This window comes from Streptomyces sp. NPDC046859, from assembly GCF_040645135.1.
Taxonomy (GTDB): Bacteria; Actinomycetota; Actinomycetes; order Streptomycetales; family Streptomycetaceae; genus Streptomyces.
Genome location: NZ_JBEYXR010000015.1, coordinates 56527 through 112753 on the forward strand (window position 1 = coordinate 56527; position 56227 = coordinate 112753).

Here is a 56227-nt window from a genome sequence, read left to right on the forward strand (position 1 = left end):
CTGGTTCCCCGCCCACTTCGGCCCCGACGCGCTCGCCTCGCTGCACGCCGAGGTGGACTGCTGGCGCAACCTGTACCGGCGCACCGACCCCATCGGCGGGCCGGTCCGGCTGCCCGGAGACGCCGGCCCCGCCGTGGACCGCGAGGCCCTCAGGGACCCGCTCGCCTACGGGCGCACCGCCGAACACCCGCTCCCCGCGCCGATCCACGGCCACAGCGACTACCAGGCCGACCCCGCCTTCGCGGAGGAACGGGAGCGGCTGCTCGGCCGGCTGCACCCGGAGGTGCCGGGGCAGCGCCCCGAGAGCTGACCGGCGCCCGGGGCCCCGCCCGGGTCAGGGCAGCTCGGGCAGGTCCTCGGAGTACAGCAGCGTCAGATCGTCCGTGCTGGGCTCCGCGAGCTGGGCGACCCGGCCCGCGTGCCGCTCCACCATCGCCTCGAAGGTCTGCCGGGCCGTACGGCCGTTGCCGAACGCGGGGCCCTTCGGGAGCGCCGTGAAGTACTTCTGCAACGCCTCGGCGACCCCCGGACCCAGCCGGTACTCGTGCTCCTCGGCCTGCTGCTCCACGATCCGCAGCAGCTCCTCGGGGCCGTAGTCGCTGAAGGTGATGGTCCGTGAGAAGCGGGACGCCACACCGGGGTTGACCTGGAGGAAGCGCTCCATCTCCGCGGTGTACCCCGCCACGATCACGACGACCGCGTCGCGGTGGTCCTCCATCAGCTTCACCAGGGTGTCGATGGCCTCCTTGCCGAAGTCCCGGCCCGAGTCCTCCGGGGACAGCGCGTACGCCTCGTCGATGAACAGGACACCGCCGCGCGCCTTCTCGAACGCCTCCTGGGTGCGGATCGCCGTGGAGCCGATGTGCTCACCGACCAGGTCGACCCGGGACACCTCCACCAGGTGCCCCTTCTCCAGCACGCCCAGGGAGGCGAGGATCTCGCCGTAGAGACGGGCGACCGTCGTCTTGCCGGTGCCGGGGGAGCCGGTGAAGACCAGATGCCGCTTGACCGAGGCCGCCTTCAGCCCGGCCTCACGGCGCCGCCGCCCCACCTCGATCATGTCGGTGAGCGCCCGCACCTCGCGCTTGACGCTCTCCAGGCCGACCAGCGCGTCCAGTTCACCGAGGACGTCCTGGGACGTCCGGGACGACTGCTCGGGCCGCGGGTCCGAGAGGGCCGCCTCCCCCTCGGTGCCGCGCGGCACCGGGACGGAGCCGAGGAGACCGCCGGGCGACTGGTGCGCCGTCTGCGCCACGGGCTCCGGTCCCGAGGGCTGCTGCCGCAGGCCCGCGCTCTCGTCGCTCGTGCAGTCCTCCACGTCCGGTCCGGCCCCCGGTCCGTCGGCGCCGCCTTCCGCGAACTCGTAGCCCCCGCGCGCGCAGCGCTCCGTACGGCACTTGCGCAGCGTCGTACGGCAGCCGTCGATCACATGGAAGCCGTAGCCGGCGCTGCCCTGGACCCGGCAGTTCAGGAACGTGCCGCGGCCGCCCGCCGAGACGTAGAAGCCGGCCTCCGCCGGGGAGTCGACGGTGCAGCGCTCGATCGTCGGATCGGCGCCCTTGGTGACGATCACGCCGGTCTGGGTGCCGTCCACCGTGCAGTTGTTCAGAGTGCCGCCGCTGCCGTGGTCACGGAACCAGGCGCCCGTCGCCGCGTCCCGGATACGGCAGTCGTCGAGCTGAGCGGTGGCGCCGTCGCTCACCGACACCGCGGTGTTGCGCACCTGGGACAGGTCGCTGTCGACGACGTCCGCGCGGGAGCCCCGGTCGAGGACGAACAGGGCGTCGGGCACGTCGTGCACCCGGCAGGAGTCGAGCACCGCGGTGGCGCCGTCGCTGACCCACACCGCCGGGTAGTCGCCGGTGCTGTCGAAGATCTCGCACTGGTTGGCGTCCACCCGGGTGCCCGGGTCCCACACCGACAGGCCGTTGCGCCCGAACTGACGCACCGTCGTGCGGGTCAGGGTGAGCACCGAGCGTGAACGCAGGTCGATCGCGTTCTCCGGGACGTCGTGGATCCGGCAGTCCGCCAGGGTCAGCACGGCGTCCGTGTCGAGGGTGACACCGTCGGACGTGGTGCGGTGCACATCGCAGTCGGTGAGGTGGGCGGTGGCCCGGCCGGTGATCTGCACCCCGGAGCCGCGCACCTCGTAGATCTCGCAACCGACCGCCTCCAGCGCGGAGTTGTCGCCGGTCGCCGTCAGACCCGAGCCCGAGGCGTGGTGCACCCGGCAGCGGTCCAGACGGGGATGCCCGCCGCCGCGCACCGCGATACCGGCCTGGCCGGCCGCGACGACCTCGCACTCCTCGAACACGCCGCCGCCACCGTCGAGCACGGCGATGCCGACGCCCGCCGGATTGTCCACGGTGCAGCGCCGCACCGTGGGCCGGGCGCCGCCGCGCACCTCGATGCCGGCCGCGGAGCGCGTGACGATCCGCAGGCCGGACAGCTCGGGAGTGCCCTCCTCGACCAGCAGCGCGGGCGCCGCCGCGTCCTGGCCCTCCACATGCAGGTCCAGCACCACCGCCGAGGCGCGCACCGTCAACGGCACGCCGTCCGGGGGCGCGATGCGCACCGAGCCGGGGGAGCCCTCGGGGCCGCGCAGGGTCACCGCCCGCTGCACCACGAGGTTCTCCCGGTAGGTGCCGGGGGCCACGGTGAGGACGTCACCGTCGGCCGCGGCCTCCAGGGCGGCGGCGAGCGACGCGTACTCACCCGTGCGGCGCCGCCACCGCGAAGTGCCGGTGTGCGTCACCTGGACCGTGCCCTGTGCCATGGTGTTGACGTGCCCCCACCTCGTAGTACGCGGGTCTGTCTGCCGAGGACTTCGGCCGGTCCACCGTAGCGTGCGCGCGGACGGTGGGTTGACCAGAGCCGGAAGGCGGTCAGCTGCCGGTGCCGGTCCGGCCCCAGTCGGGGCCGACCCTGTCCCAGGCCCGGTCCCAACTCAGGTATCTGCCACGGACCATGCGCCAGACGATCAGGCGTCTGGCGGCCTCTATCAGGGCGATCGCGAGCAGCGCGGCGCCGAACCCGGCGATCACGGCGTGCGCCGACGCCGTCGCGGACTCCAGCGGCGGGGCCACGACCCGGCCCTGGCGGTCGATCCACAGCGGGAAGCGGGTGCCCGGGTCCGGGCTGTTCAGGTCCACGGTGACCGGGCCCCGGCGCGCGGTGCCGTCCGCGGCGGTCCAGTCGGCCAGGACGCGGGCCCGCACACCGCGTCCGGTGGTGGTCTCGGGGTCGACGTCGAGCCGGGTCCCGTCGAGTTTGCGGACCACGGTCGCCCAGACCTGGTGCCGGGACGCGCGCTGCTGTCGCACGGACTCCTGGAGGGAGTCCTGGGCGAGGCCGCCGACCACGGAGCCGGCCGTGGGCGCGGCGACGACGATGAGCAGCATCGCCAGCAGGGCCACCCAGCCCTCGGCCACGTCGGTCCGGCGGCGCAGGAGATTGTGCCGCCAGCGCCACAGACCCGTGATCGCCCGCATCGTCGGTCACCCCCCTTCCGGCACGGTCGCGCCCCCGCGCCGGTCCGCTTCCCCGCGGGCCCGGTCCGGGAGCGGGCGGTGTCGCGCCCCGCGTCCTTCACGCACATCCCACAGCATGCCCAACGCGCGGCCCCCCGGCCCCGGTTCCCGCGATCCGCCGGACTCGCACAGATCTTCTCAGCCGAGGATCCTGACCGGGTCACCGGCCCGGATCGTGCCCGGGCCCAGGGGGACCAGGTTCTGGCCGAAGACCAGCTTGCCGCCCCTGCGGCGGTGTCCGCCGAGGGTGTGCAGGGGCTCTTTGCCGCGCTCGCCGGTGCGCTGGTCGGTGGTGGTGACCGCGCAGCGCCCGCACGCCACGGCGACCCGGAAGGTGACCTCGCCGATGGCGAGGCGGGTCCAGTCGTCCTCGGCCCAGGCGTCGGTGCCCGAGACGACGACGTTCGGCCGGAAGCGGTTCATGGGCAGCGGCCCCTCGGCGGCGTGGTCGCCGCGGGCGACGAGGGAGTTGAGGGCGTCGAGGGACGCCGTGGTGGTGAGCAGCAGCGGGTAGCCGTCGGCCAGGCTCACCGTCTCGCCGGGCAGGGCGTGGTCCCGGTCGACGGGCCGGCGCGTCGCGGGGGAGTCCAGGTGCACGAGGCGCGCCTCGGTGCCGAGGAAGGCGCCGCACCAGCCGTGCGCGGCGTCGTCCTCGGCGGGGACCGTCTCCACCTTGTCGCCGAAGATGTCCATCGGCACGGTGCCCGCCGCGCGCGGCACGGCCACGGTCAGGGGCTCCATGCCGGGTGCGGACAGGCGGACGCCGCCGCCGGGCATCGGCTCGGCGGCGGCGCGTGCCAGTTGCGGGTGCCGGCGCTGTGTCACGACCTTTCCCCCAGCGTCGATCAGCGCCCAGCGCCGGTCGCCGGCCAGCCCCCAGGGCTCCACGACGGCTTCCCGGAGCTCGATGCTCCGGAACGCCTTGACCGGGTGGACGTGGATCGACTGCAGCCGCGGATGTCCCATGGGGTCATCGTGCCAGGTGGCGCCGATGACCCGGGGGACGGATCAGTAGCCGCGGTACTGCTGCTGGTTGTACGGGTCCTGGTACTGCGGCGCGGCGGGCCGGGGAGCCGCGGGGCGCATGGCCTCGTAGCCCATGCCGCCGGGAGCCACCGGGCGAGGCTGCTGCGGAGCCTGCGGTCCGGGGTAGCCCCGCGGGGCGGCCTGCTGCGGGATGTACGCCGCCGGCGCCTGCTGCAGCGGAGCGGGCTGCGGCGCCTGCGGGTAACCGTAGGAGGGATGGGACGGGGCCGCCGGGAGGGCGGGGAGCGCGGACGGCAGCGCGGGCAGATGACTGGCCGGGCTGTCGTACGCGGCGGGGACCCGGATCGGGGCGATCTGCGGGGTGCCCCGCTCGGCCACGAGCGAGTCGTAGATCGGGGTGTCCGGGAAGGAGGCGGAGTAGTAGCCGCCGCCATACGTGGAGCGGGGGGAGGTCATGGCACATAAGGTAAGCCCACGATGTGCTGGTTGGGGAGACCGATAAGAGGGTTGTTTTACGGTTCCGCAGTGACGCCGGATCCCCAATGCGAGCGAACTTGGCAAAAAGGGACGGCAATCGGCGTTCGGATCAGGTAAAGGCCGAGTTCCGAGGGCGTTACCGGCGGTTGACCTCCGGTCTTCTCCTCCCCTTCTCCAGGGTTCCCGGATGCGCGGAATAGGTTGACCCTGTAGAACTCGACGGGCCGCCGGGACACCCCCGGTGCGCGAAGATCACGCGATGGGGGCGGACATGACAATGTCGAAAGGGTCCAATGTTCCGGTGCCGGCCACGGCTTTGACGGTCGAATTGGGCTGGCACTCGGCGCCGGGCACCCCCGACGTGGACGCCTCGGCCCTGCTGCTCGTCGGCGGAAAGGTCCGCTCCGACGCCGACTTCGTCTTCTACAACCAGCCCGCGCACGCCTCCGGCGCCGTCCGGCACGAGGGCAAGACGAACGACGGCGGCCGGATCGCCGACCGCCTCGTCGTCGACCTCCCGCGCGTGGAGCCCGCGATCGAGACCGTCGTCCTCGCCGCGTCCGCGGACGGCGGATCCTTCGGCCAGGTGCCGGGCCTCTCCATCGAGGTCAAGGACGCCGCACAGGGCACCGTCGTCGCCCGCTTCGACAGCACCGGCGCCACCGTGGAAACGGCCTTCGTGCTGGGCGAGTTCTACCGGCGCCAGGGCGCCTGGAAGTTCCGCGCCGTCGGCCAGGGCTACGACACCGGCCTCGCCGGCCTGGCCACCGACTACGGCATCACCGTCGACGAACCCCAGCAGGCGGCACCCGCACCGGCGGCCCCCATGACCCCGCCCCCGCCGCCGGCCCCGCCCGTGACGATGCCCCCGCCCGCCCTGCCGACGGTCCCGCCGCCCGCACCCCAGGCACCCCCGGTCAGCCTGAGCAAGGTGACGCTCACCAAGTCGTCCCCCTCCGTCTCCCTGACCAAGCAGGGCGGCACCTCGGGCGCCATGCGCGTCAACCTCAACTGGCAGGTGCGCAAGCAGTTCTCCGGCTGGGCGAGCAAACTGGGCCGCCCGGTCGCCATGCACGACGACCTCGACCTCGACCTGTGCGCCCTGTACGAGCTGTCCGACGGGAGCAAGGGGGTCATCCAGGCACTCGGCAACGCCTACGGGGCCCTGCACCAGCCGCCGTACATCCACCTCGACGGCGACGACCGCACCGGCGCCGTGGCCGGCGGCGAGAACCTCACCGTCAACCTCGACCACCAGCGGGCCTTCCGCCGCATCCTGGTCTTCGTCACCATCTACCGGGGCGCGCGCTCCTTCGCCGACCTCAACGCCACGGTCACCCTCACCCCGCAGCACGGCGCCCCGGTCGACTTCTCCCTCGACGAGTGCACCGTCCCCTCCACGGTGTGCGCCCTCGCCCTGATCACCCGGACCGGCGACGACCTCGTCGTCCAGCGCGAGGCCCGCTACCTCGTCCCCGAACGCGGCGTGAGCCCCCAGCGCACCGTCGACCACGCCTACGGCTGGGGCATGAACTGGACGCCGGGCCGCAAGTAGCCGGCACGGGCGTCAGCTCTCCTCGGGCACCGTTCCGGGACGCGTGTAGGTGCGGCCCTTCCAGGCCGCACCGCGCCCCCGGTAGTGCTGGACGGCGGAGTCGGCCGTCATCAGCAGATAGAGGAACGCCGTCACCGGCAGCAGCGGAGCGAGCCACGGCGGCTGCCGGTAGTAGCGGAGCATCGGCAGATACGTGCCGGTCATCACCAGCCAGGCCAGGCCGCCCAGGAGCGCCGCCGGTCCGTCCCCGGCGGCGGCGCCCAGGACCAGGGCCGCCGGCGGCACCAGATAGACCAGCGCGAGCCCGGCGATCGTGCCGAGCAGCAGCAGGGGCTGGTGCCGCAGCTGCGCGTAGGCGCTGCGTGAGACCATCCGCCACAGGTCGGCCAGCCGGGGATACGGACGCACACTGTCCACCCGGTCCGCCAGGCCCAGCCAGATCCGGCCGCCGCCGCGCTTGACCGCGCGCGCGAGCGCCACGTCGTCGATCACGGCGCCGCGGATGGCGTCCGGGATCCGCGCCCGGACGGCGGTGTCGGTCCGCAGCAGCACACAGCCGCCCGCCGCGGCGGCCGTCCGTGTCCCCTCGTACCCGATCCGGCGGAACGGGTACAGCTGGGCGAAGAAGTACACGAAGGCCGGCACCACCAGCCGCTCCCACAGGCTGTCCACGCGCAGCCGGGCCATCTGCGAGACGGCGTCGAAGCCGCCCGCGCGGGCCGCCGCCACCAGCTCCCGCAGGCTGTCCGGGGCATGCGCGATGTCCGCGTCCGTCAGCAGCAGGTACTCGGGCTCCCGCGCGCGGGCCAGCCCGATGCCGTGGCGCACCGCCCAGAGCTTGCCGGTCCAGCCGGCCGGCGGTTCACCGGGGGAGTCCACGGTCAGCGGGAGACCGCCGTGCTCGCGGGCGAGCCGCCGGGCCAGCTCGCCGGTGCCGTCGGTGCTCCCGTCGTCGACGAGGAAGACCTCCGCTCGCCCCGGATAGTCCTGGGCGAGTAGCGACGGCAGGCTCGAGGGCAGCACCGCCGCCTCGTCACGCGCGGGCACGACGACACAGACGGACGGCCACTCCCCGGGGTCCGTACGCCGCGGGAGCCTGACGTCCGTGCGCCAGAAGAAGCCCTGGCAGAGCAGCAGCCACAGCCAGGCGGCCAGGGATCCGGCGACGATCCACGCGAAGGCGCTCACGCGCGCAGTCTGCCCCACGACGGCCGCCCGCAAGGGCCCATCGTCTATCGTGGCCGGGTGAAGATCGCGCTGATGGACTCCGGAATCGGTCTGCTGGCGGCGACGGCCGCCGTACGGCGGCTGCGACCCGACGCGGATCTCGTGCTCTCCCTCGACCCGGACGGCATGCCCTGGGGACCGAGGACCCCAGAGGACCTCACCGGGCGTGCCCTGGCCGTCGCGGAGGCCGCCGCCGAGCACCGCCCCGACGCCCTGATCATCGGCTGCAACACCGCCACCGTGCACGCTCTGCCCGCCCTGCGCGCCCGCCTCGAACCCGGCATACCGGTCGTCGGCACGGTCCCGGCGATCAAGCCGGCCGCCGCCGGCGGGGGCCCCGTCGCCATCTGGGCCACTCCGGCCACGACCGGCAGCCCCTACCAGCGCGGGCTGATCCAGGACTTCGCGGGCGGTGTGCGGGTCACCGAGGTCCCGTGCTTCGGGCTGGCCGAGGCGGTCGAGCACGCGGACGAGGCGGCCATCGACGCCGCCGTCGCCGCGGCCGCCGCGCTCACCCCCGGGGACGTCACCACCGTCGTCCTGGGCTGCACCCACTACGAGCTGGTCGCCGAGCGCATCCGCACCGCCGTGCAGCGCCCCGGCTTCCCGCCGCTCGTCCTGCACGGCTCCGCCGGGGCGGTCGCCGCGCAGGCGCTGCGCCGGCTCGGCGAGCAGCCCGCCCCGCGGGCCGCGGCCACCGGCGTCCTGACCGTGCTGCTCAGCGGCCGCGAGGGCCCCCTGCCGGCGGCGGCCCTCTCCTACGCGGAAGGCCGTCTGCTCAAGGCGACCAGTCCGGCCGGCTGACCGCCCGCCGCCGGCGGACCGGTTCGGTCCGCTCTCGGCCGGTCGGAGCAGTCACGCTGTGCAGCGCGGTACCACCCCAGCGGAATCTGAGTAACCTCATAGCCATGAGGGACCACCCCCACGGCAGGAAGCCGCATCCCGATGTCTGGACCGGGCGGGCGACCAACAGGGTCCAGTGGCTGCTCGCGCTCGCCGGCGCCGCCTGTATGGCGCTGGGCATCGAGCTGGCGGTCGACTCCGCGTGGACGGGTGGCCTCGCCCCCCTCGTCATGGCCGTCGTCGGCTGCATCGCCGCCGGACTGCTCGTCCTCTTCGGCACCCTCGCCTTCGTGCACGTCGCGCTGAAGGTCGACCAGGAGTGTCTGGAGGTGCGCTGCGGGCACGTCGGCGTGCCCCGCCGGCGCATCTCCCTCGCTGAGGTCGAGGGCGCCGACTTCCTGCCCCTGGTCACCCCGCGGCACTGGGGCGGCTGGGGCTACCGGTGGCGACCGGAGAAGGGCACCGCCGTCGTCGTACGCCGGGGTGAGGGACTGGTCCTGCGGCTGCGGGACGGACACAGCTTCACCGTGACCGTGGACGACGCCGAGGCGGCCGTCCGGGTCATCGAGGACCGCCTGCGCGCCCGGACGGCGGGCACCGCGCTGTGACCGAGGCGGCTCACGGCACGGGGTGACCGTCCCGCGCGCGGGCCGGGGACCCGCTGCTCCGGGACGATTCGGCCGTCAGGGGCCGGGCCGTCGCCAGCCCCGCCAGCAGCCCGGCGCCCACCGACACCGCCGTGAAGCTGAGCGCATTGCCGACGGCGGCGATCGCGGCCACGGCCGTCAGTGTCGCGGCCGCGGTGAGGGCGACAGGCGTCGGCCGCCCGGTGCGCCACAGGGCGAACAGCATCCAGCAGAAGGCCGCCGCGAGCAGCAGCAGACCGACGACCCCCTGCTCCGCGGCCTGCTGCAACGGCGCCGAGTGCGGTTTGGCGTCCGCGAGCACCACACCGCCGGTCGTCCCGCTGAGCTCCCCGAAGCGCCCCGGACCGACGCCCAGAGCGGGATCGTGGCCGGCCAGGCGCAGGGCGTCGTGCCACAGCTCGACGCGCTGCCGGGTCAGCTGCCCCTCCAGCAGGCCGCCGAGCCCGCCCGGCACCGCCTTCCCCGCGACGGCCCAGGTCAGCCCGGTCACCGCGAGCGCCGCCACGGCCAGCACCGCGATGCCCACGCCCCGGCGCAGGTGAGCGGCGGCGAGCGAGCACAGCAGGACGGCGGTACAGGTGACGCATCCGCTGGTCGAGCCGAGCACGGCCGCGGTCACCGCGATCCCGGCGGCGAGCACGCGCAGGCTGAGGCGGAGCACCGCGGACCTCGCCGACCAGGCCGCGCAGCAGGCGGCGCCGGCCGACAGGGTCAGCACGGCGGCGGTGGCCCCGGCGTGGCCCAGCGGGGCGACCAGCTGGGGGCCCGGCGCCAGTCGCGGGACGGTCAGGGTGAGGGCCACCCCGGCCAGCGCGCCGGCGCACGGTGCGGCGACCGGTAGCAGCGCGCCGCCGATCCGCCCCACCGCGTAGCCCGCGGCGACCGCGAGCACCGCCAGCAGGACGCCTTCGGGGCGCCCTCCGTGGACGGCCGCCGAGATCAGCGACCAGGCGGCGCAGGCGCCCAGCACCACGACGCCCGTCGCGTCAGAAACGTTTCGTCTGTCGCTCTCGTCGTCCGGCCCCGCCCCGGACGTCCTTCCCGTGGAACCCACCCCGCCCCCCGAACCCGGTCCCCCGACCTGTGACGGACCCCGTCCCACCGGACCTGAACCGGATGCGACCGGGGCTGCGGCATACCGTAACGGCATGGGGGCGGTTTGTGGACGCCTCGTGCACAGGCCGTCCGGCGACGGGCCACGGAGAGGGCCCGGCGGCGGTGGGGCGCGCCGGGCCGGGAGGCCGCCCGCCGTCCCGGCCGAGCTGTCGGCCGCGCGCCGGGCCGCCGTACACTCCCCGAGTGACCGTCACCGCAACCTCCGTGGACGAGTCGGACCAGCTCAAGCCGCCGATCGCGCCCCCGCCGCGCGCGGCACGGCTCATGCGTGTGGTTCCGGCCCTCACCGCGGCGCTCTCCGGAGTGCTGCTCTACGTCAGTTTCCCGCCCCGCACCCTCTGGTGGCTGGCCCTGCCCGCCTTCGCCGGCCTCGGCTGGGTGCTGCGCGGCCGTGGCTGGAAGGCGGGACTCGGCCTGGGCTACCTGTTCGGCCTCGGCTTCCTGCTGCCGTTGCTGGTGTGGACCGGTGTGGAGGTGGGCCCCGGGCCCTGGCTGGCGCTCGTGGCCATCGAGGCGGTCTTCGTGGCGCTGGTGGGCGCCGGGATCGCCGCGGTGTCGAAGCTCCCGGGTTCGCCGCTCTGGGCGGCGGCCCTGTGGGTCGCCGGAGAGGCGGCCCGCGCGCGGGCGCCGTTCAACGGCTTCCCCTGGGGCAAGATCGCGTTCGGCCAGGCCGACGGCGTCTTCCTGCCGCTGGCCGCCGTGGGCGGCACCCCGGTGCTCGGTTTCGCCGTCGTCCTGTGCGGCTTCGGCCTGTACGAGGTCGTGCGGCTCGCCGTCGACCACCGCCGCACCCGGACGGTGCGGCGGTCCGCCGCGGCCGTCGCCCTGCTGAGCGTGGCCGTGCCCGTGGCGGGCGCCCTGGCCGCACGGCCCCTGGTCAGCGACACGGCGCAGGACGGGACCGCGACCGTCGCGGTCATCCAGGGCAACGTGCCCCGCGCCGGCCTCGACTTCAACGCCCAGCGCCGGGCCGTCCTCGACCACCACGCACGGGAGACCGAGCGCCTGGCGGCCGAGGTGACGGCCGGCAAGGTCCCCCGCCCCGACTTCGTGCTGTGGCCGGAGAACTCCTCCGACATCGACCCGTTCGCCAACGCCGACGCCCGCGCCGTCATCGACACGGCCGCCAAGGCGATCGGCGTGCCCGTCTCGGTCGGCGGCGTCGTCGAGCGGGACGGCAAGCTGCTCAACGAGCAGATCCTGTGGGACCCGGAGAAGGGGCCCGTGGACACCTACGACAAGCGGCAGATCCAGCCCTTCGGCGAGTACCTGCCGCTGCGCTCGCTCGTCGGGGCCATCAACGAGGACTGGACCTCGATGGTCCGCAAGGACTTCAGCCGGGGCAGCGAACCGGGCGTGTTCACCATGGCCGGCACCCGGGTCGGCCTCGTCACCTGCTACGAGGCCGCGTTCGACTGGGCGGTGCGCTCCGAGGTCGAGGACGGCGCGCGGATCATCTCCGTGCCGAGCAACAACGCCACCTTCGACCGCAGCGAGATGACCTACCAGCAGCTCGCCATGTCCCGGGTGCGCGCCGTCGAGCACAGCCGGACCGTCACCGTCCCGGTGACCAGCGGCGTCAGCGCGATCATCATGCCGGACGGGACGATCACCCAGCGGACCGGCATGTTCGTCGCCGACTCCCTCGTCCAGAAGGTGCCGCTGCGCTCCACCGAGACCCCCGCCACCCGGCTCGGCGTCCTGCCGGAGATCGCCCTGGTGCTGGTCGCCGCGGGCGGACTGGGGTGGGCGATCGGCTCGGGCATCCGCACCCGCCGCGCCCGCACCGCCTGACCGGGCTCTCCTCGCGTCCCGCCCCCGCTCCCGGCGCCCCGGGGCCGGGGGCGGCGCCGTTAGGGTCGGGGCATGGCTACTCCTGACTTCATCCGGACGATCCGCGCCGCCGCCAGCCATCAGCTGCTGTGGCTCCCCGGCGTCAGCGCCGTCGTCTTCGACGACGAGGGACGGGTCCTGCTCGGGCAGCGGGCCGACAACCAGCAGTGGACGGTGATCAACGGCATCCCTGAACCGGGCGAGCAGCCCGCGGCCGCCGCCGTGCGCGAGGTCCACGAGGAGACGGGCGTCCGGTGCGTCGCCGAACGGGTCGTCCTGGTCAGGTCCGGCCAGGAGGTCACCTACCCCAACGGGGACATGTGCCAGTTCATGGACATCACCTTCCGCTGCCGCGCGCTCGGTGGGGAGGCACGGGTGAACGACGACGAGTCCCTGGAGGTGGGCTGGTTCGAGGTGGACGCCCTGCCCCGGATGAAGGAGAGCCAGCTGTTCCGGATCAAGCAAGCCCTGGCCGACGAACCCACGTGGTTCGAACCTATGGATTCGGACTGAAGTATGGGCCGCGGCCATATGTGGCCGGGGGAGGGGGCTGCCTAGGGTCGAGCCCATGACCCCGCCCAGCATCCCTCCCGCCCACGGCTCGACCCCGTCCTCCCCGCTCGACCTCGGCGGGCGCACCGCCCTGGTCACCGGTGCCGCCGGCGGCATCGGGCGCGCCTGCGCGCTCCGGCTCGCGGCCGCGGGGGCCAAGGTCAGAGCGGTCGACCGGGACGCGGCCGGTCTGGAGTCGCTCGCCGAACGCGCCCAGGACCTCGGGGGCGCCGTCGAGCCCCACGTCCTCGACCTCACCGACCTCGACGCCGCCGAGCAGGCCGCCGCCGGCACCGACGTCCTGGTGAACAACGCGGGGCTCCAACTGGTGCGCCCGCTCGAGGAGTTCCCGCCTGACACCTTCCACACCGTGCTCACCGTGATGCTGGAGGCGCCGTTCCGGCTCATCCGTGGAGCCCTGCCCCATATGTACGGGCAGGGCTGGGGCCGGATCGTGAATGTGTCCTCCGTCCATGGGCTGCGCGCCTCGGCGTTCAAGTCGGCCTATGTGGCCGCCAAACACGGGCTGGAGGGCCTGTCCAAGGTCGCCGCCCTGGAGGGCGCCGCCCACGGAGTGACCTCGAACTGTGTGAACCCCGCCTATGTGCGCACCCCCCTGGTCGAGAAGCAGCTCGCCGACCAGGCCAGGGCGCACGGCATCCCCGAGGAGCGGGTGCTGGCCGAGGTGATGCTCCAGGACAGCGCGGTCAAGCGGCTCATCGAGCCGGAGGAGGTCGCCGAGGCGGTGGCGTACCTGTGCACCCCGCAGGCGTCCTTCGTCACCGGGACCTCGCTCGTGCTCGACGGCGGCTGGACCGCGCACTGAGCCGTGGCACGGCGACGCCCCGGACCGGCGGCATCCGGAGTTGTCCACAGGGCTGACGAGGTGGCGGTGCGATGAGCAATCCTGTCGGCATGTCCCGCGATCACGTGCAGCCCACCGGGCGTTCCGCCGGAGCGCCCCCGACCGGCGCCGAGACGCCGTATCTCGAACTGCTGGCCAGGGGCGCGTCCGCCGACGCCTACGAGCAGCCGGTGCTGCTCGCCCGAGCCGAGGGCCGGCCCACCGAGCAGATCGTCGCCCTCGAACAGGCCAAGCTGCTCGCGCTGCGCGTGCGCTCCGAGCTGGAGGGCCGGCGCAGACGCGAGGCCGAGCTGTCGGCCCTCTTCGAGACGGCCCACGACCTGGCGGGCCTGCGGGACCTCGACGCCGTCCTCCAGGCCATCGTGCAGCGCGCGCGGTCCCTCCTCGGCACGGACGTCGCCTACCTCAGCCTCAACGACCCGGCCAGGGGCGACACCTACATGCGGGTGACCGAGGGTTCGGTCGCGGCCCGCTTCCAGCAGTTGCGGCTCGGCATGGGGGAGGGCCTCGGCGGACTCGTCGCCCAGACCGCCCGCCCCTACGTCACCGACGACTACTTCAAGGACGCGCGGTTCCAGCACACCCTGGCCATCGACGCCGGGGTCCGCGACGAGGGACTGGTCGCCATCCTCGGCGTGCCGCTGACACTGGGCCACCATGTCATCGGCGTCCTCTTCGCCGCCGACCGGCGCGCCCGGGTCTTCGAACGGGAGCAGATCGCGCTGCTCGGCTCCTTCGCCGCGCTCGCCGCGGCCGCCATCGACACGGCGAACCTGCTCTCCGAGACCCGCTCGGCCCTCGCCGACCTGGAGCGGGCCAACGAGATCATCCGGGACCGCAGCGGAGTCATCGAGCGGGCCTCCGACGTACACGACCGGCTCGCGCAGCTCGTGCTGCACGGCGGCGGGGTGCACGACGTGGCGGCCGCCGTCTCCGAAGTGCTCGACGGCACCGTCCAGTTCACCGAGGCCACCGCGGTCCCGGCCGGCGCCCTGGAGGCGTCCCGCGCCGAGGGCCACGCCGTCCGGTACGGCGACGACTGGATCGCGGCCGTGGTGGCCGGCGGCGAACTGCTCGGCGCCCTCGTCCTGCGCGGCCAGCCCGGTCTCGACCCCGTCGACCAGAGCACCCTGGAGCGGGCGGCGACCGTCACCTCCCTGCTGCTCCTCGCCCGGCGCTCCGCCGCCGAGGCCGAGCAGCGCGTCCGGGGCGAACTGCTCGACGACCTGCTCGACGCCCGCGACCGCGACCCGCGCCTGCTGCGCGAGCGCGCCGCCCGGCTGCACGCCGACCTCGACGCCCGGCACGTCGTCCTCGCAGCCCGCCTCGACGCCGTCGCGGCCGACGCCGAACAGGAGGCGGACGCCCGCCGGCGCCTGTGGTCCGCCGCCTCCCACCTCGCCGCGACCCGGCACGGCCTGGCCGCCGCCCGCGACGGCGGCACGGTGCTGCTGCTCCCCCTCGCCGAGCATGACACCGCCACCGCGCTGGCCCGCCGCACCTCCCGCCACCTGGGCACAGCCGTCCACGAGGCGGTCACGGTCGGCGCCTCGGCCCCGGTCGAGGACCTGGCCGCCCACCCGGACGCCGTGGCCGCCGCCTACGAGGAGGGCCGCCGCTGCCTGGAGGCCCTGCGGCTGCTCGGCCGCCCCGGGGACGGCGCCGCCGCCGAGGACTTCGGGTTCCTCGGACTGCTCCTGGCCGGCGACCGGGACGTCGCGGGCTTCGTCGACCGCACGATCGGCCCGGTCGTCGCCTACGACGAACGCCGCGGCACCGATCTGCTGCGCACCCTCGGCGCCTACTTCGCCTGCGGGATGAGCCCGGCCCGCACCAAGGACGACCTGCACGTCCACGTGAACACCGTCGCCCAGCGCCTCGAGCGCGTCGGCCGCCTCCTCGGCGACGACTGGCAGAGCCCGGCCCGCGCCCTGGAGATCCAGCTGGCGCTGCGGCTGCAGCGCCTCTCCGGACCCGCACAGCGCTGACCCCCGTACCCCCGGAGTGCGGGGTACGGGGGCCGGCCTGTCAGCGCGTCGACCGGGTCAGACGAGGGGCGCTCCGGCCGCCGGGGCCTCGGCGGGCACCTCGCCGTCCGCGGACTCGACGTCGGTGAGGTCCCGGTCGCGGGTCTCCTTCGCCACGGCGACGGCGACCACCGTCAGCAGGGCCGCCGCGATGACGTACAGGGCGATCGGGGTGGAGCTTCCGTAGTCCTTCAGCAGCGCGGTGGCGATCAACGGAGCGGGCGCGCCCGCCGCGACCGAGGCGAACTGGGCGCCGATGGAGGCACCGGAGTAGCGCATCCGGGTCGCGAACATCTCCGAGAAGAACGCGGCCTGCGGCGCGTACATGGCGCCGTGCAGCACCAGGCCCACGGTCACCGCGAGGAGCAGGTTGCCGAAGCCGCCGGTGTCGATGAGGGAGAAGAACGGGAACATCCACAGGCCCACCCCCACCGCGCCGATCAGATAGACGGGACGCCGGCCGACCCGGTCGGACAGCGCGCCCCAGGCCGGGATGACGGCGAAGTGGATCGCGGAGGCGATCAGCACCGCGTTCAGCGCGGTCTGCTTGGACACGCCGGCCGACGTCGTGGCGTACACGAGGATGAACGCGGTGATGACGTAGTAGCTGATGTTCTCCGCCATGCGCGCGCCCATCGCCACCAGCACGTCCCTCCAGTGATGGCGCATCACGGCGACCAGCGGCATCTTCTCCGCGGTGGCGGTCGGGGAGCTCTTGCGGGCCTCGGCCTGCGCCATGGCCTGCTTGAACACCGGGGATTCATCGACAGAGAGACGAATCCACAAACCGACCATCACCAGTACACCGGAGAGCAGGAAGGGCACCCGCCAGCCCCAGCTGCCGAAGGCGCTCTCCGACAGCACCGCCGTCAGCAGCGAGAGCACACCGGTCGCCAGCAACTGCCCGGCCGGCGCCCCGGTCTGCGGCCACGACGCCCAGAAGCCGCGCCGGCGGGCGTCCCCGTGCTCGGACACCAGCAGCACCGCACCGCCCCACTCACCGCCCAGCGCGAAGCCCTGCACCAGGCGCAGCGCCGTCAGCAGCACCGGAGCCACGCTGCCCACGCTGGCGTGTGTCGGCAGCAGGCCGATCGCGAAGGTCGCCCCGCCCATCATCAGCAGGCTCAGCACCAGCAGCTTCTTGCGGCCCAGCCGGTCGCCGTAGTGCCCGAAGACCAGGGCGCCCAGGGGCCGGGCGGCGAAGCCCACGGCGTAGGTGAGGAAGGACAGGAGGGTGCCCACCAGGGGGTCCTGCTCGGGGAAGAACAGCTTGTTGAAGACGAGGGCGGCGGCGGAGCCGTAGAGGAAGAAGTCGTACCACTCGATCGTGGTGCCGATGAGGCTGGCGGCGACGATGCGCTTCAGATTGCCGGGGCTTGTGGGCTGCGGTGGAGCGGATGCTGCGGAGGCCATGTGCGCCACTTCCTCGTGTGCGGTGGGGACGGGTACGTGTCGGCACACCGTAGGAACACGCAGGTCGGGCGCACATGTGGTGGGGCAACACAGTTCCGGGTGCTGTTATCCGTCGGACCACCATGCGCGGGTGGGGCAGTGGGGGCGCGGCGAGCACCCCGGTCCGCGCGGCACAGGCGCGGGCCGCCCCGCCCGTCCGCGTCGGCCCTCGACAACTCGCGCCCGCACGCGGCCCGTTGGCCGGCGGAAAAACCTCGGCGTGCCGCTCTCGTTGTGATCTGCGTGTTCTTCACCTTCTCAGGCCGGCGGCGTCACGCCCCGCCCGCGGCCCACCGCTCGACCAGATCCGTAGCGGCGGTGATCGGTGACGACCCGGCGCTGCGGTCGGCGTACCGGCTGTGCCGCGACCGCACCCGGCGCGAGGACCCGGCGGAGTACGCGCTCATCCAGCTCGTGCCCGCCGTGCTGCGCCCCGCCTGCTGGGCCCTGTGGGCCGCCGCCAACGCCATCGACGACCTCGCCGACGACCGCACGGCGGCGGCGGGCGAGCGGGCGGCGCAGGTGCGGAGGTGGATCGAGGCCCTGGAGCGCGAGCTCACGACCGGGACCAGCCCCGACCCCGTCCGCCGTGCCCTGGTGGACACCGCGGCCCGCTGGCGCCTGGACCTGACCGGACTGCACGACGCCATGACCGAGGTCGCGGTCGACGCGCACGGCCGCCGCTTCACCGACTGGAGCGGCTGGCGCGCCTGGGGGCGGGGCAATCTGCTGCCCTGGTTCGAGCAGGTCCGTGACCTCTTCGACCGGGCCGGCGTACCCGTCGCCCTGCGCCTGGACACCCAGGAGTCCTACGAGCGGTTCCTCGACGGGATGCGCCTCACCGACATCCTCACCGACCTGTCCGCCGACCTCCCCCAGGGCGACCTCCTGCTGCCCGCCGAAGCCCTCGACCGCTGCCCGGGAGCCGAGGAGGACCTGGCGGGCCTGCGCTGGACCCCCGCCGTCGCCGACCTGGTCGCCCACCTCACGGAGCTCGGCCGCCGGTGGGTGGCCCAGCCCGCGCTCACCCGCGGGATGCACCCCGGCCCCGCGACCGTCGTCGCCACCATGGCCGACCTGCTGCTCGCCCAGCTCGACGCCGTCGACGCCGCCGGCCCCGCCCTGCTGCGCGCCCGGCCCCGGCCCGCGCTGCTCACCACCGCCCGCCTGCTGGCCCCCGCCCGGGCACGCGCGGCCCTCGCCTGGTCCCTGACCCCGGTGCAGGCGCCGCCCGCACGCCGTACCGAGCCGCGTCTCCCGTCGGCCCCTCCCCGTTCCCCGCGCCGCCCGGCCTTCCGCAGCCCGCCACCCCACCCCAGCGGGGAGCGGCCCCCGCGGATCCCGGCCGACCGGATGCCGGCGCACGTGGCCGTGATCATGGACGGCAACGGCCGCTGGGCGCAGCGGCACGGCCTGCCCCGGCACGAGGGCCACCGCGCCGGCGCCGCCGCCGTGCGCGAAATCGTCCACGGCGCCCTGGAGATCGGCCTGCGGCATCTGACGCTGTACGCCTTCTCCACCGAGAACTGGAAACGCGACCCCGAGGAGACCGGCGCGATCCTCGACCTCCTGCGCCAGGAGACGCGCGCGTACCCCTTCGAGGACCTCGACGTCCGGATGCGCTGGCACGGCCGCGCCGACAGCCTCCCGCGGGACCTGGTCGACCTGCTCGACCTGCGCGAGCGCAGCACACGCGACCGCACCGGACTGACGGTGACGACCTGCGTCAACTACGGCGGCCGTGACGAGATCGCCCGGACCGCCGCCGCCCTCGCCCGGCAGGTGCGCAACGGCCTGCTCGACCCGGACCTGATCGGTGAGAAGGACTTCGCCGAGCATCTGCCCCGGCCGGACATGCCGGACGTCGACCTGCTGTGGCGCACCGGCAACGAGCAGCGCACCTCGAACTTCCTGCCCTGGCAGGCGGCCTACGCCGAACTCCACTTCACGCCGGACCACTGGCCCGACGTCGACCGGCGCGACCTGTGGCGGGCCATCACCGAGTACACGCGCCGCCAGCGCCGGCACGGCGCCGCCGGTCCCGCCCCCCGCGCACCGGCCACCGCCGCCGGCGAAGGCGCCTGAGGCACGGAGGGACTCACGCCCCGGGCTGGGGGCGGACCGTGAGGATCTGCTGCGCCGTGCCGACGGGGCCGTCGACGTCGTGGAGGACGGTGCTGGTCAGCCCCTGCCCGGAGGGGCCGAAGGAGACCGTGGTGTCCAGCCCGGTCCAGCGGCCGCGCGGCTGCCGGTGCAGATGGACGGTCAGATCGACGTTGGGGAACATCCACTCGGTCGGAGGCCGCAGAACGGCTATGCCGTTGGCGGTGTCGACCAGCGCGAGATACGAGGCGACCGGGCTGACGGGCACCCCGGCCACCAGGCCCAGCGGTGTGGACACCCAGGCCGTCGTCCGGCCCGCCCGGGGCGGTGCGACGGGACGGACGTCCAGGGAGGCGATGTAGCCGCCGGACCACAGCTCGGACATCGGCCACCGCTCCAGCGCGTCGGGCGGGGTGAGGCGTTCGGCCGTGCCGCCCGCGGCCTCGGAGGTGTCCAGGGCCATGAGGTACCAGGCGCGGGCCCGCAGCACCGGGCGGCCGGCGATCCGCACGACCGCTTCGAGCAGTTCGATGGTGCGCCCGGGACGGACCGTCTCCACCTCGATCTCGCACTCGTCCACGGCGAGCCGGCCCAGGATGTCGTAGCTGATGCGGGCGAGCACGAGACCGTCGTCCGGTGACGCCGCGCGATGCCGGTCGAGGGCGTGCACGACGAGCCCGCCCAGCGGGCTGAAGTGCTGCTCGTCGCGGTGCCAGGCGCCGCCCACGTGTGGTGTCGGCTTGTAGCGGCGGTCGTCGATGGCTTCGAAGTAGCTGTCGGACGTCACGGCGGGTCTTCTCCCCATGGTGCGAGGGGCCGCCGGGCCCGGGCCCGGCAGGCGGTGTGGCGTCAGGGTAGTTCGCGGCCGCCCCGCGCAGCTCCGGTGGGGTGCACATATCGGAACTCGCGCTTCCGACCGGCCTATTCGGAAGATTCCGTGACGTTCCCGAGTACTTCGTACCCGGTGTGATGTTCCCCATTGCGCGTCCGGGCGGCGCTCGTGAGGCTCTCGGGCAGTGCGCGGCCTGAACCGTCCGACACCTTCCGGTCCCCACTGGGCCCCCGTCCGGAGAACGGTCCGGCGAATCGTCCGAAGAACCGTTATCCGAGGCCCGCCGAGCGATCTCCCAGGTAGCGGACACCACCGTCCGGCGTCGAGGACAGGGAAGTATTGATGAGTACAGAGCGCACGAGGGAACTGACGGCCCTGGTCACCGCTGCCCGCGACGGCGACGCGGAGGCGCAGGACGCCCTGGTCGGCGCGTACCTCCCGCTGGTCTACAACGTCGTGGGAAGGGCTCTGAACGGTTCCGTCGACGTCGACGACGTCGTGCAGGAGACCATGCTGCGCGCCCTCGACGCGCTCGACGGGCTGCGCACGCCCGAGAGCTTCCGCTCCTGGCTGGTGGCGATCGCGATGAACCAGGTGCGCACCCACTGGCACGCCCGGCAGGCCGCCCCCGGCGGGGTGGAGGAGGCGAGGGAACTCGCCGACCCGGGCGCCGACTTCGTGGATCTGACCATGGTGCGGCTCCAGTTGTCCGGGCAGCGCCGGGAGACGGCTCGCGCCACGCGCTGGCTGGAGCCCGACGACCGGGGCCTGCTGTCGCTGTGGTGGCTGGAGTGCGCCGGTGAGCTGACCCGCGCCGAGGTGGCGCAGGCACTGGAGCTGTCGCCGCAGCACACGGCGGTACGGGTGCAGCGGATGAAGGCGCAGCTGGAGGCCGCCCGGGTGGTGGTGCGCGCGCTCGACTCGCGCCCCCGCTGCGAGGAACTGCACGGCCTGCTCGGGTCCTGGGACGGCCACCCTTCTGCGCTGTGGCGCAAGCGAATAGCCCGGCATGCCCGGGGATGTGCCCGTTGCTCCGGACTGTGGAGCGGGCTGATGCCCGCCGAAGGACTCCTCGCCGGACTGGCGTTGGTGGCCGCGGCACCCGCGCTGCTGGACCGTGTCCGGTCGGCCGCGGACCTGGCACCGGCCGGCTCCGCCTCCGCGCTCGCCTCCACCGGACACGGCGGGCACCGGGCCGCCGGCAGCCGGGCCGTCTCCCGCGGTGAGGCCCGCCGGCGCCGCCGCAACCGACGCCGCGCCGTCGGAGGTGCCGTCGTGGCGGTCTGCGTGGCGGGCGGCGGCTTCTGGTACTTCGACTCCGCCCCCGGCGCCGGGCGGGACGAACCGGCCTCCGCGCGCGGCGCCGGCGCCGCCGTGCCGGACGAATTCGCCGAGCCCAGCCCGGTCGGCACCGCGGAGTCCGCGCCGGCGTCGGCCTCGCCGTCCCCGTCGGCGTCCGCCTCGCCCACCAAGAAGGCCACCGCCTCGCCGTCCGCCAAGAAGACGGAGAAGGCCCCGCCGACCACCCAGGCACCCACCCGGGCGTCCCGCAAGGCGGCCACCGCCCCCCGGACGCAGGAAGCCCCGTCCGGCACCGTCGCCCAGGTCGTCGCCCTGGTGAACAAGGAGCGGGCCGCCGCCGGGTGCGGTCCCGTCGCCGAGGACTCCCTGCTCGACAAGTCGGCGCGGGGCCACTCCGACGACATGGCCGCCCGCGGCTTCTTCGACCACACCAACCCCGACGGTGCCGACCCCGGGCAGCGCATCACCGCCGCCGGCTACCGCTGGTCGACGTACGGCGAGAACATCGCGATGGGGCAGCAGACCCCCGAGGCCGTGATGGAGTCCTGGATGAACAGCCCCGGCCACCGGGCCAACATCCTCAACTGCTCGTTCAAGGACATCGGCGTCGGCGTCCACGAGGGCCCCGGCGGCCCGTGGTGGACCCAGAACTTCGGCGCCAAGCTCTGAACAGCCCGGGACGGCGTACGAAGATCGGCGCCGGTCACAGGCTCAGGGGCTGCTCGGTCCAGATCGTCTTGCGGTTGCGGCCGTAGCGGGTGCCCCACCGCTCCGCCAGCTGGGCCACCAGGAACAGGCCGCGTCCGCCCTCGTCGGTGCTGCTGGCCTGGCGCAGATGGGGCGAGGTGCTGCTGGAGTCGGAGACCTCGCAGATCAGGCGCCCGTCCCGGATCAGCCGCAGCTGCACGGGACCGCCGGCGTACCGGTAGGCGTTGGTGACCAGTTCGCTCACGATGAGTTCGGTGGTGAAGGCCAGCTCCTCGTCGAGGCCCCACCGGGCCAGCTGGTCCTGCACCAACGTCCGGGCGTCGCCGGCGGCCGTCGGCTCGGCCGGCAGCTCCCAGGTGGCCACGTTCCCCGCCGGCAGGACGCGGGTGCGGCCCAGCAGCAGCGTGATGTCGTCGTCGGGGCGGCCGGGAATCATGGCGTCCTCCACCGCCTTGCTGGTGCTCTCCAGCGACGGTGCCGCACCGGCCAGCGTGGTCCGCAGCAACGACATGCCCTCGTCGATGTCACGGTCGCCCGCCAGCAGCAGGCCGTCGCTGCAGAGAGCGATCAGGCTGCCCTCCGCCAGTTCGCACTCGGCGCTCTCGAACGGCAGTCCCCCCAGGCCGAGCGGCGGTCCGGCGGGCACGTCGACGTCCCGTACCTTTCCGTCCGGGTCCAGCACCGTCGGCGGCGGATGCCCGGCACGAGCCATGACGCAGAGCCGGGTGACCGGATCGTAGATGGCGTACAGGCAGGTGGCACCCACGAGTTGGGGGGCGCCGGCGTCCGCCTGCCGCTGCTCGGTGGCGAGGTGGTCCACCAGATCATCCAGCCGGGACAGCACTTCGTCGGGCGCCAGGTCGAGGTGGGCCAGGGTGTGCACGGCGGCCCGCAGCCGCCCCATCGTGGCCGAGGCGTGCATGCCGTGCCCGACCACGTCGCCCACCACCAGGGCGACGCGCAGCCCCGACAGCGGGATCACGTCGAACCAGTCACCGCCCACCCCGGTGGACGCCCGCGCCGGAAGATAGCGGTGCGCGGTCTCGACGGCCGGCTGCTCCGGCACCTCGCCCGGCAGCAGACTGCGCTGCAGGGCCTCGGCGGCCTGGTGCTGCTGGGTGTAGCGGCGGGCGTTGTCGATGCAGACGGCGGCCCGGGCCGCGAACTCCTCCGCCAAGGTCAGGTCGTCCGCCTCGAAGGGTTCCGGCCGCTGCGAACGCCACAGGCAGACCACGCCGAGCACCACACCACGGGCGGCCAGCGGAACCACGATCAGCGAGTGGACACCGGCCTCCAGCGCCTGCCGGGCCCGTTCCGGTTCGGCGGCGGTCCAGCCCGAACCCGTCTTCAGGACGGGGAACAGCACGGGCCGCCGCTCGGCCAGGCAGCGGTGGGGCGCGGTGTCCGGCGGGAAGAAGAACAGATGGCCCTCGGGGTACATCACCCGCACCCCCTCGGGCCGGACCGAGCGGGCCGCCGTCCGGCGCAGCGGGCCCATGCTGTCCGGGTCCGGTTCCTCGCCGCGCGTCACCGGTTCCAGCAGGTCCACCGAGAGGGCGTCGGCGAGCTCCGGCACGGCCGCCTCGGCGAGTTCGCGCGTGGTGCGGGCCACGTCCAGGGTGCTGCCGATCCGGGTGCCGGCCTGGTTGAGCAGAGCCAGCCGCCGGCGGGCCCGGTGGCGGTCGGTGACGTCCTCGACGATCTCGGTGACGCCCAGCACCCGTCCGGACGGGTCCTGCATCCGGAAGGCGGAGACGGAGATCACGATCTCCTTGTGGGGTTCGCCGAGCAGCCGGCAGCGGTGCTCCGCGAAGATCAGGGGCCGGCCCGTGTCCAGGACGGTCTGGAGCTTGCCCTCCACCCAGTCCGCGACCGGACCGAGCAGGAACTCGCCGGCCCGGCGCCCCCGGTAGGCGCCGGCCGGCAGCCCGCCGAACCGGGCGATGGCCTGGTTCACCCGCAGCACGCGCAGGTCCGGCCCGAGCACCACCACCCCGATCGGGGAGCGCAGGAAGAAGCCGTCCAGCACCGCGCGGTCGATCTCCCACTGGGCGATCTCATGGGCGAGGGAGCCGACCAGCAGCCACTCCTCCCCGCCGCCCAGCCGCTGCACCCGCCGGGCCCGGAACCCCACGTGCAACCGGCGTCCCGAGCGGTGCAGCACCGGCAGCAGCCCGAACCAGCCGTGCTCCCGCAGACAGGAGCGGGCGGCCTCGGCGACGACACGCTCGTCACCGGCGTCGACCAGGAACTCGTGCACGGACCGGCCCAGCGCCTCGTCCGCCCGGTACCCCAGCAGCCCGGTCGCCTGCTCGCTCCAGGCGACCACCCGCCCCCGCCGGTCCAGCACGGCCGCCGCGGACCGGAGCACCGAGAAAGGGTCCTCCGGACTCTCGCTGACCGACGTAGGGGATGTGTCGTGCATCGCCCACCCATCCCGCGCCGCGCGCGGGGACCCGGGGGCCCGCGCGCGGGCGCTGCTGCCGTTCCGAACGCCTGGCCTTGCGGCGTTCCCTCCCAGTATCGGCCGAGTACCCGCCCCGTGCTTGATCACGGCGGCCGGGCCGCCTCGGTCGGGTGACGGCCGGCCGTGCCGTCTCACCTGGGCAGGGCCCGCGCCAGGAGCACGGCCACGTCGTCGTCGGCCGGGCCGGGCACGAGGTCCGCCAGGAGGTCGTCGCAGATCCGCTCCAGCGGGCGGCCGGGGTCGCGCACCGCCCGCGCCAGCCGGCACATGCCCTGCTCCAGGTCGGAGCCCCGTGCCTCGATCAGCCCGTCGGTGTACGACAGCAGGAGGCTGTGCGGCTCCAGACGCAGGTGCTGCACCCGCCCGTCCTGCCGGCCCAGACCCAGCGGCGGGCCCGCCGGGCCGTCCAGGAAGGCGACCGCGCCCCGCCGGTCGGCCACCAGGGGCGGCGGGTGCCCCGCGCGGACGACCAGGCAGTGCCCGGATACCGCGTCGTGCACGGCGTACAGACAGGTGGCCATCTCGTTCTCCCCGAGATCGGCCACGACGGCGTCCAGGTACCGCAGCACCTGGTCGGGGGTGGTGTCGCGGCGCGCCAGGGTCCGTACGGCGGTGCGCAGCTGTCCCATGACGGCCGCCGCGTGGATGCCGTGCCCCATCACGTCACCGATCACCAGCGCGGTCCGCCCGCCCGGCAGGGCGATCGCGTCGAACCAGTCCCCGCCGACCTCGTGCTCGCCGGCCGGCAGATAGCGCCCGGTGAGCTCCAGCCCGCGGACGTCCGGCAGACAGGGGTCCATGAGGCTGCGCTGCAGGGTGAGCGCGGCGTCCCGCTCCCGGCTGTACATACGGGCGTTGTCGATGTTCAGCGCCGCCCGCGCGACCAGCTCGTCGATCAGCAGCGTGTCCTGGTGGTCGAACGGCTCGCGGTCCCTCGTCCGCGTCACCACCACCGCGCCCAGCACCGTCCCCCGGGCCACCAGCGGCACCAGCCGCGCCGAGCCGACCCTCGCGTGCAGGTACGCGCGCAGCGGCTTCGCCTCGGGGGCGGGGATCAGCTGCCCGATGTCGGCGAGGTGCAGGTTCATGGCCCGGCCGGCGTCGATGACCTGCTCGTACACCGACCCGCGCGGGACCTGCAGGGTCATGCCGACCGCGAGCTGGTCCGCCGGTGCCCGCGAGTCGGTGAAGGACGCCGCCACCCGGCGGACCACGCCGTGCGCGGACGCGGCGGTCTCGTCCGGCGCCACCGCCTCCTCCAGCAGCTGGACGTCCGCGGAGTCGGCCAGCCGGGGCACCAGCACCCGGACGACCTCCTCGGCCGTCTGCCGCAGATCCAGGGTCGAGCCCATCTGCGCGCCCGCCTCCGCGAGCAGCGCGAGCCGCCGCCGGGCCCGCTCGGCCTCCAGGTGGGCGCGCTGCTCGCGGGTCACGTCGATCAGCGAGGCGATCACCCCGACCCGCCGGCCGGCCGCGCCGAGCAGGGGCGCGTAGGAGCACGACCAGGTCCGCCGCCCTGCCGGGTCCGCGCCGGACCAGGTGTGCCGGTGGTCCACCACGGCCTCGCCCCGCTCCAGGACCCCCCGCATCACCGTCTCCAGGGCGGCCGTGCCGGGCGCGACGTCCGTGACACTCCGGCCGACGTGGTCGGCCGCCGGGACGCCGTCCATCCGGGCCAGCGCCTCGTTGACCCGCAGGAACCGCAGATCGGGACCGAGCATCGCGAGCCCGACGGGGGACTGCTCGAAGAGCCCCTCCAGCGCCGCCAGCGCGTCGCGCATCCCCTTCACGGCGGAGGTGTCCGCCACGACGGCCAGCACCCCGGTGCCGCCCCGGGCGTCCGGGATCGGGCAGTTCCACATCTCCACGTCGACGAGGGTGCCGTCGCGGTGGCGCAGGGGCAGCCGCGCCACCACCGCCGCGCCGGTCCGCACCGAGCCGGCCAGCCGGTCCGCGAGCCGCTGGTTCTCCTCGGGGACGAAGGCGAGCGTGGCGTCCCGCCCCAGCATCTGCTCCGGCGTGTACCCGAGCAGGTCCTGCGCGGCCGGCGACCACTGCACGAGGAGCCCGGCGCCGTCGGCGACCCACAGCGCCAGCGGGAGCAGGTCCTCGAAGACACCCGCGTGGCCCGCCGCGGACGTGAGCGGACCCGTCGTGTCGCCGATCGCGCCGTGCGTCGGCACACCGTGGTCAATCGCGCCGGCCATGAGGCACCTCGCTCACACCTCCCGCGACGACAGGAGGCCCAGGAACAGCGTAGGCCCGTCCGGTCGCCCACGTACGCGCGCGCAGCGCCCGGCGCCGGGCCGACTGTCAGTGGCCCGGCTCACATAGCGTGGAAACGATCGCCCCGACACCATGGGGGCTCAGTCTCCGGCCGAAGGGATCAAGAATGTTCCGCAAGGTGCTGGTCGCCAACCGCGGGGAGATCGCGATTCGCGCGTTCCGCGCGGGCTACGAGCTGGGCGCGCGCACCGTCGCCGTCTTCCCGCACGAGGACCGCAACTCCCTGCACCGGCTGAAGGCCGACGAGGCGTACGAGATAGGGGAGCCCGGGCACCCGGTCCGCGCCTACCTCTCCGTCGAGGAGATCGTCCGCGCCGCGCGCCGTGCCGGAGCGGACGCCGTCTACCCGGGGTACGGCTTCCTGTCCGAGAACCCCGACCTGGCGCGGGCCTGCGAGGAGGCGGGCATCACCTTCGTCGGCCCCAGCGCGGACATCCTGGAGCTGACCGGCAACAAGGCCCGCGCGGTCGCCGCGGCCCGCGAGGCCGGCGTCCCCGTGCTCGGCTCGTCGGCGCCCTCCACCGACGTCGACGAACTCGTCCGTGCCGCCGACGACGTCGGGTTCCCCGTCTTCGTCAAGGCGGTCGCCGGCGGCGGCGGGCGCGGCATGCGCCGGGTCGAGGAGCCCGCCCAGCTGCGCGAGGCCATCGAGGCGGCGTCCCGCGAGGCGGCGTCGGCGTTCGGCGACTCCACCGTCTTCCTGGAGAAGGCCGTCGTCGAGCCCCGCCACATCGAGGTGCAGATCCTCGCCGACGGGCAGGGCGGCGTCATTCACCTGTACGAGCGGGACTGCTCCGTGCAGCGCCGCCACCAGAAGGTCATCGAGCTGGCCCCCGCGCCCAACCTCGACCCCGAGCTGCGCGACCGCATCTGCGCCGACGCCGTCCGCTTCGCCCGGCAGATCGGCTACCGCAACGCGGGCACCGTGGAGTTCCTGCTCGACCGGGACGGCAACCACGTCTTCATCGAGATGAACCCGCGCATCCAGGTCGAGCACACGGTGACCGAGGAGGTCACCGACGTCGACCTGGTGCAGTCGCAGCTGCGGATCGCCGCCGGCGAGACCCTGGCCGACCTCGGTCTCGCCCAGGAGACCGTCACCCTGCGCGGCGCCGCCCTGCAGTGCCGGATCACCACCGAGGACCCCGCCAACGGGTTCCGCCCGGACACCGGCCGCATCAGCGCCTACCGCTCACCGGGCGGCTCCGGCATCCGGCTCGACGGCGGAACCACCCACGCCGGTACGGAGATCAGCGCCCACTTCGACTCCCTGCTGGTCAAACTGACCTGCCGGGGCCGGGACTTCAACGCCGCGGTGGGCCGCGCCCGGCGCGCGGTGGCCGAGTTCCGCATCCGCGGCGTGGCCACCAACATCCCCTTCCTGCAGGCGGTCCTCGACGACCCCGACTTCCAGGCCGGCCGGGTCACCACGTCGTTCATCGAGCAGCGCCCGCACCTGCTCACCGCCCGCCACTCCGCCGACCGCGGCACGAAGCTGCTCACCTATCTCGCCGACGTCACGGTCAACAAGCCGCACGGCGAACGCCCCGACCTGCTCGACCCGCTGACCAAGGTGCCCCCGCTCCCGGCCGGCGACCCGGCGCCCGGCTCCCGGCAGCGGCTCGCCGAACTCGGCCCCGAGGGATTCGCGCACTGGCTGCGGTCCTCGCCGACCATCGGGATCACCGACACCACCTTCCGTGACGCGCACCAGTCGCTGCTTGCCACCCGGGTGCGCACCAAGGACATGCTCGCCGTGGCCCCGGTGGTGGCCCGCACCCTGCCCGAGCTGCTGTCCCTGGAGTGCTGGGGCGGCGCGACCTACGACGTGGCGCTGCGCTTCCTCGCCGAGGACCCGTGGGAGCGGCTGGCGGCCCTGCGGGAGGCCGTGCCGAACATCTGCCTGCAGATGCTGCTGCGCGGCCGCAACACCGTCGGCTACACGCCGTACCCCACTGAGGTGACCGACGCGTTCGTGCAGGAGGCGGCGGCCACCGGCATCGACATCTTCCGCATCTTCGACGCCCTCAACGACGTCTCCCAGATGCGCCCGGCCATCGAGGCCGTACGGGAGACCGGCACGGCCGTGGCCGAGGTGGCGCTGTGCTACACCTCCGACCTGTCCGACCCGTCCGAGCGCCTGTACACCCTGGACTACTACCTGCGCCTCGCCGAGCAGATCGTCGAGGCGGGCGCGCACGTCCTGGCCGTCAAGGACATGGCGGGACTCCTGCGGGCGCCGGCCGCGGCGAAGCTGGTGTCGGCGCTGCGCCGCGAGTTCGAGCTGCCGGTGCACCTGCACACCCATGACACCGCGGGCGGTCAGCTCGCCACCTACCTCGCCGCGATCCAGGCGGGCGCCGACGCGGTCGACGGGGCCGTGGCGTCCATGGCGGGCACCACCTCACAGCCGTCGCTGTCGGCGATCGTCGCCGCCACCGACCACTCCGAGCGGCCCACCGGGCTCGACCTCCAGGCGGTCGGCGACCTGGAGCCGTACTGGGAGAGCGTCCGCAAGGTCTACGCCCCCTTCGAGGCCGGGCTCGCCTCGCCGACCGGCCGGGTCTACCACCATGAGATCCCCGGCGGGCAGCTCTCCAACCTGCGCACCCAGGCCGTCGCACTCGGCCTCGGCGACCGCTTCGAGGAGATCGAGGCGATGTACGCCGCCGCGGACCGGATGCTGGGCCGGCTCGTCAAGGTCACCCCCTCCTCGAAGGTGGTCGGCGACCTCGCGCTGCACCTGGTGGGCGCGGGGGTGTCCCCGGCCGACTTCGAGGCGACGCCCGACCGCTTCGACATCCCGGACTCCGTCATCGGCTTCCTGCGCGGCGAGCTGGGCACCCCGCCCGGCGGCTGGCCCGAGCCGTTCCGGACCAAGGCGCTCCAGGGCCGCGCCGAGGCGAAGCCGATCGCGGAGCTGGGCGCCGACGACCGCGAGGGCCTGGCCAAGGACCGGCGCGCCACGCTGAACCGGCTGCTGTTCCCCGGCCCGACGCGCGAGTTCGAGACGCACCGCGACTCCTACGGCGACACCAGCGTCCTGGACAGCAAGGACTTCTTCTACGGACTGCGTCCGGGCAAGGAGTACGCCGTCGACCTGGAGCGCGGGGTGCGGCTGCTCATCGAGCTGCAGGCCGTCGGCGACGCCGACGAGCGCGGTATGCGCACCGTGATGTCGACCCTGAACGGCCAGCTGCGGCCCATCCAGGTCCGCGACCGGGCCGCGGCCTCGGACGTCCCGGTGACGGAGAAGGCCGACCGGTCGAACCCCGGCCATGTGGCGGCGCCCTTCGCGGGCGTGGTCACCCTCACGGTCAGCGAGGGCGACGAGGTGGAGGCCGGCGCCAAGGTCGCCACCATCGAGGCCATGAAGATGGAGGCGTCGATCACCGCGGCGAAGTCCGGCCGGGTGGCCCGGCTCGCCATCGGGAGGATCCAGCAGGTGGAGGGCGGCGACCTGCTCGTCGAACTCGCCTGAGCCGTACCGCCGTACGACCGAGCGCCCCGCGCGGGGAGTCATCCCGCGCGGGGCGCCGCCGTCACCGGTCCCGCCAGCCGAACCGGCGGTCGACCACCGCCGCGAACTCCTCCAGCGTCACCACCTGGTCGCCGTTCAGGTCGGCGGCGTCGAACAGCGCGGACGAGTCGTCGTCGTCCCCGAGACCCCAGGGCGGCAGATCCCCCGAGGCGGCCAGCGACGGGCCCTTGGACCGCAGCGCGACGATGACCTCCGCGCGGGTCAGGGTCCCGCTGTCGTCGAGGTCGAGGGCTTCGAACAGCCGCCGTGCCTTCTCGCTCATCGTGCGCGACCTCCTGTCGCGGGGAGCCGGACGGTCCCTCGCGCGTAGGAAGACGTGTCGCCGCGCCCCGCGGTTGCTCCCGCCGTCCGCGGGCGGCGCCCCGGCCCGTGGGCCGCCTCCGTCACCGGAATGCGCCACCTGGCGTGAGCCGGAGGGGCGAGGTCGGGTGCGCGGTGCTTCCGTGGTGGAAGGGATCCGCGTGTACCCGCACCCGAGGAGGCAGGATGGCGGACGGACCGGCCGCGGGCGCCGCCACGGCGGCGGCGTCCGAGGGGGACTTCGAGCGGATCGGCGCCGTCGCCGACGCCGTGCTCTACGAGGGCTATCTGCTCTACCCCTACCGCCGGTCCTCCGCCAAGAACCGGGTCCGCTGGCAGTTCGGGGTGCTCTTCCCCCGTGACTGGGTGGAGTCCGACGGGCCCGTCGCCCCCACCGTGTCCGGCTCCGCCGACTCCTGGTACCAGCGCACCGAGTGCCTGCTGCGGACCCTTCGGCCCGGCGCCTCGGTGCACGTCCGGCTGCGGTTCCTGCAGATGCGGCGCAAGCAGGTCCAGGTGGCCGGCGCGGACGGCGGGCACCGCGACGTGCCGTCGCTGCGCGCCGCCGACGGAACCGTGCATCTGACGTTCGACGAGGCCGTGCCCCGCGAGGCCGCGCTCTCCCTGAGCCTCGACGAGCGGGTCGTCCAGGGGACCACGGTCCCCGTCGGGGCGTCCGGCGGCACGGACGTCGAACCGCTGCCCGCGGACGCCGGGCGCGTGGTGCGCGTCCGCGAGGAACTGCGCGGCAGCGTCACCGTCACCGCCGAGCGGATCGCCCCCGACCTGGTCCGGCTCCAGGTGCGCACCACCCACACCGGACTCGCCCCCGGCCCGCGGACCGCGCGAGACGAGGCCCTGCGCGGCGCGTTCATCGCCACCCACACGCTGATCGGCGGCGACGGCGTCGAGTTCGTCTCGCTGATCGACCCGCCCGCGGGCCTGCACGACAAGGCCCGCGCCTGCCGCAACGAGTTCACGTTCCCCGTCCTCGGCGGCGAACCCGGCAGCGCGCGCGTCGTGCTGTCGGCCCCGATCATCCTCCCCGACCACCCGCGGGTGGCGCCGGAGAGCCCGGGCGACCTGCACGACGCGGCGGAGATCGACGAGATCCTCACCCTGCGCACCATGCTGCTGACGGACGAGGAGAAGAGCGAGGCACGCGCCACCGACCCCAGGGCCGCGGCGATCCTCGACCGGGTCGACACCATGCCGCCGGAGGTCTTCGCCCGGCTGCACGGCGCCGTCCGCTCCCTCACCCCGGCCCGCCCTCCTGCCGCCCCGCCCGGCGAACGCCCGGCGTGGTGGCAGGAGGGCGGCGACGACGGACTGTCCCCGGCCACCGACACGGTGCTCGCCGACGGCGTGCCCCTCGGCGGCGGCAGCCGGGTCCGGCTGCGCCCGCGGGGACGCGGCGCGGACGCGCAGGACATGTTCCTGGCCGGACGGACGGCCGAAGTGGCCGCCGTCTTCCACGACGTGGACGGCAGCGTGCACCTGGCCGTCACCCTCGACGACGATCCCGCATCCGAACTGCACACCTGGTACGGCCGCTTCCGTTACTTCCGGCCCGACGAACTCGAGCCACTGGAGCCCGCGCCGTCCGACACCCCCGCGGTGGAGGCATGACATGACGAGGCACAGCAGCACCACCGAGGTCACGGGCGGAGCCGTGCGCGGCGACGACCGGCAGGGCTTCGACGAGATCACCATCCTGTGGATCTCCGAGGGCATGAGCTGCGACGGCGACACGGTCTCCCTGACCGCCGCCGACCAGCCGTCCATCGAGGACCTGGTGCTCGGTCTGATCCCCGGACTGCCGAAGGTCGACCTGGTCAACAAGGTGCTCTCGCCCAGTCTGGGCGGCGAGGACTTCCTGGCCCCCTACCGGGCGGCGGCCCGCGGCGACCTGGCTCCGTTCATCCTGGTCATCGAGGGGTCCATCCCCAACCAGAACATCATCGAGGGTGACGGCTACTGGACGTCGTTCGGCAACGACCCGGAGACCGGCGAGCCGCAGACGCTGAACTCATGGATCGACCAACTGGCGCCCCGGGCATGGGCGGTGGTCGCCGCCGGCACCTGCGCCACGTTCGGTGGCATCCACGCCATGGCCGGCAACCCGACCGGCTCCATGGGCCTCGCCGACTACCTGGGCTGGGACTACCGCTCGCAGGGCGGCCTTCCCGTGGTGAACGTGCCCGGCTGCCCCATCCAGCCGGAGAACTTCATGGAGACCTTGGTCTGGGTCCTGTACCACGCGGCCGGATCGGCGCCCCCGCCGCCGCTGGACCACATGCTGCGCCCGCAGTGGCTGTTCGGCAAGACCGTCCACGAGGGCTGCGACCGCGGCTCGTACTACGAGCAGGCGAGCTTCGCGAAGGACTACAACTCGCCCAAGTGCCTGGTGAGGGCGGGCTGCTGGGGTCCGGTCGTCAACTGCAACGTGCCCAAGCGGGGCTGGATGGCCGGCATCGGCGGCTGCCCGAACGTCGGCGGCATCTGCATCGGCTGCACGATGCCCGGCTTCCCGGACGCCTTCATGCCGTTCATGGACGAGCCGCCCGGCGGCACCCTGTCGTCGCTCGCCATCAAGCCGTACGGCGCCGTCATCCGCCGCCTGCGCGGGATGACCAACGAACTCGTCAACCACGAGCCCAGGTGGCGGCACAACAAGCGCAAGCTGACCAGCGGCTACGACCCGCACTGGCGGCCCTGACACCGGGTCACACCCATCCGCCGCCACCCACTCACGAACATCGACAGCGAGGGGCAGTACCGCAGATGACGACCACCGGGGCGCGCGCGACGGAGCGCAAGCCGCCACAGATCGTGGACATGTCCTGGGACCCGATCACCCGGATCATCGGGAACCTGGGCATCTACACGAAGATCGACTTCGCCAACCGGGAAGTCGTCGAATGCCACAGCACCTCGTCGCTGTTCCGTGGCTACTCGGTGTTCATGAAGGGCAAGGACCCCCGGGACGCGGGCTTCATCACCTCCCGCATCTGCGGTATCTGCGGCGACAACCACACCACCTGCTCCGACTACGCCCAGCAGATGGCCTACGGCGTCAAGCCGCCCACGCTCGCCGAGCACATCGTCAACCTCGGCGAAGCGGCCGAGTACATGTTCGACCACACGATCTTCCAGGACAACCTGGTCTTCGTGGACTTCTGCGAGGCCATGGTCAAGGCCACCAACCCCGGGGTCCTGGCCCGCGCCGAACGCACCGCCGCGCCCCGGGGCGACATCCACGGCTACCGGACCATCGCCGACATCATGCGGGCCTTCAACCCCTTCGAGGGCGAGATCTACAAGGAGGCCCTGAAGGTCAGCCGCGTCACCCGCGAGATGTTCTGCCTGATGGAGGGGCGGCATGTCCACCCCTCCACGCTGTACCCGGGCGGCGTCGGCACGATGCCCCAGCCCACCGCGTTCACCGACTACCTCAGCCGGCTCATGCGGATCATCGACTTCGTCAAGAAGGCCGTCGCCCTCAACGACGACGTCTTCGACTTCTTCTACGAGGCGCTGCCCGGCTACGAGGAGGTCGGCCGCCGCCGCGTCCTGCTCGGCTGCTGGGGCGCCTTCCAGGACCCCAGGGTCGTCGACTACCGCTACGAGACGATGAACACCTGGGGCAAGGCCATGTACGTGACCCCCGGCATCATCGTGGACGGTGAACTGGTCACCAACAACCTCGTCGACATCAACCTCGGCCTGCGCATCATGCTCGGCAGTTCGTTCTACGAGGACTGGGTCAACGAGGAGCCCTTCGTCACCCGCGACCCGCTCGGCAACCCCGTCGACATGCGCCACCCCTGGAACCAGACGACGGTGCCGGTCCCGCAGAAGCGCGACTTCGACGGCAACTACAGCTGGGTGATGAGTCCGCGCTGGCTCGACCCGCGCAGCGGCGACCACCTCGCCCTGGACACCGGTGGCGGCCCGCTGGCCCGCCTGTGGTCCACCGCGCTCAACGGCATCGTCGACACCCCGTACGTCAAGGCCACCGGCGACAGCGTCCGCATCTCCCTGCCCAAGGGGGAGAGCCTGCCGGAGACCACCCTGGAATGGCGCATCCCCAAGTGGAGCAACACCATCGAACGGGACCGTGCCCGCCCCTACTTCGTCGCCTACGCGGCCGCCATGTCCCTCCAGTTCCTGGAGGAGGCCATGGACCTCGTCCGCGTCGGCGACACCAAGGTGTTCCAGAACTACGAGGTGCCCGACGAGGCGATCGGCTGCGGCTTCCACGAGGCGGTGCGCGGCGTCCTCTCCCATCACCTGGTGATCAAGGACAAGAAGATCGCCAACTACCACCCGTACCCGCCCACCCCGTGGAACGCCAGCCCCCGGGACATGTACGGCACACCCGGCCCGTACGAGGACGCCGTCCAGGGCCAGCCCATCTTCGAGGAGAACGGCCCCGACGACTTCAAGGGCGTCGACATCATGCGCACCGTCCGCAGCTTCGACCCCTGTCTGCCGTGCGGTGTCCACATGTACGTCGGCAAGGGGAAGACGCTGACCACCATGCACTCCCCGACCTACGGGGCGAGCCATGGGTGAGCCCGCCCCGGCCCGGCTGGCCGATCCGGACGTCGAGGCCCGGCTCGCCCGGCTCGACGAACTCCTGGAGGGCCTGGAGTGCACGCCCGGCCCCGTCACCCGCCCCGCCACCGAGGCGGTGGGCCTGCTGACCGAGGTCTACGGCGAGGCACTGGCCCGCGTCCTGGACCTCGCCGACGCCGCCCTCGCCGCACGCCTCGCCGACGACGAACTGCTCGGGCACCTGCTGGTGCTGCACGACCTCCACCCCGAACCCGCCGAACGCCGGGCGGCGCGCGCCGTCGAGCGGCTGCGCCCCGCCGTCCGGGAACGCGGCGGCGACGTCGAGTGGGCCGGTGTGGAGGGCGGCGTCGCCCGGGTACGGCTGACGGCGGGCGGCGGTTGTGGCGCCGGCAGCGGCAGCGGCGGAGCCGACGTCACCGACGCCGTACGGGCCGCCGTCCTCGCCGCCGCCCCGGAACTGACGGACGTCGAACCGGTGCCGGACCCCGCCGGAGGCCGGTCCGCCCCGGCGTTCGTACCGCTGGCCACCCTGACCCGCCGGAGCGCGCCGTGACCACCGGCGGCGCCCTGGCCCGGCTCATCCGCTCCACGGCAGGCCGCGCGGCGGCGGACGCGGAGGTGTGCGAGCTGTGCGCGGCGCCGGTCCCCGAGGACCACGCCCATCTGCACGACGCCGAGGAGGAGCGGGTGCGCTGTGTGTGCGGCCCCTGCTCGGTGCTGTTCGACCGGGGCGGTGCGGACGAGGGCCGGTACCGGCTGGTGCCCCGCCGGCGACTCCGGCTGCCGGCGGTGGGGACGGACGTCCTCGGCGTGCCCGTCGGGCTGGTCTTCTTCGTGCCCCGCGCCGACGGCACGGTCACCGCCGAGGGGCCGAGCCCGGCCGGGGCCATGCGGTGGGAGGTGGACGCGGCGGCCTGGCGGCGCCTCACGCGGACGTGTCCGCCGCTCGCCACCGTGGCACCCGAGGTGGAGGCACTGCTGGTGAACACCGTGCACGGCGCCGACCACCACTGGATCGTGCCGGTCGACGACTGCTACCGCATGGTCGCCGTCGTCCGCCGGCACTGGCGCGGGCTGTCCGGCGGCGGCGCGATCTGGCCGGCCGTCGAACAGTTCTTCGCCGGCCTCACCGAGAGGTCGTGAGCGCGCCCCGCGGCGCGCAGACGAGGAAGGAGAACACCATGGGCGGCATCCGGGTCGGCAGGGCCCAGGCCAAGCCCGACACCCCCGGCCATGTGTCCGGCATGCACCAGGGCAACCACGGCCGCTACCAGGACCAGACGGGTCACCACCGGGACGGCACCTCCGACGCGCGCCGCTCCACCGGGATCCGCTGGAAGAGACACGACGCCCTGATGGACGCCATGCCGAACATCTCACCGGGATGACGGACAGCGGGGAGTGACCGCGATGAACGACCGACGGGCGCGCCGGTGCGGCGCCGGAAGTGGAGGAGCCGGGATGAGCGGAGTTCAAGTGCTGAAGGCCGAGGCCGTCCTGCTGGGCGCCCTCGCACTGGTCCTGCTGGTGTGGGAACTGCCCAGCCTGCGGCGCGAGGCACGGATCTGGCGGATGGCGGGCGGTCTGCGCGCGGGCCGCCGCTACCCGTGAGCGGGCCGTGCACGAACTGTCGATCGCGACCGCGATCATCGAGCGGGCCGGCGAGTTGGCCCGGGCCGACGGGACGGACACCGTGTCGGCGGTGACCGTCCGCGTCGGCGAACTGGCGGGTGTCGTCCCCGACGCCCTGGACTTCGCCTTCGAGGTGGCCCGCGACGGCACCGCCCTCGCCGCCGCGCGGCTGGTGGTCGAGCAGGTCCCCGCCCAGGCCTGGTGCGGGACGTGCGCCGAGGAGTTCGCGGTCGGCATGCCACCGTTCTTCTGGTGCCCGCGCTGCGACCGGCCCTCCTCCGACCTGCGCAGCGGCCGGGAACTGGAGATCACCGGCATCGAACCGGCCGTCCGCTGACACACGAGCCCGTCAGCAGATCCGCGTCAGCAGATCCGCGGAAGCTGCTCGCCCAGCGGCAGGTCCACCACCCGGGTGCCGCCGAGGCCCGTCGCGACGACGACCGTCCCGGGGTGCTCGGCGACGCACTCACCGATCACCACGGCCCCCGCCCCGTGCGGATGGGCCCGCATCGCCGCGAGGACCTCGTCCGCCGCCGACGGCGGCACGAACGCGACCAGCCGTCCCTCGTTGGCCACGTACAGCGGGTCGAGCCCGAGGAACCCGCAGGCGTTGGCGACCGCGTCCGGCACCGGGACGGCACGCTCGCTGAGCCGCACACCCGTCCCGGAGGCGCGGGCGATCTCGTTGAGCGACGTGGCGAGACCGCCCCGCGTGGGATCGCGCAGCACATGCACGTCCGGTGTGACGGCCAGCATGGCCGCCACCAGGTCCGCGAGCGGCGCGCTGTCACTGGCGACCTCGACCCCGAACTCCAGGCCCTCCCGGACACTCATGATCGCCACGCCGTGCAGCCCGATCGGGCCGCTGACGATGACGACGTCACCGGGCCGCGCCCGCTGCGGGCGGATGTCCACCCCGTCGGGCACCAGTCCCACCCCGGCGGTGGTGACGTACACCCCGTCGCCGTGGCCCGATTCCACCACCTTGGTGTCCCCGGTGGCGATGGTGACCCCGGCCGCCTCGGACGCGGCGCCCATGGCCCGCGCGATCCGCTCCACGACCTCCAGCTCCACGCCCTCCTCCAGGACGAACGCGGCGGACAGGTAGGCCGGCCGCGCCCCGCTCATCGCCAGGTCGTTGACCGTCCCGTTGACCGCGAGGTCACCGAGGCAGCCGCCCGGGAAGAACAGCGGCCGCACCACGTACGAGTCGGTGGAGAACGCGAGGCGCGCGCCGCCGAGTTCGAGGACGGAGGAGTCGGTGAGCGCGGCGAGCGTGCTGTTGCCGTACGCCGGGGCGAAGACCTGCTCCATCAGCTCCGCCGACAGGGCGCCGCCGCCCCCGTGCCCCATCACGACGACGGGCTGGTCGCGCAGGGGAGCGGGACAGGTCCAGGCGGCCGGGTCGACCACATCCGCGAGACGTTCAGGCAACGGGGTTCAGCTCCTCGGCCGCGGGCCGGACGCCCTGCGGGGCGGGCGTGTTCATCCGGCGGTACAGGTGGTAGGCGGCGCAGGCGCCCTCGCTGGAGACCATCGTGGCGCCGAGCGGTGTGCGCGGCGTACACGTGGTCCCGAACGCGGCGCACTCGGTCGGCTTGATCAGGCCCTGCAGCACCTCGCCGCTGCGGCACTCGGCGGGCTCCTCGGTCCGGATGCCGGCCACGTCGAAGCGGTGCTCGGCGTCGTACGCCCGGAACGCCTCGCTCAGCCGCCAGCCGCTGGACGGGATGCGCCCGATGCCCCGCCAGTTGCGGTCGGTGACCTCGAACACCTCCTCGATCATCCGTACGGCCGCCGGGTTGCCGTCGTCGCGGACCGCGCGGGGGTACGCGTTCTCCACCCGGTGCTCGCCGCGCTCCAACTGCCGCACCGTCCGGCGGATGCCCTCCAGGATGTCCAGCGGCTCGAACCCGGTGACCACGATCGGCACGCCGAACCGGTCCGCCAGCCCCGGGTACTCGGCCGTCCCCATCACGCTGCACACGTGCCCGGCGGCGAGGAAGCCCTGCACCCGGCAGGACGGCGCCGTCATGACGGCCTCGATCGCCGGGGGCACCCGCACGTGCGAGACGAGCAGGCTGAAGTTGCCCAGGCCCTCGCGGCGGGCCCGGTGCACGGCCATGGCGTTGGCGGGGGCGGTGGTCTCGAAACCGATCGCGAAGAACACCACCTGCCGGTCCGGGTTGCGGCGGGCCAGCTCCAGCGCGTCGAGCGGCGAGTACACCACCCGTACGTCGCCGCCCCCGCCCTTGACCCGGAACAGGTCCCGGTCGGTGCCGGGCACCCGCAGCATGTCCCCGAACGAACAGAAGATCACCTCCGGGCGGGCGGCGATCTCCAGGGCCTTGTCGACGACGTCCAGCGGCGTCACACACACCGGGCAGCCGGGGCCGTGGATCAACTCGACCTGCTCGGGCAGCAACTGGTCGATGCCGTGCCGGATGATCGAGTGCGTCTGACCGCCGCACACCTCCATCATCGCCCAGGGGCGGGTGGCGGTCGCGCGGATCTCGTCCAGCAGCCGCCGGGCCAGCTCAGGGTCGTTGAACTCGTCGATGTACTTCACCGGGCCTCACTCCCGCCGTCCTGGCGCCCCGCGGGCGCGGGCTCCCCCGCCTCCCGGGCCGCCTGCTGCCAGGCGTCCCCGAACTCCTCCTCCAGCAGCCCCAGTTCCTCGAACAGCTTCAGCGAGGCCAGCGCGGACTCCTCGTCGAGGCGCTGGAGCGCGAAGCCGACGTGCACGATGACGTACTCACCCACCCGGACGTCGGGCACGTACTCCAGGCACGCCTGCTTGCGCACCCCGCCGAAGTCGATCAGCCCGGTGAGCGGGTCGGCGCCGTCGTCGATGGCCACCACCTTGCCGGGCACCGCCAGACACATGCGTCACTCCTTCGTTCGCCGGTGCGCCGCGACCACCAGTTGGCCGAGGGCCAATCCGCCGTCGTTCGGCGGGACTTCGCCGTGCCGCAGCACCGTGAAGCCGTCCGCGGCCAGCAGCCGCGCACACTCCTCCTCCAGCAGCGCGTTGGCGAACACCCCGCCGCTCAGGGCGACCGTGCCCGGGCCGGTGTCCTCCCGGGCCTGCCGGCACAGCTCCGCCACGGCCCGCGCGACACCCCGGTGGAAGCGCGCGGCGAGCACGGGGACGGGCGCCCCCGCCCGCAGGTCGGCGACGAGGGCGCGCAGGACGGGGGCGGGGTCGCACAGACCGCCGGCCGTCCCGAAGGTGTACGCCTCGTCGTCGGCGTCCCAGGCCGTGGTGGCCGCCGCCTCCAGTTCCACGGCGGCCTGCGCCTCGTACTCGGCGCGGTGGCAGACGCCCGCCAGGGACGACACCGCGTCGAAGAGCCGGCCCATGCTGGAGGTCGCCGCGCACGCCACGTCCCGCGTCAGCTGACGCTCCAGCAGCGCGAGTTCGTCGGGCTCGCAGGCGGCGACACACGGCAGGTCCGGCTCCCATCGCACCCCCGCGGCCCACAGCCGGGCCAGCGCCAGCCGGCAGGGGTTGGCCACCCCGGCGTCCCCGCCGGGCAGCGGGGCCGGTGTGAGGTGGGCGAGGCGCCGGTAGCCGCCGTAGCCGGCGAGCAGGAACTCGCCGCCCCAGACGGTGCCGTCGTCGCCGTAACCCGTGCCGTCGAAGGCGACCCCGATCACCGGGTCGGTGCCTTCGAGCCCGTGCTCGGCCATGGCGGAGGCGATGTGGGCGTGGTGGTGCTGGACGAACACCGGTGACCGCAGCCGCAGGTGGGCGGCCTGCAGCCGGGCCCACCGCGCCGAGTGGTACCCCGGGTGCCGGTCCGCGGCGACCACCTCGGGGGCCACGCCGGTCAGGTGCCGCATATGCGCCTCGGCCCGGCCGGCCGCCTCCAGGGTGGCGAGTTCTCCCATGTCGCCGATGTGCGGTCCGAACCACGCCAGGTCGCCCTCGCCGACGCACAGCGCGTTCTTCAGGTCGCCGCCCACCGCGAGCGCCGGACGCAGCGTCACGGGCAGCCGCAGCGGGCGCGGGACGTACCCGCGGGAGCGGCGCAGCACCTGCTCGGTGCCGTCGCTGCGCACCCGCAGCAGGGAGTCGTCGCACGGCGAGGCGATGGGCCGGTCGTGCGTGAGCCAGGCGTCCGCGAGGCCCGCCAACCGGGTCAGCGCCTCCTCGTCGTCCGTGACGATCGGCTCCCCGGACCGGTTCCCGCTGGTCATCACGAGCACCCGCGGACCCGGCGGATCGCCCGGCAGCCCGAACAGCAGGGGGTGCAGCGGGGTGTACGGCAGCATCACCCCGAGGTGCGGGCTGCCGGGGCAGATGCCGGGCGCGAGCGGCTCGTCGGCCCCGCGCCGGCGCATCAGCACGATGGGCCGGCGGGGCCCGGTCACGGCGGCCAGCTCGGCCGGCGAGGGCAGCGCGACCCGCCGTACGGCGTCGGTGTCCGCGCACATCACCGCGAACGGCTTGCCACCGCGCTCCTTGCGGCCGCGCAGCGTGTCCACGGCCCGTGCGTCGGTCGCGTCGCAGGCCAGGTGGTAGCCGCCGAGGCCCTTCACGGCGACGATCCGGCCGCCCGCCAGCAGCGCCCGGGCCACCGCGAGCGCGTCACCGTCCCGCGCGGCCCGGACCCCGGTGCCGGGGGCCGGCTCCAGGCGCAGCCGGGGCCCGCAGTCCGGGCAGGCCACCGGCTGGGCGTGGAAGCGGCGGTCGGCGGGATCGCCGTACTCCCGGGCGCACGCGGCGCACATCGGGAAGCCGTCCATGGTGGTGACGGCACGGTCGTAGGGCAGGCCCGTGGCGATGGTGAAGCGGGGGCCGCAGTGGGCGCAGGTGAGGAAGGGGTGCCGGTGGCGGCGGTCCTGCGGGTCGGCCAGCTCGCGCAGGCAGGCGTCGCAGGTCGCCGTGTCGGGCGGCAGGAGGGTGCGGCCCGGGGAGCGGTCGGTGGAGCGGATGGTGAAGGTGTCGTCGGCGCCGGTGACCGGCAGGTCCTCGACCTCGACGCCGGTGACCGCCGCCATCGGTGGCGGCTCGGCGGCCAGCCGGTCGCACAGCCGGTCGACGCCGTCCGGCAGTCCCTCCACCTCGATGAGCACCCCGTTCGCCGTGTTGCTGACGAAGCCGGCCAGCGCGAGATCGGTGGCGAGGCGGTGCACGAACGGCCGGAACCCCACCCCCTGCACGGTGCCGCGCACGACGACGCGGCGGCGCACCGCCCCGTTGCTGACGGGCGCGGTCACGAGACCGGGCCGGCCGCGTGGACGGGGGAGTGGGGCCTTGGCGCCAGAGGAGGCGTGTGTGCCGGGGCGCCGTCCCGGACGGCGAGCACCCGATCCAGGAGGGTGCCGACGCCCTCCCCGGTGCGGGCGCAGGACCGGACCACCTCGACGCCGGGGTTGACCCGCCGCACATGCGCCTCGAACACGGCCGCGTCGAAACCGGCCGGTTCCGCCAGGTCGGACTTGGTCAGCACCACCAGCTGGGCCGAGCCGAACGCGGTGGGGTACTTCAGCGGCTTGTCCTCGCCCTCCGTCACCGCCATCAGGACGATCCGCAGGCTCTCCCCGAGGTCGTAGGAGGCCGGGCAGACCAGGTTGCCGACGTTCTCCACGAAGAGCAGCGAGGTGCCCTCGGGCGGCCAGGACTCGACGTGCCCGCGCAGCTGACGGGCCTCCAGATGGCACAGTCCGTCGGTGAGGAGCTGTTTCACCGGGGCGCCGGACCGCGCGAGGCGCCGGGCGTCGTTCTCGGTGGCCAGGTCGGCGGTGAGCGCGGCCACCTGGACGCCCCGCCCGATCGCCCGGGTGAGGACGCGGCCCAGCAGTTCCGTCTTGCCGCTGCCCGGGCTGGACAGCAGGTTGACCACGCTCACCCCGCGCCCGGCCAGCTCCTCGCGCAGGTGCGCGGCCAGACCGTCGTTCCTCGCCAGGACGGCTCGGCCGGCCTCTTCCACGGACTCACACATCGGCGCTGCTCCTCGCGGTCGGTGGGGGAGGGACCGGGGTGCCGGTCCGCTGCCGATCCTCCGCGCCGCCGGTCCCCTCGGTCCGGACCCCGGCCGTGGAGGGTCCCGCGGATTCGTCCGGGCGGCGCAACGCGGGCGTCGCCGCGGGGTCGGCGAGCAGCGCCGGGACCAGGGTGTGCAGGGCCGCCACCGCCTGCCGTACCGCCGCCCGTACGGTCGCGCTGGTGCCGGGGGTGATGTCCTCGTCGCCGCGCGGGACCCGTTCGGGCTCGCAGGCCAGGACGAGGACCCGGGGGAGCGGTCCGTCGCCCAGGTGGGCGGCGAGGGCCAGGACCTTCGCCGGGTCCATGCCGTGCGCCTCGGGCGGCGGCCCGCCGGCCGAGCCGTCGGGGAGCTCCGGCTCGATCAGCGACAGGGTGCCCGGGGTGTGGCCGCGGACCGCCGCGTCGACCAGGACGGCCGTGTCGTAGCCGTCGAGCAGGGTGTGGGCGAGGTCGAGCCCGCGGATCCCGAAGTCCCGTACGGTCGCCGCGGGCGGCAGGGGCCGGTCGTCCAGGGCACGGATCACCTCCGGGCCGAAGGCGTCGTCCGCGAGGAAGATGTTCCCGACGCCCGCCACCAGCAGCCGCGCGGTCACCGCGCGCCCGCCGGCAGCTTGCGCACGAAGGCCGACCGCAGGGCGTGGTAGGGGGCGCGAGGGTCGAAGAAGATGGCCCGCATCCGGGCGAGTTCGTCCCGCCGGTACTCGGCGAGCGGCTGCCGCTTCTCGTCGGCCTGGCGTGCCGCGGCCTTGGCCTCGATCCGCCGCTCCAGGTCCGGGGCACCGGCCAGGGCGTCGGCCAGCCGGTCCACCTCGGCGCCGAACTCCCGCGGCGGCACGGGCACCAGACGGTCCACCAGGCCGATCCGCGCGGCGCTCGCGGCGCTCACCGGGAACGCCTCGGTGGTCAGCCGGTGCGCCGTCTCGACGCCGACCCGGCGCGGCAGCGAGTACGTCCAGAACTCGGAGCCGTACAGGCCCATCCGCCGGTAGTGCGGGTTGAGGACGGCGCCGGAGCGGCACCACACCTCGTCGGCGGCCAGGGCGAGCATGACCCCGCCGGCCGCCGCGTTGCCGCCGAGAGCCGCCACCACCAGCCGGTCGGTGGTCCGCAGCACCGCCTCGACCAGGTCGTCCATGGCGTTGAGGTTCGACCAGGACTCGCCCGCGCTGTCCGGCGCCGCCTCGATGACGTTCAGATGGATGCCGTTGGCGAAGAAGTCACGGGCGCCGCCCAGCACCAGCAGCCGGGTCGGGCGGGTGAGGGCGTACCGGTAGGCGGCGTGCAGCCGGCGGCAGTGCTCGGTGCTCATCGCGCCGCCGGGGAACGAGAAGCGCAGGAACCCGACGTCGCCGCGCTGCCGGTAGCGGATGTCGGTCCAGGTGGTGCGGTCGGCGGGCAGTTCGAGCGGGGCGGCGATCTCCGGAAGCCGGTGCTCGGCGGGCCGCTGGTAGGAGTCCAGCACGGAGGCCGCCGGACGGCGGAACGGCGCCGGGTCGCCGGACGCCTTGCGGGGCCGCAGCTCGGGGATCCAGACCGCGCCGTCCACGGTGGCCCGGCAGATCGCCCCGGCGCGGGTCGCCAGCAGCTCGCCGGGGCGTCCGCGCAGCCGGTCCTCGGGGTGCCCGCCGTGCAGGAACAGCTCACGGCCGAGGAGTTCGTCCAGGACCCCGGGCTGTGAGTCGGCGCCGCGCAGCTTGCGCACCACCGTCCGGGTGTCGTCCCTGTCCCAGTCGATCCGGCGCTGGTCCTGGCGGTAGGCGTCGCGCCACAGCACACGGACCGCGGGGTCGGTCTGGGGCTTCGGCTTGAACGATCCTTCGGCGTAGCGGCGCACGGCCTGCAGCACCGCGGCCGAGGCCGCGTCGGAGACCTCGCCCCGGTACAGGTCGCTCTTGCCGACCTCGGGCACCGGGAAGGTCTCGGCGGCCCACACGGCTCCCGCGTCCATCCCCGCCTCGGCCTGGAGCACGGTCACGCCCCAGTGGGTCACCCCGTCGGCGACGGCCCAGTCCAGGGCGGACGGCCCGCGGTCCCCCGGTGGGCCCGGGTGCACGACGAGACAGGTGTGCTCCCGCCACACGTCCTCCGGCAGGGCCGTCTTCAGCATGGGGGCGATGATCAGTTCCGGGCGGGCCGCGCGGACCGCGGCCCGGACCGCCTCGTCGCCCTGCGAGGCGAGGACGACGTCCACCCGGTGCCCTTGGTCGGACAGTTCCGCGTACACGCGCTGGGACAGGCTGTTGAACGCACTGGCGACGAGCAAGATCTCCATGACCGGGCATGTTCGTCCCTTTGGCGAGGGGCGAGAAGGACCACGACGGCGTTTCGCCGCCCCCTGGCCGGTCTCTTGCTCCATACGGCTCGCTTTCGGCACCGTGCCCCGCGCGGGGGAGGGATCCGCGCGGGGCGCCGGCGGTCACACGGCAGGCCGGGCCTCAGGCGCAGAGCACCCGGGTCTCCGGGGTGAAGACCGGGCCGCCGCTGACGTTGGTCGCGTCGCTGAACTCGGCGTAGTAGTACGAGTAGAAGCCGAGGTTGCCGTTGCAGCCGGAGTCGGCGGCGATCTGGAGCGTCAGTGTGACGGTGCGGCTCTGGCCGGGCGGGACCGTTGTCCCGTAGTTCGCGCCGAGGTCGGCGGGCCCGGTTCCGGCGCACGGGGCGCTGCCCGCGGCGGTGGCGAGCGTGCAGCCGGTGAATCCGTACTTCAGGTCGGGGCGCTGGGTGGTGAGCCAGGTGGGCTGGATCGTCTGGTGGACGAACAGGACGTCGTACGACTTGTGGTTGGTGAGCGTCATCGAGAGCCGCACCGTGCCGCCGGGTGTGGTCGTCGCGGCGTCGGTGGCGAAGGTCAGCTCCGCCGGCGCGGGGTCCGCGGCGCTCGCGCCGGGGGCGAGCCCGAACACGGCCGGGACGAGGGCGAGGACGGTGGTGAGACCCAGGCGTCTCATACGGGGTGATCGCATGGCCCGGGAGGCTAGGCAGGCGGCGCGCGCACCGTCTGCCCCGCGCCGGGCGGCCCGGCTGGATGTGTCCTATATATGGAGGAGGCGTGGCAGTCATGTGAAGGTGCGGGCGGGGTGGCGTCCGCGCAGGGCAGCCCGAGGACGGCGACCAGGGACCGTGCGCGCGGTTCCCGGCACGCCGCCCGTCGCGCCGTACGCCGATATTGGCCGGGACCCGGACACCGGCGCGACCCGACTGCCCGGACCGGGCCGGTCGTTCTCGGGCGATCGCCGGTTTCCGGCCGTGCGGAACACTGGGCGTATGACCCGGACACCGGTGGACCCGCACGCCGTCCCCGCCGAACTGCGGCCCTACCTCACGGAACTGGTCCGCCGCACGCACGACCTGTGCGGCACGCGCCTGGTGAGCGTCGTGGCGGTCGGCTCCGTCGCACTCGGCGACTACCGGCACGGGCGCAGCGACACCGACGTCACGGTGGTCCTGGACGGGAGACCGCCCGCCCCGCTGCTCTCCGAGCTGGCCGCCGCCCTCACGCACCCCGCCCTGCTCTGCCCCGCGGCCGGACTGGAACTGGTGGTGTACGACGCGGGCTTCGCCGCGCGGCCGTCCGGCGGGGCCGGATACCTGCTGGACCTCAACACGGGCCCGCTGCTGCCCGCCCGGCTCAGCCTCGACCCGGCCGGGTCCCCGGCCTTCTGGTACGTCATCGACCGTTCCGTCGCCCATCAGGCCGGGCGGACGCTGTACGGGTCCCCGGCCCGTGAGGTGATCGCCGAGCCCGCCCCCGCCGACCTGCTCGCCGCGATCCGCGCCTCCGTCCGGGAGCACGGCGCGGGCGACGGGCACCTGGCGGACAACCGGGTCCTCAACGGGTGCCGCTCGGTGTGCTACCGCCGGACCGGGCGCTGGCAGCCCAAGCGCCGGGCGGCCCGTGACGTCGCGGCCGCCGAGGAACGCTTCCGCCCGCTCGTCGAGGCCGCCCTGCGCAGCTACGAGCGCCCCTCACGCACGGACGCGACCGCCCTGCCCGCCGGTGAGGTGCGGGACTTCCTGGCCTGGGTCGCCGGGCAGGTGGACGACGCGGCCGGGGCGGACGCCCACCGGGGGGCGTCCGCCCCGGCCGCGGGGCACGGGGGACCGGATCAGACGGCCGGCGCCGGGTAGGTCGGGTACTCCACCCCGGAGACGTGCTGGACGACCCGGATGACCTGGCAGGAGTAGCCGAACTCGTTGTCGTACCAGAGGTAGAGGATGGCGTTGTCGCCCTCCACCTTCAGCGCGCCCGCGTCCACGATCGACGCGTGCCGGGAGCCGATGAAGTCGCTGGAGACCGCGTCGGGCGCCGTGATGAAGTCGATCTGGCGGCGCAGCGGCGAGGTCAGCGACACCTCGCGCAGGTAGTCGTGCACCTCCTCGCGGGTCGTCTCCCGCTTCAGCTGCAGGTTGAGGATCGCGATGGAGACGTCCGGCACCGGCACCCGGATGGAGCTGCCGGTGATGCGGGCCTTGAGGTCGGGCAGCGCCTTGGCGACGGCGGAGGCGGCGCCGGTCTCGGTGATGACCATGTTGAGCGGCGCGGAGCGGCCCCGGCGCTCGGACTTGTGGTAGTTGTCCAGCAGGTTCTGGTCGTTGGTGAACGAGTGGACGGTCTCCACGTGCCCGCGCTGCACGCCGTACTCGTCGTCCATCGCCTTCAGCGGCGGGACGATGGCGTTGGTGGTGCAGGAGGCGCACGACAGGATCTGCTCGTCCGGCTTGATCGTGTCGTGGTTGACGCCGTGCACGATGTTCGGGACGTCGCCCTTGCCGGGCGCGGTCAGCACGACCTTGTCGACACCGGGGCGCAGGTGCTTCGACAGGCCCTCGCGGTCGCGCCACTTGCCGGTGTTGTCGATCAGGATGGCGTTCTTGATGCCGTACGCCGTGTAGTCGACCTCGGAGGGGTCGTCGGCGTAGATCACCTTGATCGCGTTGCCGTTGGCGAAGATCGTGCTGCTCGCCTCGTCCACGGTGATCGTGCCCTGGAACTGCCCGTGGATGGAGTCGCGGCGCAGCAGCGAGGCGCGCTTGACGATGTCCCGCTCGCCGCCACCGCGCACGACGACGGCCCGCAGCCGCAGGCCGTTGCCCGAGCCGGACTTCTCGATGAGCAGCCGGGCGACGAGACGGCCGATGCGGCCGAAGCCGTACAGGACGACGTCGCGTCCCTCGCCCCGCTCGATCTTGTTGGCGCCGGTGGCGCCCGCGACGGCCTCGGCGGTGAACGCCTCCACCGTCAGACCGCGGTCGTCGGCCTTGTGGGCGGACGCCAGCATGCCCAGGTCGATCTGGGAGGGGCCGAGGTCGAGGGCGGCGAGGGCCTTGAGGAACGGCAGCGTCTCGGTGACCGAGAGCTCCTCGCCCGCGATCTGCCGGGCGAAGCGGTGCGTCTTCAGGATGCTGACCACCGACTTGTTCACCAAGGAGCGGCTGTGGAGGAGGACGGTGACGTCCCTCTCCCGGTGCAGCTTCCCGATGATCGGGATCATCGATTCCGCGATCTCCTCGCGGTTCTTCCAGCTGGTGAACGAGTCGTCGTTGACAGTCACGGGCGCGGGCCTATCTTTCGAGCTAGGTGGCGCTCATATGCTAACCGCAGGGTTCGAGGCGTGTTCGAAGGGGGGTCCGCGCGTGATGAGATGGCCCCATAGCGCCGTGTTCGACGGGAGAGCGGCGGAGCGGCGGCCCTGACGAGAAGGGTGTGACGGGTGGAGCTGGAGCTGCGCCATCTGCGGGTGCTGTGCGCCATCGCGGACGCGGGAAGCGTCGGCCGGGCCGCCGCGGAGCTGGGGTACTCCCAGCCCGCGGTCAGCACCCAGCTCCGCCGGATCGAGCGGCACTTCGGCGAGCCCGTCTTCGAGCGCGGCCCGGCCGGGGTGCAACTGACCCCGTACGGCTTCGAGGTGGTCGCGTCCGCACGGGACGTGCTGGCCCGCGCGGACGCCATCGGCCGGCGCCCCGCCGCCGGGGCCGCCGCGGTTCGGCGGACGCTGCGGGTCGCCGCCACCAACTCGCCGATGCTGGCGGGCATGGTGTCCGGGCTGCGTGCCCGGACACCGGACGTCTCCCTCGCGGTGACCAGCGTGTACGCGTCCTCACGGATCGTCGAACTGCTGGAGGAGGGCGCGGTCGACGCCGGCCTCGCCGCCGACTATCCGGGGCGTGAGCTCCGGCACTCCGGCGCGGTCGCGCACCGCGGGATCGTCACCGAGCCGACCTTCGTCGCCCTGCCGTCCCGGCACCCGCTCGCCCAGCGCTCCCAGGTCGCCCTCGCCGACCTGGCCGGGGAGGAGTGGTTCCTGACGCCGGACGACGGGGCCGGCTGGCCCGAGGTGTTCCACGCGGCCTGCGCGGCCGCCGGGTTCACCCCGGCGGTCGCGCACGAGTTCCTCGGCGACCACCAGCAGCTGCAGGGCATGATCGCCGACGGTCTGGGCGTGGCCGTCGTGCAGCCCACCATGCGGCCCCTCCCGCAGGTGGTCGTCAAGCCGCTGCAGGGCACACCGCTGTGGTGCCGGTACGTGCTGGCCTGGCGGCCGACGGCCGTATCGGCGGAACTCGTCGACGCGCTGTTCCAGTCCGCCGCCGAGGCGCACCGCCAACTCGTCGCCCAGTCGCCGCACTTGAGGGCGTGGGCCGCCCGCACCTGGGGAGTGCCGGGAGCGTAGGGCCGCAACGGCGACGTTGTTGGCGCGCACCGGCATGGAGACGACCCGCCGTGCGCTAGGCGCTCGAACGGCACCCGGCCGATGTGCACCGCGTGCCGGAGCGGTTCCGCGCCGGTGACTGCGCGGGCGGACACGCCGTCTACGCCACCGGGACGGCACCCGCTTCGACGCCGGCTTCGACGCCCGGCTGACGGAGTGCGCCGCGGGCGCCCGTGCGGCCGCCGGTCGAGGCGGGCCGAGCCGCGGTCGCGGCCGTCCGGGACCGCCCGCGCGGCGGCGGAGCTCACCAGGCGCCGGCGAGCTCCAGCAGGTGGTCGCGGACCAGGGCGACGTGCGGGTTCCCGGAGGACCCCGGGCGCTGCACGAGGAAACCGGTGTTGATCGGCGGGTCGTCCGGGTCGTGCAGCAGCGTCAGCGCGCCGGAGGCCAGTTCGGCGGCGCACAGATAGCGCGGGAGCACGCTGAATCCCGTACCGCCCGCGACCGCCGCCGTGACGGCGTTCAGATCCGGCATCGTCACCGCCGGCTGCCGGGTGAGCCGGCGGCCGAAGACATGGCGCCAGTAACGGCGCACGATCGGCACGTCCTCGGCGTAGGCGACCAGCGGCACGCCGTGCAGGGCGGCCGGGCCGTCGGCCGCGAGCCGGGCCGGACCGCCCACCCGCTCGGCCCAGCCGGGTGACGCGACCAGCACGAACTCCTCGTCCATGAGCGGCACCGAGGCCAGGGCGCGACCGCGCGGCCGGTAGGTCGCGATCACCAGGTCGTAGCGGCCCGCCCGCAGGTCCGTCAGCAGTGGCTCGGTCAGCCCCGGGGTGACCCGCAGCCGCACCCCCCGGTCGACCAGGGGAGCGAGGGCGGGCATCACCCGGCGGGTCAGCAGCTCGGCCGGGCCGGCCAGGTGCACCGGCTCCGCCGGGTGGGCGTCGTCCGCGCCGCCCGGCCCGGTGAGCCCGGCCAGCGCGTCCAGCGGCTCCACGATCCGGCCGGCCAGCTCGTCCGCGTACGGCACCGGGGCGACCCCGCGCGCCAGGCGCTGGAACAGCTCCCGGCCCAGCTGCCGCTCCAGGGTGCGGATCTGAGCGGTGACCGTCGGCTGGGACAGGGCCAGCAGCCGGGCGGCGGCCGTGAACGAGCCGGTGCGGTAGACGGCGAGGAAGGTCCGCAGCAGGTTCAGGTCCACCGGGGCCGCGGAGCCCGGCGGGACCCGCACAGCCTCTGCCCCACCGTCCCGGCTGTCATCGGAATCCCTATGCCTCATATGGACAAGCCTATTGGATTCGAATGGGTCGGCGCGCATACGGTCGACATCGCCGGGCAGGGACGGCCCACCGACCCGCCGCCCGGTACGCAGCAACTCCGTCTCCCGAGAGAGCTCCCATGTCGAAGATCCTTTTCGTGATGACCGGCAGCGACCACCTGACGCTGGCCGACGGCACCGAGCACCCCACCGGCTTCTGGGCCGAGGAGGCCGTCGCCCCCTACGAGGCGTTCAGGGCCGCGGGCCACGAGATCACCGTCGCCACACCGGGCGGTGTCGTGCCCCCCGTCGACAAGGCGAGTCTCGCGCCCGAGTTCAACGGCGGCCAGGACGGCGCCGACCGGATCGCCGCCGTGCTCGCCTCCATGACCGAGCTCGACGCGCCGCTGCGGCTCGAGGACGTGCGCCTCGACGACTACGCCGCCGTGTTCTACCCCGGCGGCCACGGCCCCATGGAGGACCTGGCGGCCGACGCGGCCTCCGGTGAGCTGCTGACCCGCGCGCTGCGCTCCGGCAAGCCGCTGGGCGTCGTCTGCCACGGCCCGGCCGCGCTGCTCGCCGCCACCGGCGACGGCGGCAACGCCTTCGCCGGCTACCGGGTGGCCGGGTTCACCAACGAGGAGGAGACCCAGGGCGGCCTCGCCGGCCGGCTCACATGGCTCCTCCAGGACCGGCTCACCGAGGCGGGCATCGAGGTCGACGCGGGCGAGCCGTGGGCCCCGCACGTCGTCGTCGACCGCAACCTGGTCACCGGACAGAACCCGGCGTCCTCGGCCCCGCTCGCCGCGGAACTGGTGAAGCGCCTCGGCTGACGCCGCTCAAGGATCGGCCGTGCCTCAAGGCTCGGCCCCGTCCCTCAAGGCTCCGACATCCCTCAGGGCTCCGGCGTCTCGGCCTCCAGCGCGGCGCGCGTCGGGCGCCCGTACACACCGGACTCGTCGTCGAGGACGACCCGGGTCAGCTGGTAGGCGCGCACCGCCCCCTCGACGGAGCCGCCGTACACCCCGTCGGCCTCACCCGCGTAGAGGCCGGCCCGGCGCAGGCGGAGCTGGAGTTCGACGACCTCGGGGCCCCGGTCGCCCCGGCGGAGGACCGGCGGCTGCCCCGTCTGCCCGGTCGGGGAAGGGGGCCCGCTTCCGGACGGGGCCGCGTCGGACACCCCCGCGGACGGGGTGCCGGAACCTCCCGTCGGCGTGGGGGAGGCGCCGGTGGACCGGGTCGCCGAGGGCGCGTCCGCGGACGGCCCGGACGACGCCGGGGAGGTGGCGGAGGGCATCCCGGCGGCGGCAGCGCTCCCGGCCTCGGACGACGCGGCGTCGGGGAGGGGGGCCCGCAGGCCGTCGGCGGCGCCGTCCCGCTCCGGGCCGTCGTAGCCGAACAAGCCGCCGAACGACGCGCCCGTCACCGCCACCGCCAGCAGGGCGCCGGCCCCGGCGATCAGCGGGGCGCGCCGTCGGCGGCGGCGCTCCGGGGCGGCCGCCGACTCCTCGACCGTGGTGGGGGAGTCGAGGGCGGGGCTTGCGGCCCGCTCGGTCGCTGACTCCCCGGCCGGAGGCGGCACCTCGGCCCCGCCGTCGTGCGCCTCGCCCAGACCCACGAACGGACGGATCCGCACCGGGTCGAAGTCCTCCGCGGCCGCCACCTCCGCCGTACGCGCCTCCCGGCGGGCGTCGGACGCCCGGTCCGCGCAGTCGCAGGCAGGGGTGCCGTCGGGCGCCCGGGCGGCTCCGCAGGCCGGGCAGACGAGGGGGTCGGGTTCGCTCACGAGGGGGTCCTTCTCCATGCAGGACCCAGAGTCTAGACATAAGTTCAACACTCAATCTCCTCGGTGCGGGAGGATGGCGGAGGCCGGTCCCCGGGCGGCCGAAAGCAGCCGCCGCACCCTCAGGCCGAGCGGCGCGGCGAGGTTCCCGTGGTCGGCCGTCCGAGGTGCCCGGTGAACCAGTCGCGGGCCAGCTCGGCCACCGTGCGCAGGGCGCCCGGTTCCTCGAAGAGGTGGGACGCGCCCGGGACGACGGCGATCCGGTGCTCGCAGTGCATCCGGTCCGCCGCCAGCCGGTTGAGGCTGAGCACCTGGGGGTCCCGGCTGCCGACGATGAGCAGCGTCGGCGCGCGAAGCCGTGTCAGCGCCGCGGGAGTCGCGAGGTCGGGCCGGCCGCCCCGGGAGACGACCGAGCGGACGTCGGAGCCGGACAGGGCGGCGGCCTCCAGGGCGGCCGCCGCCCCGGTGCTGGCGCCGAAGTAGGCGACGGGCAGACCGGTCTCCGCGTGCAGCCACTCGGACGCGGCGTGCAGCCGCCGGGACAGCAGCAGGATGTCGAACACGTTGTGCCGGTCGTGCGCCTCGCCGTCGGTGAGCAGGTCGAGCAGGAGCGTGGCCAGACCCGCCCGGTGCAGTGCGGCCGCCACGTACCGGTTGCGCGGGCTGTGCCGGCTGCTGCCGCTGCCGTGCGCGAACGCCACCGCCACCATGGCTCCGTCCGGCACCGCCAGCCACGCGCCGACGTGCGTTCCCGCGGCCGGGATCCGCACCTCCCGGTCCACCGGGGCGGCCGTCCCGGGCGGGCCGTCCCCGGCGGGCGGGTCCGGCGCCCTGGCGCGCGCGAGCAGGGAGACCACCTCCGCGTCCGCGACCTGGGCGAAGTCCCGGTACCAGGCGCCCACAGCGCCGAAGTCCCAGGGAGTGCGCGGGCACACGACCGCGTCGGCCACCTGCCGCAGCCGGGCCACCGAGTGCTCGGGCGCCACGGGCACCGCGAGGACGACCCGGGCCGCGCCCTGCCCCCGTACCACCCGGCAGGCGGCCTCCGCGGTGGCGCCGGTGGCGAGTCCGTCGTCCACCACCACGGCCGTGCGGCCGGCCACCGGCACCGCCTCCCGCTCCCGCCGGTAGGCGCGCACCCGCCGCTCCAGCTCGACGCGCTCGGCCGCCTCGACCGACTCCAGGGCGGAGGGCGTGATCCCGGCCGAGGCCATCACGTCCGGGTTGAGGACCCGCACGCCGTGCTCACCGATCGCCCCGAACGCCCACTCCGGCTGACCGGGTACACCCAGCTTGCGCACCACCAGCACGTCGAGGGGCGCGGCCAGGCCCCGGGCGACCTCCGCCGCCACCGGTACCCCGCCGCGCGGCAGGCCCAGGACGACGGGGTCGCGGCCCGGCAGCCCCGCCAGCTCCCCGGCGAGGAGCCGCCCGGCAGTCCGGCGGTCGTCGTACCGCATACCCGCCTCCGCGAGGACCGGAATCCGCAGCGTCCCGTGCCTTCAGGCTACGACCCTTCCGCGCCGTCCTCAGCGCCTCGCGCACCGTGCAGGAATGCCCCACTCCGGATCGGGTAGGCGGGCAGGAGCGCGCCGAGGCCGAAGTCTGCCCTTGGCGGGTTGTACGACCGCCGCTACCAGGGGATTCGCCATGAACACACCCGCGCATGACAACACCGCCACACCGGCCAGGCGCGCGCTGGACGCGCTGGCCGACAACACCGAGGACCGGGCGGCGATGGACACGCTGGCGAGCAGTGACGTCCTGGTGCCCGTGCCGGACGACGCCGGCGACGGCGACGCCATGGACCCCGGTGTCGTGGCGCTCCCGGTGATCGAACGGTCGGGTGCCGAGCCCGTGGTCCCCGTGTTCACCTCGGAGCCCGCGATGGCCGAGCTGCTGCCGTACGTCTCCCGCTACCGCGTGGTGCCGCTCGGAGCGCTCGCCTCGCAGTGGCCCGCGGACGAGCTGGCCCTGTCGATCGACGCGGGGTCCGAGCACCCGCTGACCCTCACGTCCGAAGGGGTGCGCACGCTGCTGGCCCGTCCCTGAAAACGCCGGACGCCCGGCGCCGGCCCGCGGGTCAGGCGCCGAGCATCCGGGCCAGGGCGGCACGCTGCAACGGCAGGACCTCGGCGTGCAGGTCACGCCCCTTGGGGGTCAGGGTGACGTACACCCCGCGCCGGTCCTCCGCGCAGACGGAGCGCTCGACGAGGCCGTCCTTCTCCAGGCGTCCGATGAGCCGCGACAAGGCGCTCTGGCTCAGATGGACCCGCCCGACGAGGTTCTGGACCCGGCACGGCGAGCCCGCGTCGGGCGCGGCGGACACGAGGATGTCCAGCACTTCGAAGTCGCTGGCGCCCAGTCCGTGCGGATGCAGCACGCGGTCGATCTCGCACATCGTCCGGGCGTGCACCGACAGGATGTCCCGCCACCGTTCCTCGAGCCCCGCCTCGGCCGTGTTCGCTGCCATACCCGCACCGTAGCACCGATCCGACTATTCGTTGATCGCGCAACTAGTGCAGGCGCAGAGGGCCGACACGCCCCGGGCCGGTCCCGCTCAGCCGGTCGGGTCCTGGAGCAGCCCGACCGGATTGCCGTCCGCGTCCCGCACCGAGGCGATCAGCCGGCCGCCCCCGACGTCGTGGACGTCCTCCACCGTCTCCGCGCCCGCCGCCACCAGCGCGGCACAGGTCGCCCGGATGTCGCTCACGTGCCAGTAGGGGACCGGGCCGGTCATGCCCTTCGCGTGCCCGTTGGGGTCCAGGCCGACGTCCTGCCCGGCGTCCTTGAAGCCGACGTAGTACGGCTCGTCCACATACGGCGCGACGCCCAGCAGCGCGCCGAACACGGCCTTCGCCGAGGCGAGGTCCTTGACGGGGTAGATGATCGTGCGGGCTCCGGCGGTCATGGCGTCCTCCTGCGGTGAGCTGTGCCGACGCTCGTCGTCGGTGCTCTCACGCTAGGCCGCGCCGCGCCGGACGGCTTCTCGATTCCTGACCGGCTGCCGGCACCGGGCCCCGCCTCCTTTTCCGGTCGCCCTCCGGGCCCTGCCGCCCCTTGCCGAAGGCGTCCGGACCGGCCGTGGCGTGCGGACACGAACTCCCGTCCCGTGCAGGGACGTTCGGTACCGGACAAGGACCCGGGAGTCCCGGACACCGCGGTGCGTCCTGCGGGACAGTGGAAGCACGCGCCACGCCGCGGCCGGACGGAGGGGAACGACATGCTGAGGACTCCCGTCGACGAGACGCGCCTCGCCATCCTGGAATGGCTCAGGGATCCGGTCGCGCACTTCCCCGCGCGGCGGGGCGGTGACGTCGGCGAGGACGGCGTCACCGCCGCCGCCGTGGCCGCGCGCCTCGGCGTGCCCCGCGCGGTCGCCGAGACCCACCTCGCCCTCCTCGCCGGCCTCGGCCTGCTGCGCACCAAACGCGTCAGGCGGCGCACCCACTACCGGCGGGACGAGGTGCGCATCGCCGAAGTGGCCCGCATGTTCGAGAAGGGCTGGTAGCGGGCGGGCGCCCTGCCGGGTGGGGCACCGGCTACCGGCCGGGCTCGTGGTGCTCGCGCACCGCGATCCTGGCCAGCTTCGTGAGCATCATGCCGTTGCGGATCGCCACGACGTAGTCGACGGGCAGCCCGTGCATCCGGGTTCCGGGCCCGCGCAGGGGGTGC

General features: G+C 74.2%; 50 protein-coding genes (2 of these 50 running past the window's edge). 24 read left to right on the forward strand and 26 right to left on the reverse strand.

The annotated features are described in order from the left end of the window. Positions 1-310: the 3' end of a hypothetical protein gene (locus tag ABZ899_RS22475; protein WP_361348875.1), read on the forward strand. The gene continues 2030 nt to the left of window position 1, outside the view; only the last 310 of its 2340 coding nucleotides appear in the window; the start codon falls outside the window, past its left edge; the stop codon is at positions 308-310. A 24-nt stretch (positions 311-334) separates the two neighbouring features. Here ABZ899_RS22475 and ABZ899_RS22480 read toward each other — a convergent pair whose 3' ends face one another. The 4 genes from ABZ899_RS22480 to ABZ899_RS22495 all read right to left on the reverse strand — a co-directional run bounded on the left by ABZ899_RS22480 (position 335) and on the right by ABZ899_RS22495 (position 4973). Continuing rightward, positions 335-2776 carry a right-handed parallel beta-helix repeat-containing protein gene (locus ABZ899_RS22480; protein WP_361348878.1) on the reverse strand — a complete coding sequence of 814 codons (2442 nt, stop codon included), beginning with the start codon at positions 2774-2776 and terminating at the stop codon, positions 335-337. Between the two features lie 109 nt (positions 2777-2885). Then, a complete protein-coding gene (locus ABZ899_RS22485) occupies positions 2886-3491 on the reverse strand; it encodes a hypothetical protein (protein ID WP_361348881.1) in 606 nt (201 codons plus the stop codon). A 177-nt stretch (positions 3492-3668) separates the two neighbouring features. After that, positions 3669-4496, reverse strand: a complete 828-nt coding sequence (locus ABZ899_RS22490) for an MOSC N-terminal beta barrel domain-containing protein (RefSeq protein ID WP_361348884.1) — start codon at positions 4494-4496, stop codon at positions 3669-3671. Between the two features lie 42 nt (positions 4497-4538). After that, positions 4539-4973, reverse strand: coding sequence for a DUF6643 family protein (locus ABZ899_RS22495; protein WP_361348887.1), 435 nt, complete (start codon positions 4971-4973; stop codon positions 4539-4541). A 298-nt stretch (positions 4974-5271) separates the two neighbouring features. On the opposite strand from ABZ899_RS22495, the gene ABZ899_RS22500 reads away from it, so the two are divergent. Beyond that, positions 5272-6549, forward strand: a complete 1278-nt coding sequence (locus ABZ899_RS22500) for a TerD family protein (protein ID WP_361349241.1) — start codon at positions 5272-5274, stop codon at positions 6547-6549. 12 nt (positions 6550-6561) lie between these two features. Here the strand turns inward: ABZ899_RS22500 and ABZ899_RS22505 are convergent, their stop codons facing one another. Continuing rightward, the gene (locus tag ABZ899_RS22505) at positions 6562-7755 is read right to left on the reverse strand and encodes a glycosyltransferase (RefSeq protein WP_361348890.1); all 1194 of its coding nucleotides are present in this window, start codon (positions 7753-7755) and stop codon (positions 6562-6564) included. Between the two features lie 39 nt (positions 7756-7794). On the opposite strand from ABZ899_RS22505, the gene ABZ899_RS22510 reads away from it, so the two are divergent. Continuing rightward, positions 7795-8580 (forward strand): aspartate/glutamate racemase family protein, encoded by a 786-nt coding sequence (locus ABZ899_RS22510; protein WP_361348893.1) that lies wholly within the window; start codon positions 7795-7797, stop codon positions 8578-8580. Positions 8581-8684: 104 nt separating this feature from the next. Beyond that, on the forward strand, positions 8685-9227 hold the full coding sequence (locus tag ABZ899_RS22515) for a hypothetical protein (RefSeq protein ID WP_361348896.1): 543 nt from the start codon (positions 8685-8687) through the stop codon (positions 9225-9227). Positions 9228-9237: 10 nt separating this feature from the next. On the opposite strand, the gene ABZ899_RS22520 is transcribed toward ABZ899_RS22515, so the two are convergent. Then, the gene (locus ABZ899_RS22520) at positions 9238-10239 is read right to left on the reverse strand and encodes a hypothetical protein (protein WP_361348899.1); all 1002 of its coding nucleotides are present in this window, start codon (positions 10237-10239) and stop codon (positions 9238-9240) included. 326 nt (positions 10240-10565) lie between these two features. On the opposite strand from ABZ899_RS22520, the gene lnt reads away from it, so the two are divergent. The 4 genes from lnt (at position 10566) to ABZ899_RS22540 (ending at position 15620) form a co-directional block, all read left to right on the forward strand. Then, positions 10566-12176, forward strand: a complete 1611-nt coding sequence (gene lnt, locus ABZ899_RS22525) for an apolipoprotein N-acyltransferase (protein WP_361348902.1) — start codon at positions 10566-10568, stop codon at positions 12174-12176. Positions 12177-12248: 72 nt separating this feature from the next. Then, positions 12249-12728, forward strand: a complete 480-nt coding sequence (locus ABZ899_RS22530) for an NUDIX domain-containing protein (protein WP_361348905.1) — start codon at positions 12249-12251, stop codon at positions 12726-12728. Between the two features lie 55 nt (positions 12729-12783). Continuing rightward, positions 12784-13593, forward strand: coding sequence for a 3-hydroxybutyrate dehydrogenase (locus ABZ899_RS22535; RefSeq protein WP_361348908.1), 810 nt, complete (start codon positions 12784-12786; stop codon positions 13591-13593). Between the two features lie 89 nt (positions 13594-13682). Further along, complete coding sequence (locus ABZ899_RS22540) at positions 13683-15620, forward strand: GAF domain-containing protein (protein ID WP_361349244.1); 1938 nt, start codon at positions 13683-13685, stop codon at positions 15618-15620. Between the two features lie 57 nt (positions 15621-15677). Here the strand turns inward: ABZ899_RS22540 and ABZ899_RS22545 are convergent, their stop codons facing one another. Further along, positions 15678-17072 (reverse strand): MFS transporter, encoded by a 1395-nt coding sequence (locus ABZ899_RS22545; protein ID WP_361348911.1) that lies wholly within the window; start codon positions 17070-17072, stop codon positions 15678-15680. A 357-nt stretch (positions 17073-17429) separates the two neighbouring features. Here ABZ899_RS22545 and uppS point away from each other — a divergent pair, with 357 nt between their 5' ends. Then, positions 17430-19196 carry a polyprenyl diphosphate synthase gene (gene uppS, locus ABZ899_RS22550; RefSeq protein WP_361348914.1) on the forward strand — a complete coding sequence of 589 codons (1767 nt, stop codon included), beginning with the start codon at positions 17430-17432 and terminating at the stop codon, positions 19194-19196. Positions 19197-19209: 13 nt separating this feature from the next. Here the strand turns inward: uppS and ABZ899_RS22555 are convergent, their stop codons facing one another. Beyond that, on the reverse strand, positions 19210-20019 hold the full coding sequence (locus ABZ899_RS22555; protein WP_361348917.1) for a thioesterase family protein: 810 nt from the start codon (positions 20017-20019) through the stop codon (positions 19210-19212). A gap of 369 nt (positions 20020-20388) precedes the next feature. Between ABZ899_RS22555 and ABZ899_RS22560 the strand changes: the two genes are divergently transcribed. Then, on the forward strand, positions 20389-22017 hold the full coding sequence (locus ABZ899_RS22560; protein WP_361348920.1) for a sigma-70 family RNA polymerase sigma factor: 1629 nt from the start codon (positions 20389-20391) through the stop codon (positions 22015-22017). Positions 22018-22051: 34 nt separating this feature from the next. Here ABZ899_RS22560 and ABZ899_RS22565 read toward each other — a convergent pair whose 3' ends face one another. After that, positions 22052-24481, reverse strand: a complete 2430-nt coding sequence (locus ABZ899_RS22565) for a SpoIIE family protein phosphatase (protein ID WP_361348923.1) — start codon at positions 24479-24481, stop codon at positions 22052-22054. 173 nt (positions 24482-24654) lie between these two features. Then, the gene (locus tag ABZ899_RS22570; protein ID WP_361348925.1) at positions 24655-26730 is read right to left on the reverse strand and encodes a SpoIIE family protein phosphatase; all 2076 of its coding nucleotides are present in this window, start codon (positions 26728-26730) and stop codon (positions 24655-24657) included. Between the two features lie 185 nt (positions 26731-26915). Between ABZ899_RS22570 and ABZ899_RS22575 the strand changes: the two genes are divergently transcribed. Further along, positions 26916-30290 (forward strand): pyruvate carboxylase, encoded by a 3375-nt coding sequence (locus ABZ899_RS22575; protein ID WP_361348928.1) that lies wholly within the window; start codon positions 26916-26918, stop codon positions 30288-30290. Positions 30291-30351: 61 nt separating this feature from the next. Here ABZ899_RS22575 and ABZ899_RS22580 read toward each other — a convergent pair whose 3' ends face one another. Continuing rightward, a complete protein-coding gene (locus ABZ899_RS22580; RefSeq protein ID WP_361348931.1) occupies positions 30352-30612 on the reverse strand; it encodes an EF-hand domain-containing protein in 261 nt (86 codons plus the stop codon). 224 nt (positions 30613-30836) lie between these two features. Here ABZ899_RS22580 and ABZ899_RS22585 point away from each other — a divergent pair, with 224 nt between their 5' ends. From ABZ899_RS22585 to hypA, 8 genes are all read left to right on the forward strand, one after another. After that, complete coding sequence (locus ABZ899_RS22585; protein ID WP_361348934.1) at positions 30837-32279, forward strand: hypothetical protein; 1443 nt, start codon at positions 30837-30839, stop codon at positions 32277-32279. Between the two features lies 1 nt (position 32280). After that, on the forward strand, positions 32281-33369 hold the full coding sequence (locus ABZ899_RS22590) for a hydrogenase expression protein HypE (protein WP_361348937.1): 1089 nt from the start codon (positions 32281-32283) through the stop codon (positions 33367-33369). A 65-nt stretch (positions 33370-33434) separates the two neighbouring features. Next, positions 33435-35228 carry a nickel-dependent hydrogenase large subunit gene (locus ABZ899_RS22595; RefSeq protein ID WP_361348940.1) on the forward strand — a complete coding sequence of 598 codons (1794 nt, stop codon included), beginning with the start codon at positions 33435-33437 and terminating at the stop codon, positions 35226-35228. After that, on the forward strand, positions 35221-35784 hold the full coding sequence (locus ABZ899_RS22600) for a NifU family protein (protein WP_361348943.1): 564 nt from the start codon (positions 35221-35223) through the stop codon (positions 35782-35784). The genes ABZ899_RS22595 and ABZ899_RS22600 overlap by 8 nt, the downstream gene beginning before the upstream one ends. Beyond that, positions 35781-36374 carry a DUF5947 family protein gene (locus tag ABZ899_RS22605; protein WP_361348946.1) on the forward strand — a complete coding sequence of 198 codons (594 nt, stop codon included), beginning with the start codon at positions 35781-35783 and terminating at the stop codon, positions 36372-36374. Before ABZ899_RS22600 ends, ABZ899_RS22605 begins: the two co-directional genes overlap by 4 nt. Positions 36375-36412: 38 nt before the next feature. Further along, the gene (locus tag ABZ899_RS22610; RefSeq protein WP_361349246.1) at positions 36413-36619 is read left to right on the forward strand and encodes a hypothetical protein; all 207 of its coding nucleotides are present in this window, start codon (positions 36413-36415) and stop codon (positions 36617-36619) included. A gap of 73 nt (positions 36620-36692) precedes the next feature. Further along, complete coding sequence (locus ABZ899_RS22615; RefSeq protein WP_361348949.1) at positions 36693-36842, forward strand: hypothetical protein; 150 nt, start codon at positions 36693-36695, stop codon at positions 36840-36842. 7 nt (positions 36843-36849) lie between these two features. Continuing rightward, entirely contained in the window at positions 36850-37200 is a 351-nt protein-coding gene (hypA, locus tag ABZ899_RS22620; protein WP_361348952.1) for a hydrogenase maturation nickel metallochaperone HypA, read from the forward strand. Positions 37201-37226: 26 nt separating this feature from the next. On the opposite strand, the gene hypE is transcribed toward hypA, so the two are convergent. From hypE to ABZ899_RS22660, 8 genes are all read right to left on the reverse strand, one after another. Beyond that, the gene (gene hypE / locus ABZ899_RS22625; protein ID WP_361348955.1) at positions 37227-38297 is read right to left on the reverse strand and encodes a hydrogenase expression/formation protein HypE; all 1071 of its coding nucleotides are present in this window, start codon (positions 38295-38297) and stop codon (positions 37227-37229) included. Next, a complete protein-coding gene (hypD, locus tag ABZ899_RS22630) occupies positions 38290-39432 on the reverse strand; it encodes a hydrogenase formation protein HypD (protein WP_361348958.1) in 1143 nt (380 codons plus the stop codon). The genes hypE and hypD overlap by 8 nt, the downstream gene beginning before the upstream one ends. Beyond that, positions 39429-39749, reverse strand: a complete 321-nt coding sequence (locus ABZ899_RS22635) for a HypC/HybG/HupF family hydrogenase formation chaperone (RefSeq protein ID WP_361348961.1) — start codon at positions 39747-39749, stop codon at positions 39429-39431. Before ABZ899_RS22635 ends, hypD begins: the two co-directional genes overlap by 4 nt. 3 nt (positions 39750-39752) lie before the next feature. Then, the gene (hypF, locus tag ABZ899_RS22640) at positions 39753-42089 is read right to left on the reverse strand and encodes a carbamoyltransferase HypF (RefSeq protein WP_361348964.1); all 2337 of its coding nucleotides are present in this window, start codon (positions 42087-42089) and stop codon (positions 39753-39755) included. Next, on the reverse strand, positions 42086-42814 hold the full coding sequence (hypB, locus tag ABZ899_RS22645) for a hydrogenase nickel incorporation protein HypB (RefSeq protein WP_361348966.1): 729 nt from the start codon (positions 42812-42814) through the stop codon (positions 42086-42088). The genes hypF and hypB overlap by 4 nt, the downstream gene beginning before the upstream one ends. After that, a complete protein-coding gene (locus ABZ899_RS22650; protein ID WP_361348969.1) occupies positions 42807-43451 on the reverse strand; it encodes a hydrogenase maturation protease in 645 nt (214 codons plus the stop codon). Before ABZ899_RS22650 ends, hypB begins: the two co-directional genes overlap by 8 nt. Continuing rightward, a complete protein-coding gene (locus ABZ899_RS22655) occupies positions 43448-45130 on the reverse strand; it encodes a hydrogenase maturation protein (RefSeq protein ID WP_361348972.1) in 1683 nt (560 codons plus the stop codon). The genes ABZ899_RS22650 and ABZ899_RS22655 overlap by 4 nt, the downstream gene beginning before the upstream one ends. 163 nt (positions 45131-45293) lie before the next feature. Next, positions 45294-45806, reverse strand: coding sequence for a hypothetical protein (locus ABZ899_RS22660; RefSeq protein WP_361348975.1), 513 nt, complete (start codon positions 45804-45806; stop codon positions 45294-45296). 316 nt (positions 45807-46122) lie between these two features. Here ABZ899_RS22660 and ABZ899_RS22665 point away from each other — a divergent pair, with 316 nt between their 5' ends. Then, the gene (locus ABZ899_RS22665; protein WP_361348978.1) at positions 46123-46986 is read left to right on the forward strand and encodes an aminoglycoside adenylyltransferase domain-containing protein; all 864 of its coding nucleotides are present in this window, start codon (positions 46123-46125) and stop codon (positions 46984-46986) included. On the opposite strand, the gene ABZ899_RS22670 is transcribed toward ABZ899_RS22665, so the two are convergent. Then, complete coding sequence (locus tag ABZ899_RS22670) at positions 46965-48410, reverse strand: glyceraldehyde-3-phosphate dehydrogenase (protein ID WP_361348981.1); 1446 nt, start codon at positions 48408-48410, stop codon at positions 46965-46967. The genes ABZ899_RS22665 and ABZ899_RS22670 overlap by 22 nt on opposite strands. A gap of 159 nt (positions 48411-48569) precedes the next feature. Between ABZ899_RS22670 and ABZ899_RS22675 the strand changes: the two genes are divergently transcribed. Then, positions 48570-49529: a LysR family transcriptional regulator gene (locus tag ABZ899_RS22675; RefSeq protein WP_361348984.1), complete on the forward strand. Its 960-nt coding sequence runs from the start codon at positions 48570-48572 to the stop codon at positions 49527-49529. Positions 49530-49812: 283 nt separating this feature from the next. Here the strand turns inward: ABZ899_RS22675 and ABZ899_RS22680 are convergent, their stop codons facing one another. After that, positions 49813-50790, reverse strand: coding sequence for a LysR family transcriptional regulator (locus tag ABZ899_RS22680; protein ID WP_361348987.1), 978 nt, complete (start codon positions 50788-50790; stop codon positions 49813-49815). 119 nt (positions 50791-50909) lie between these two features. Here ABZ899_RS22680 and ABZ899_RS22685 point away from each other — a divergent pair, with 119 nt between their 5' ends. After that, a complete protein-coding gene (locus ABZ899_RS22685) occupies positions 50910-51602 on the forward strand; it encodes a type 1 glutamine amidotransferase domain-containing protein (protein ID WP_361348990.1) in 693 nt (230 codons plus the stop codon). A 62-nt stretch (positions 51603-51664) separates the two neighbouring features. Here the strand turns inward: ABZ899_RS22685 and ABZ899_RS22690 are convergent, their stop codons facing one another. Both ABZ899_RS22690 and ABZ899_RS22695 read right to left on the reverse strand, forming a co-directional pair. Then, positions 51665-52555: a peptidoglycan-binding protein gene (locus ABZ899_RS22690; protein WP_361348993.1), complete on the reverse strand. Its 891-nt coding sequence runs from the start codon at positions 52553-52555 to the stop codon at positions 51665-51667. Positions 52556-52674: 119 nt separating this feature from the next. Further along, positions 52675-54012, reverse strand: coding sequence for a phosphoribosyltransferase family protein (locus ABZ899_RS22695; RefSeq protein ID WP_361348996.1), 1338 nt, complete (start codon positions 54010-54012; stop codon positions 52675-52677). Between the two features lie 190 nt (positions 54013-54202). Here ABZ899_RS22695 and ABZ899_RS22700 point away from each other — a divergent pair, with 190 nt between their 5' ends. Next, on the forward strand, positions 54203-54604 hold the full coding sequence (locus ABZ899_RS22700; RefSeq protein WP_361348999.1) for an SseB family protein: 402 nt from the start codon (positions 54203-54205) through the stop codon (positions 54602-54604). A gap of 31 nt (positions 54605-54635) precedes the next feature. On the opposite strand, the gene ABZ899_RS22705 is transcribed toward ABZ899_RS22700, so the two are convergent. Both ABZ899_RS22705 and ABZ899_RS22710 read right to left on the reverse strand, forming a co-directional pair. Further along, positions 54636-55025, reverse strand: a complete 390-nt coding sequence (locus tag ABZ899_RS22705; protein WP_361349002.1) for a MarR family transcriptional regulator — start codon at positions 55023-55025, stop codon at positions 54636-54638. An 87-nt stretch (positions 55026-55112) separates the two neighbouring features. Continuing rightward, entirely contained in the window at positions 55113-55463 is a 351-nt protein-coding gene (locus ABZ899_RS22710; protein WP_361349005.1) for a VOC family protein, read from the reverse strand. A 312-nt stretch (positions 55464-55775) separates the two neighbouring features. Here ABZ899_RS22710 and ABZ899_RS22715 point away from each other — a divergent pair, with 312 nt between their 5' ends. After that, entirely contained in the window at positions 55776-56063 is a 288-nt protein-coding gene (locus ABZ899_RS22715; protein WP_361349008.1) for a helix-turn-helix domain-containing protein, read from the forward strand. A gap of 31 nt (positions 56064-56094) precedes the next feature. On the opposite strand, the gene ABZ899_RS22720 is transcribed toward ABZ899_RS22715, so the two are convergent. Then, a protein-coding gene (locus ABZ899_RS22720; RefSeq protein WP_361349011.1) for an SRPBCC family protein crosses the window boundary here: on the reverse strand, positions 56095-56227 show its end. The gene runs 317 nt beyond the window's last position; only the last 133 of its 450 coding nucleotides appear in the window; the start codon falls outside the window, past its right edge; its stop codon occupies positions 56095-56097.

Bases quoted from the DNA above. Each gene is read 5' to 3' on its own strand.
- ABZ899_RS22480 (WP_361348878.1), bottom strand. From the start codon at position 2,776: ATGGCACAGGGCACGGTCCAGGTGACGCACACCGGCACTTCGCGGTGG.
- ABZ899_RS22485 (WP_361348881.1), bottom strand. From the start codon at position 3,491: ATGCGGGCGATCACGGGTCTGTGGCGCTGGCGGCACAATCTCCTGCGC.
- ABZ899_RS22490 (WP_361348884.1), bottom strand. From the start codon at position 4,496: ATGGGACATCCGCGGCTGCAGTCGATCCACGTCCACCCGGTCAAGGCG.
- ABZ899_RS22495 (WP_361348887.1), bottom strand. From the start codon at position 4,973: ATGACCTCCCCCCGCTCCACGTATGGCGGCGGCTACTACTCCGCCTCC.
- ABZ899_RS22500 (WP_361349241.1), top strand. From the start codon at position 5,272: ATGTCGAAAGGGTCCAATGTTCCGGTGCCGGCCACGGCTTTGACGGTC.
- ABZ899_RS22515 (WP_361348896.1), top strand. From the start codon at position 8,685: ATGAGGGACCACCCCCACGGCAGGAAGCCGCATCCCGATGTCTGGACC.
- ABZ899_RS22530 (WP_361348905.1), top strand. From the start codon at position 12,249: ATGGCTACTCCTGACTTCATCCGGACGATCCGCGCCGCCGCCAGCCAT.
- ABZ899_RS22535 (WP_361348908.1), top strand. From the start codon at position 12,784: ATGACCCCGCCCAGCATCCCTCCCGCCCACGGCTCGACCCCGTCCTCC.
- ABZ899_RS22540 (WP_361349244.1), top strand. From the start codon at position 13,683: ATGTCCCGCGATCACGTGCAGCCCACCGGGCGTTCCGCCGGAGCGCCC.
- ABZ899_RS22545 (WP_361348911.1), bottom strand. From the start codon at position 17,072: ATGGCCTCCGCAGCATCCGCTCCACCGCAGCCCACAAGCCCCGGCAAT.
- ABZ899_RS22555 (WP_361348917.1), bottom strand. From the start codon at position 20,019: ATGGGGAGAAGACCCGCCGTGACGTCCGACAGCTACTTCGAAGCCATC.
- ABZ899_RS22560 (WP_361348920.1), top strand. From the start codon at position 20,389: ATGAGTACAGAGCGCACGAGGGAACTGACGGCCCTGGTCACCGCTGCC.
- ABZ899_RS22565 (WP_361348923.1), bottom strand. From the start codon at position 24,481: ATGCACGACACATCCCCTACGTCGGTCAGCGAGAGTCCGGAGGACCCT.
- ABZ899_RS22570 (WP_361348925.1), bottom strand. From the start codon at position 26,730: ATGGCCGGCGCGATTGACCACGGTGTGCCGACGCACGGCGCGATCGGC.
- ABZ899_RS22575 (WP_361348928.1), top strand. From the start codon at position 26,916: ATGTTCCGCAAGGTGCTGGTCGCCAACCGCGGGGAGATCGCGATTCGC.
- ABZ899_RS22580 (WP_361348931.1), bottom strand. From the start codon at position 30,612: ATGAGCGAGAAGGCACGGCGGCTGTTCGAAGCCCTCGACCTCGACGAC.
- ABZ899_RS22585 (WP_361348934.1), top strand. From the start codon at position 30,837: ATGGCGGACGGACCGGCCGCGGGCGCCGCCACGGCGGCGGCGTCCGAG.
- ABZ899_RS22590 (WP_361348937.1), top strand. From the start codon at position 32,281: ATGACGAGGCACAGCAGCACCACCGAGGTCACGGGCGGAGCCGTGCGC.
- ABZ899_RS22595 (WP_361348940.1), top strand. From the start codon at position 33,435: ATGACGACCACCGGGGCGCGCGCGACGGAGCGCAAGCCGCCACAGATC.
- ABZ899_RS22600 (WP_361348943.1), top strand. From the start codon at position 35,221: ATGGGTGAGCCCGCCCCGGCCCGGCTGGCCGATCCGGACGTCGAGGCC.
- ABZ899_RS22610 (WP_361349246.1), top strand. From the start codon at position 36,413: ATGGGCGGCATCCGGGTCGGCAGGGCCCAGGCCAAGCCCGACACCCCC.
- ABZ899_RS22615 (WP_361348949.1), top strand. From the start codon at position 36,693: ATGAGCGGAGTTCAAGTGCTGAAGGCCGAGGCCGTCCTGCTGGGCGCC.
- ABZ899_RS22635 (WP_361348961.1), bottom strand. From the start codon at position 39,749: ATGTGTCTGGCGGTGCCCGGCAAGGTGGTGGCCATCGACGACGGCGCC.
- hypB (WP_361348966.1), bottom strand. From the start codon at position 42,814: ATGTGTGAGTCCGTGGAAGAGGCCGGCCGAGCCGTCCTGGCGAGGAAC.
- ABZ899_RS22655 (WP_361348972.1), bottom strand. From the start codon at position 45,130: ATGGAGATCTTGCTCGTCGCCAGTGCGTTCAACAGCCTGTCCCAGCGC.
- ABZ899_RS22660 (WP_361348975.1), bottom strand. From the start codon at position 45,806: ATGAGACGCCTGGGTCTCACCACCGTCCTCGCCCTCGTCCCGGCCGTG.
- ABZ899_RS22665 (WP_361348978.1), top strand. From the start codon at position 46,123: ATGACCCGGACACCGGTGGACCCGCACGCCGTCCCCGCCGAACTGCGG.
- ABZ899_RS22680 (WP_361348987.1), bottom strand. From the start codon at position 50,790: ATGAGGCATAGGGATTCCGATGACAGCCGGGACGGTGGGGCAGAGGCT.
- ABZ899_RS22685 (WP_361348990.1), top strand. From the start codon at position 50,910: ATGTCGAAGATCCTTTTCGTGATGACCGGCAGCGACCACCTGACGCTG.
- ABZ899_RS22695 (WP_361348996.1), bottom strand. From the start codon at position 54,012: ATGCGGTACGACGACCGCCGGACTGCCGGGCGGCTCCTCGCCGGGGAG.
- ABZ899_RS22700 (WP_361348999.1), top strand. From the start codon at position 54,203: ATGAACACACCCGCGCATGACAACACCGCCACACCGGCCAGGCGCGCG.
- ABZ899_RS22705 (WP_361349002.1), bottom strand. From the start codon at position 55,025: ATGGCAGCGAACACGGCCGAGGCGGGGCTCGAGGAACGGTGGCGGGAC.
- ABZ899_RS22710 (WP_361349005.1), bottom strand. From the start codon at position 55,463: ATGACCGCCGGAGCCCGCACGATCATCTACCCCGTCAAGGACCTCGCC.
- ABZ899_RS22715 (WP_361349008.1), top strand. From the start codon at position 55,776: ATGCTGAGGACTCCCGTCGACGAGACGCGCCTCGCCATCCTGGAATGG.